This is a genomic window from Nitrosomonas sp. (assembly GCF_019752415.1).
Classification (GTDB): domain Bacteria; phylum Pseudomonadota; class Gammaproteobacteria; order Burkholderiales; family Nitrosomonadaceae; genus Nitrosomonas.
Genome location: NZ_JAIEME010000035.1, coordinates 1 through 57,671, shown reverse-complemented (window position 1 = coordinate 57,671; position 57,671 = coordinate 1). Strand labels below are relative to the sequence as shown.

General features: G+C 44.2%; 54 protein-coding genes (1 of these 54 running past the window's edge). 26 read left to right on the top strand and 28 right to left on the bottom strand.

Features of this window, described 5'->3' with window-relative positions; all coding sequences use genetic code 11:
* Both K2P83_RS06830 and K2P83_RS06825 read left to right on the top strand, forming a co-directional pair.
* Window positions 1-152: the 3' portion of an undecaprenyl diphosphate synthase family protein gene (locus K2P83_RS06830; RefSeq protein WP_292927600.1), read on the top strand. The gene continues 463 nt to the left of window position 1, outside the view; only the last 152 of its 615 coding nucleotides appear in the window; its start codon lies off the left edge, out of view; the stop codon is at window positions 150-152.
* 157 nt (window positions 153-309) lie between these two features.
* The gene (locus K2P83_RS06825) at window positions 310-654 is read left to right on the top strand and encodes an exosortase system-associated protein, TIGR04073 family (protein WP_292927598.1); all 345 of its coding nucleotides are present in this window, start codon (window positions 310-312) and stop codon (window positions 652-654) included.
* Between the two features lie 151 nt (window positions 655-805).
* On the opposite strand, the gene htpX is transcribed toward K2P83_RS06825, so the two are convergent.
* The 6 genes from htpX to argH all read right to left on the bottom strand — a co-directional run bounded on the left by htpX (window position 806) and on the right by argH (window position 7,689).
* Window positions 806-1,687, bottom strand: coding sequence for a protease HtpX (gene htpX / locus K2P83_RS06820; RefSeq protein ID WP_292927596.1), 882 nt, complete (start codon window positions 1,685-1,687; stop codon window positions 806-808).
* A 286-nt stretch (window positions 1,688-1,973) separates the two neighbouring features.
* Entirely contained in the window at window positions 1,974-2,267 is a 294-nt protein-coding gene (ftsB, locus tag K2P83_RS06815) for a cell division protein FtsB (protein WP_292927594.1), read from the bottom strand.
* The gene (gene eno / locus K2P83_RS06810; protein ID WP_292927592.1) at window positions 2,267-3,550 is read right to left on the bottom strand and encodes a phosphopyruvate hydratase; all 1,284 of its coding nucleotides are present in this window, start codon (window positions 3,548-3,550) and stop codon (window positions 2,267-2,269) included. The genes ftsB and eno overlap by 1 nt, the downstream gene beginning before the upstream one ends.
* 49 nt (window positions 3,551-3,599) lie before the next feature.
* Window positions 3,600-5,276: a CTP synthase gene (locus tag K2P83_RS06805; protein WP_292927590.1), complete on the bottom strand. Its 1,677-nt coding sequence runs from the start codon at window positions 5,274-5,276 to the stop codon at window positions 3,600-3,602.
* Between the two features lie 86 nt (window positions 5,277-5,362).
* Complete coding sequence (locus K2P83_RS06800; RefSeq protein ID WP_292927588.1) at window positions 5,363-6,247, bottom strand: fructosamine kinase family protein; 885 nt, start codon at window positions 6,245-6,247, stop codon at window positions 5,363-5,365.
* Window positions 6,248-6,282: 35 nt separating this feature from the next.
* On the bottom strand, window positions 6,283-7,689 hold the full coding sequence (argH, locus tag K2P83_RS06795) for an argininosuccinate lyase (RefSeq protein ID WP_292927586.1): 1,407 nt from the start codon (window positions 7,687-7,689) through the stop codon (window positions 6,283-6,285).
* Window positions 7,690-7,967: 278 nt separating this feature from the next.
* Between argH and K2P83_RS06790 the strand changes: the two genes are divergently transcribed.
* Complete coding sequence (locus K2P83_RS06790) at window positions 7,968-8,582, top strand: hypothetical protein (RefSeq protein WP_292927584.1); 615 nt, start codon at window positions 7,968-7,970, stop codon at window positions 8,580-8,582.
* 86 nt (window positions 8,583-8,668) lie between these two features.
* On the opposite strand, the gene murA is transcribed toward K2P83_RS06790, so the two are convergent.
* Window positions 8,669-9,922, bottom strand: coding sequence for a UDP-N-acetylglucosamine 1-carboxyvinyltransferase (gene murA / locus K2P83_RS06785; RefSeq protein WP_292927582.1), 1,254 nt, complete (start codon window positions 9,920-9,922; stop codon window positions 8,669-8,671).
* A gap of 189 nt (window positions 9,923-10,111) precedes the next feature.
* Between murA and K2P83_RS06780 the strand changes: the two genes are divergently transcribed.
* Window positions 10,112-10,501 carry a RidA family protein gene (locus K2P83_RS06780; protein WP_292927580.1) on the top strand — a complete coding sequence of 130 codons (390 nt, stop codon included), beginning with the start codon at window positions 10,112-10,114 and terminating at the stop codon, window positions 10,499-10,501.
* 42 nt (window positions 10,502-10,543) lie between these two features.
* Window positions 10,544-12,583, top strand: coding sequence for an ATP-dependent DNA helicase RecG (gene recG / locus K2P83_RS06775; RefSeq protein ID WP_292927578.1), 2,040 nt, complete (start codon window positions 10,544-10,546; stop codon window positions 12,581-12,583).
* A gap of 118 nt (window positions 12,584-12,701) precedes the next feature.
* On the opposite strand, the gene K2P83_RS06770 is transcribed toward recG, so the two are convergent.
* Window positions 12,702-14,096 (bottom strand): calcium-binding protein, encoded by a 1,395-nt coding sequence (locus K2P83_RS06770; RefSeq protein ID WP_292927576.1) that lies wholly within the window; start codon window positions 14,094-14,096, stop codon window positions 12,702-12,704.
* A 492-nt stretch (window positions 14,097-14,588) separates the two neighbouring features.
* Between K2P83_RS06770 and K2P83_RS06765 the strand changes: the two genes are divergently transcribed.
* Complete coding sequence (locus tag K2P83_RS06765) at window positions 14,589-15,521, top strand: bestrophin family ion channel (RefSeq protein ID WP_363279426.1); 933 nt, start codon at window positions 14,589-14,591, stop codon at window positions 15,519-15,521.
* A 106-nt stretch (window positions 15,522-15,627) separates the two neighbouring features.
* Here K2P83_RS06765 and K2P83_RS06760 read toward each other — a convergent pair whose 3' ends face one another.
* Window positions 15,628-16,236, bottom strand: a complete 609-nt coding sequence (locus tag K2P83_RS06760) for a hypothetical protein (protein ID WP_292927574.1) — start codon at window positions 16,234-16,236, stop codon at window positions 15,628-15,630.
* A gap of 60 nt (window positions 16,237-16,296) precedes the next feature.
* Between K2P83_RS06760 and K2P83_RS06755 the strand changes: the two genes are divergently transcribed.
* The 4 genes from K2P83_RS06755 (at window position 16,297) to ubiD (ending at window position 19,509) form a co-directional block, all read left to right on the top strand.
* On the top strand, window positions 16,297-16,419 hold the full coding sequence (locus K2P83_RS06755) for a hypothetical protein (RefSeq protein ID WP_292927572.1): 123 nt from the start codon (window positions 16,297-16,299) through the stop codon (window positions 16,417-16,419).
* Between the two features lie 206 nt (window positions 16,420-16,625).
* Window positions 16,626-17,168, top strand: coding sequence for a chorismate lyase (locus tag K2P83_RS06750; RefSeq protein ID WP_292927570.1), 543 nt, complete (start codon window positions 16,626-16,628; stop codon window positions 17,166-17,168).
* Window positions 17,165-18,034, top strand: a complete 870-nt coding sequence (gene ubiA / locus K2P83_RS06745) for a 4-hydroxybenzoate octaprenyltransferase (RefSeq protein WP_292927568.1) — start codon at window positions 17,165-17,167, stop codon at window positions 18,032-18,034. Before K2P83_RS06750 ends, ubiA begins: the two co-directional genes overlap by 4 nt.
* An 11-nt stretch (window positions 18,035-18,045) precedes the next feature.
* Window positions 18,046-19,509, top strand: coding sequence for a 4-hydroxy-3-polyprenylbenzoate decarboxylase (ubiD, locus tag K2P83_RS06740; RefSeq protein WP_292927566.1), 1,464 nt, complete (start codon window positions 18,046-18,048; stop codon window positions 19,507-19,509).
* Between the two features lie 368 nt (window positions 19,510-19,877).
* Here the strand turns inward: ubiD and truB are convergent, their stop codons facing one another.
* From truB to rimP, 5 genes are all read right to left on the bottom strand, one after another.
* Entirely contained in the window at window positions 19,878-20,840 is a 963-nt protein-coding gene (gene truB / locus K2P83_RS06735) for a tRNA pseudouridine(55) synthase TruB (protein ID WP_292927564.1), read from the bottom strand.
* A 12-nt stretch (window positions 20,841-20,852) separates the two neighbouring features.
* Complete coding sequence (gene rbfA, locus K2P83_RS06730) at window positions 20,853-21,245, bottom strand: 30S ribosome-binding factor RbfA (RefSeq protein WP_292927562.1); 393 nt, start codon at window positions 21,243-21,245, stop codon at window positions 20,853-20,855.
* 27 nt (window positions 21,246-21,272) lie between these two features.
* Entirely contained in the window at window positions 21,273-23,927 is a 2,655-nt protein-coding gene (infB, locus tag K2P83_RS06725) for a translation initiation factor IF-2 (protein ID WP_292927560.1), read from the bottom strand.
* An 83-nt stretch (window positions 23,928-24,010) separates the two neighbouring features.
* Entirely contained in the window at window positions 24,011-25,483 is a 1,473-nt protein-coding gene (gene nusA, locus K2P83_RS06720) for a transcription termination factor NusA (protein WP_292927558.1), read from the bottom strand.
* A gap of 25 nt (window positions 25,484-25,508) precedes the next feature.
* Complete coding sequence (gene rimP / locus K2P83_RS06715) at window positions 25,509-25,937, bottom strand: ribosome maturation factor RimP (protein WP_363279434.1); 429 nt, start codon at window positions 25,935-25,937, stop codon at window positions 25,509-25,511.
* 383 nt (window positions 25,938-26,320) lie between these two features.
* Between rimP and ftsH the strand changes: the two genes are divergently transcribed.
* The gene (gene ftsH, locus K2P83_RS06710; RefSeq protein ID WP_292927554.1) at window positions 26,321-28,141 is read left to right on the top strand and encodes an ATP-dependent zinc metalloprotease FtsH; all 1,821 of its coding nucleotides are present in this window, start codon (window positions 26,321-26,323) and stop codon (window positions 28,139-28,141) included.
* Window positions 28,142-28,144: 3 nt separating this feature from the next.
* Here ftsH and gshB read toward each other — a convergent pair whose 3' ends face one another.
* Window positions 28,145-29,107, bottom strand: coding sequence for a glutathione synthase (gene gshB, locus K2P83_RS06705; protein ID WP_292927552.1), 963 nt, complete (start codon window positions 29,105-29,107; stop codon window positions 28,145-28,147).
* Window positions 29,104-30,414, bottom strand: coding sequence for a glutamate--cysteine ligase (gene gshA / locus K2P83_RS06700; protein ID WP_292927550.1), 1,311 nt, complete (start codon window positions 30,412-30,414; stop codon window positions 29,104-29,106). Before gshA ends, gshB begins: the two co-directional genes overlap by 4 nt.
* Before the next feature lie 283 nt (window positions 30,415-30,697).
* On the opposite strand from gshA, the gene K2P83_RS06695 reads away from it, so the two are divergent.
* From K2P83_RS06695 to K2P83_RS06685, 3 genes are all read left to right on the top strand, one after another.
* Window positions 30,698-32,689 carry a monovalent cation:proton antiporter family protein gene (locus tag K2P83_RS06695; RefSeq protein WP_292927548.1) on the top strand — a complete coding sequence of 664 codons (1,992 nt, stop codon included), beginning with the start codon at window positions 30,698-30,700 and terminating at the stop codon, window positions 32,687-32,689.
* Window positions 32,690-32,925: 236 nt separating this feature from the next.
* A complete protein-coding gene (gene nirK / locus K2P83_RS06690) occupies window positions 32,926-34,023 on the top strand; it encodes a copper-containing nitrite reductase (protein WP_292927546.1) in 1,098 nt (365 codons plus the stop codon).
* A gap of 133 nt (window positions 34,024-34,156) precedes the next feature.
* Complete coding sequence (locus K2P83_RS06685; protein WP_292927544.1) at window positions 34,157-34,684, top strand: adenine phosphoribosyltransferase; 528 nt, start codon at window positions 34,157-34,159, stop codon at window positions 34,682-34,684.
* A 28-nt stretch (window positions 34,685-34,712) separates the two neighbouring features.
* On the opposite strand, the gene mpl is transcribed toward K2P83_RS06685, so the two are convergent.
* Window positions 34,713-36,101, bottom strand: coding sequence for a UDP-N-acetylmuramate:L-alanyl-gamma-D-glutamyl-meso-diaminopimelate ligase (gene mpl, locus K2P83_RS06680; protein ID WP_292927542.1), 1,389 nt, complete (start codon window positions 36,099-36,101; stop codon window positions 34,713-34,715).
* Window positions 36,102-36,300: 199 nt separating this feature from the next.
* On the opposite strand from mpl, the gene gluQRS reads away from it, so the two are divergent.
* The 4 genes from gluQRS (at window position 36,301) to K2P83_RS06660 (ending at window position 39,556) form a co-directional block, all read left to right on the top strand.
* Entirely contained in the window at window positions 36,301-37,179 is an 879-nt protein-coding gene (gene gluQRS / locus K2P83_RS06675) for a tRNA glutamyl-Q(34) synthetase GluQRS (protein WP_292927540.1), read from the top strand.
* Window positions 37,180-37,367: 188 nt separating this feature from the next.
* A complete protein-coding gene (locus K2P83_RS06670) occupies window positions 37,368-38,534 on the top strand; it encodes an FAD-dependent oxidoreductase (protein ID WP_292927538.1) in 1,167 nt (388 codons plus the stop codon).
* Window positions 38,535-38,559: 25 nt separating this feature from the next.
* A complete protein-coding gene (locus K2P83_RS06665) occupies window positions 38,560-39,024 on the top strand; it encodes a polyketide cyclase (protein ID WP_292927536.1) in 465 nt (154 codons plus the stop codon).
* Between the two features lie 79 nt (window positions 39,025-39,103).
* Window positions 39,104-39,556 (top strand): PAS domain-containing protein, encoded by a 453-nt coding sequence (locus K2P83_RS06660; RefSeq protein ID WP_292927534.1) that lies wholly within the window; start codon window positions 39,104-39,106, stop codon window positions 39,554-39,556.
* A gap of 260 nt (window positions 39,557-39,816) precedes the next feature.
* On the opposite strand, the gene K2P83_RS06655 is transcribed toward K2P83_RS06660, so the two are convergent.
* The gene (locus K2P83_RS06655; protein WP_292927532.1) at window positions 39,817-39,957 is read right to left on the bottom strand and encodes a hypothetical protein; all 141 of its coding nucleotides are present in this window, start codon (window positions 39,955-39,957) and stop codon (window positions 39,817-39,819) included.
* A 275-nt stretch (window positions 39,958-40,232) separates the two neighbouring features.
* Between K2P83_RS06655 and K2P83_RS06650 the strand changes: the two genes are divergently transcribed.
* Window positions 40,233-40,430 carry a transposase gene (locus K2P83_RS06650; protein ID WP_292927530.1) on the top strand — a complete coding sequence of 66 codons (198 nt, stop codon included), beginning with the start codon at window positions 40,233-40,235 and terminating at the stop codon, window positions 40,428-40,430.
* Between the two features lie 244 nt (window positions 40,431-40,674).
* On the top strand, window positions 40,675-41,760 hold the full coding sequence (locus tag K2P83_RS06645; RefSeq protein WP_292927528.1) for a GGDEF domain-containing protein: 1,086 nt from the start codon (window positions 40,675-40,677) through the stop codon (window positions 41,758-41,760).
* A gap of 381 nt (window positions 41,761-42,141) precedes the next feature.
* Here the strand turns inward: K2P83_RS06645 and K2P83_RS06640 are convergent, their stop codons facing one another.
* From K2P83_RS06640 to K2P83_RS06600, 9 genes are all read right to left on the bottom strand, one after another.
* Entirely contained in the window at window positions 42,142-42,753 is a 612-nt protein-coding gene (locus tag K2P83_RS06640) for an exopolysaccharide biosynthesis protein (protein ID WP_292927526.1), read from the bottom strand.
* Between the two features lie 54 nt (window positions 42,754-42,807).
* A complete protein-coding gene (locus K2P83_RS06635) occupies window positions 42,808-44,031 on the bottom strand; it encodes an ABC transporter permease (protein ID WP_292927524.1) in 1,224 nt (407 codons plus the stop codon).
* A 48-nt stretch (window positions 44,032-44,079) separates the two neighbouring features.
* Window positions 44,080-44,853: an ABC transporter ATP-binding protein gene (locus K2P83_RS06630; RefSeq protein WP_292927522.1), complete on the bottom strand. Its 774-nt coding sequence runs from the start codon at window positions 44,851-44,853 to the stop codon at window positions 44,080-44,082.
* On the bottom strand, window positions 44,853-46,001 hold the full coding sequence (locus K2P83_RS06625) for an efflux RND transporter periplasmic adaptor subunit (RefSeq protein WP_292927520.1): 1,149 nt from the start codon (window positions 45,999-46,001) through the stop codon (window positions 44,853-44,855). Before K2P83_RS06625 ends, K2P83_RS06630 begins: the two co-directional genes overlap by 1 nt.
* 109 nt (window positions 46,002-46,110) lie before the next feature.
* A complete protein-coding gene (locus K2P83_RS06620; protein WP_292927518.1) occupies window positions 46,111-47,622 on the bottom strand; it encodes a M48 family metalloprotease in 1,512 nt (503 codons plus the stop codon).
* Window positions 47,623-47,662: 40 nt separating this feature from the next.
* Complete coding sequence (locus K2P83_RS06615; RefSeq protein ID WP_292927516.1) at window positions 47,663-49,297, bottom strand: NAD+ synthase; 1,635 nt, start codon at window positions 49,295-49,297, stop codon at window positions 47,663-47,665.
* Between the two features lie 24 nt (window positions 49,298-49,321).
* Window positions 49,322-50,698 carry a phosphomannomutase/phosphoglucomutase gene (locus K2P83_RS06610; RefSeq protein ID WP_292927514.1) on the bottom strand — a complete coding sequence of 459 codons (1,377 nt, stop codon included), beginning with the start codon at window positions 50,696-50,698 and terminating at the stop codon, window positions 49,322-49,324.
* 115 nt (window positions 50,699-50,813) lie between these two features.
* On the bottom strand, window positions 50,814-51,017 hold the full coding sequence (locus K2P83_RS06605; RefSeq protein ID WP_292927512.1) for a zinc-finger domain-containing protein: 204 nt from the start codon (window positions 51,015-51,017) through the stop codon (window positions 50,814-50,816).
* Between the two features lie 23 nt (window positions 51,018-51,040).
* On the bottom strand, window positions 51,041-51,961 hold the full coding sequence (locus tag K2P83_RS06600; RefSeq protein WP_292927510.1) for a branched-chain amino acid transaminase: 921 nt from the start codon (window positions 51,959-51,961) through the stop codon (window positions 51,041-51,043).
* Window positions 51,962-52,366: 405 nt separating this feature from the next.
* Between K2P83_RS06600 and K2P83_RS06595 the strand changes: the two genes are divergently transcribed.
* From K2P83_RS06595 to K2P83_RS06570, 6 genes are all read left to right on the top strand, one after another.
* Window positions 52,367-53,599, top strand: coding sequence for a CheR family methyltransferase (locus K2P83_RS06595; RefSeq protein WP_292927508.1), 1,233 nt, complete (start codon window positions 52,367-52,369; stop codon window positions 53,597-53,599).
* 166 nt (window positions 53,600-53,765) lie between these two features.
* Window positions 53,766-54,041 (top strand): hypothetical protein, encoded by a 276-nt coding sequence (locus K2P83_RS06590; RefSeq protein WP_292927506.1) that lies wholly within the window; start codon window positions 53,766-53,768, stop codon window positions 54,039-54,041.
* Window positions 54,042-54,043: 2 nt separating this feature from the next.
* Complete coding sequence (locus K2P83_RS06585; RefSeq protein ID WP_292927504.1) at window positions 54,044-54,334, top strand: hypothetical protein; 291 nt, start codon at window positions 54,044-54,046, stop codon at window positions 54,332-54,334.
* Between the two features lie 15 nt (window positions 54,335-54,349).
* Window positions 54,350-55,036 (top strand): PAS domain-containing protein, encoded by a 687-nt coding sequence (locus K2P83_RS06580; protein WP_363279433.1) that lies wholly within the window; start codon window positions 54,350-54,352, stop codon window positions 55,034-55,036.
* 75 nt (window positions 55,037-55,111) lie between these two features.
* Window positions 55,112-56,320 (top strand): ATP-binding protein, encoded by a 1,209-nt coding sequence (locus K2P83_RS06575; RefSeq protein WP_292927502.1) that lies wholly within the window; start codon window positions 55,112-55,114, stop codon window positions 56,318-56,320.
* Entirely contained in the window at window positions 56,289-56,954 is a 666-nt protein-coding gene (locus K2P83_RS06570) for a response regulator transcription factor (protein ID WP_292927500.1), read from the top strand. The genes K2P83_RS06575 and K2P83_RS06570 overlap by 32 nt, the downstream gene beginning before the upstream one ends.
* Before the next feature lie 38 nt (window positions 56,955-56,992).
* Here the strand turns inward: K2P83_RS06570 and K2P83_RS06565 are convergent, their stop codons facing one another.
* Window positions 56,993-57,289: a hypothetical protein gene (locus K2P83_RS06565; protein WP_292927498.1), complete on the bottom strand. Its 297-nt coding sequence runs from the start codon at window positions 57,287-57,289 to the stop codon at window positions 56,993-56,995.
* Window positions 57,290-57,671: the final 382 nt, after the last annotated feature.

Sequence of the window (57,671 nt, the reverse complement as noted above, 5' to 3'; positions counted from 1 at the left end):
GCGGCGGGAGGCGATTGAGTGGTTTCTTGCCTGCTCAATCGGTATATGCAGATATTTATGTGAGAGAAGAATATTGGCCAGATTTTGAGGTCAAACATTTTGAGCAAGCTCTTGCTTGGTACAAAAAACAAGATCGCAGTCTAGGTGGTTAAAATATAGCAAGCTAAATTAGTTAATAGTTAATTGAGCTGTAATCATGAATTGTTTGTTTAGATATGAAGGGGTAAACTTCGAATAAATTTCTGTTCGTTTCTTAACTTAACTGAAAACAGAAATCTAATTTTAAAATCGAATAAAGGAGTTTTTTTGATGAGAAGAATTGCTAAATTATCTTTACTGCTTTCTATATTTTTTCTTTTCTCGTCTCAAGCTGTTGCGTCTGACAGTTATTTTGGTAACTCAAGCGAGAAATTTGTAAGTGGTATTGCTAATGCGGTTACTGGGTGGGTGGAGTTACCTAAGAACGTTATTTTAACTGGCCAGAAAGAGGGACCAGTTTATGGTGCGACAATTGGTTTGGCAATGGGTATCATGCATACAGTCGGTCGTAGTTTAGTGGGCGTGCTTGATGCAGCTACTTTCTTTATTCCAACCAAACCATCGGTTAATCCTCCTTTTATCTGGCAAGATTTCTCCAGAGAAACGTCCTATTAATCGGCTTGCTATCTCCAAGAATAACAACAGAATCTTCAAAGAATACATTCCTGCGTTTTAGGAAGGATGTATTTTTTATCCGATACAGAAAATGAAAACGCCATACCAGTGCGATGATATGGCGTTTTCACAGAGCGTAATGCAGCGAATACTAGCGTTGCGCCTCAAGTGCTGCAATTCTTTCTTCCAGCGGCGGGTGTGACATGAATAAGCGCATGAGTCCGCTACTCCCTCCGGAAATACCAAAAGCGGCCAACTGATCCGGTAAATGTGCCTGTTCGTGAGTTAATTGTAAGCGCCGCAATGCAGCGATCATTTTGTTTCTGCCCGCTAAACTGGCACCACCGGCATCGGCACGGAATTCACGTTGGCGGCTAAACCACATAACAATAATACTGGCCAACACACCCAGAACGATTTCAGCAATGATGGTGGTAACCCAGAAAGCAGGACCATGCCCATTTTCTGTTTTAAATACGACACGATCCACAGTGTGTCCAATGACACGCGACAGAAAAATCACAAATGTGTTGACGACACCCTGAATCAGCGCCAATGTCACCATGTCCCCATTGGCAATATGACTGACTTCATGCGCGAGTACGGCTTCAGCTTCATCCTGGCTCATGGTATTTAAGAGCCCGGTACTGACCGCGACCAGTGCGGAATTTTTAGACATTCCTGTGGCAAAAGCATTGACATCCGGCGCGTTAAAGATGGCAACTTCCGGCATACCGATACCGGCTATTTTTGCCTGCCGTTGCACGGTGGTGATTAGCCAGTGTTCTTGCGCATTACGTGGAATTTCAATAACTTGTGCACCGGTAAATCGTTTTGCTGTCCACTTTGACAGAGCAAGTGACATAAACGAGCCGCCAAATCCAAATACTGATGCGAACAGTAATAGGGAATTGATGTCCAGACCTGTTCCTTGCTCGTCTAAAATTCTTTCGAATCCAAATAGTCTTAGTGTAATGCTAAGGACAACAATAATGGCCAAGTTAGTTGCTAAAAAAAGTATAATTCTTTTCATTCCTTTACTCCATGATATCGATAAAATACAGAACAAAGCTGGTGTTGATATGTGAGCTTTTTTTCACTTTTCAAGCGGATTATATTTGAATTTTTCTGATTGGGCTGCTGACGGAATGTTATTCAAATTGACTACTAGAGATCTTAAACCTAATAATTTAGGTGCCAGATTTCTTGTACCGTTCAAATGAATTCAGTATTTTCTGAAAGTAAGTACGGAAATAAGACAGAGTAATTCACCGATGGATGATCTTTGATCATTACTGGGCAAACAGCGTAGTGTGAAATTATCGCGAAGGTTGGGGTGATGTACTTTTGACAATCTGAAAAAGTATCTCCCCTTCCTTGATCATGCCAAGGTCACTACGAGCGCGTTCTTCAATTGCTTCAAGGCCTTGTTTCAGGTCATTCACTTCGGCCTCAAGCTTGTTGTTGCGATTCTGCAGTATTAAATTATTTTCACGTGCTGTAACAACATCTTGATCGGCCTGCCAGACTTTAAGCCAGCTTGCTTTACCGTACCATAAGGGATACTGCATCGCAGCAATCAGTAGCAGCAGTATAAAACTCAAAAGCTTCATTACTTGAGCTGATAAAATGCTCTCCGGCCAGCATAGCTTGCTGAATCCCCTAGGTCTTCTTCAATTCGCAATAACTGATTGTATTTTGCGAGACGGTCGGAACGGGATAATGAGCCGGTTTTTATTTGTAATGCATTGGTTGCAACCGCGATATCAGCGATGGTGGTATCCTCGGTTTCTCCGGAACGATGTGAAATGACCGCGGTGTAGCCGGCGCATTTTGCCATTTCAATAGCTGAGAGTGTTTCAGTCAGCGTGCCAATCTGATTTACCTTGATCAAGATGGAGTTGGCAATGCCCCGTTTGATACCTTCTTGCAAAATTTTTGCATTGGTAACGAAAATATCATCACCGACTAATTGAATCGATTTGCCCAATTTGTTAGTGAGTATTTCCCATCCATCCCAATCATGCTCGCTCATGCCATCTTCGATACTGATGATCGGGTATTTATCTACCCAGGATGCGAGGTAATCAGCAAACTGCGCTGAAGTCAGATGCAGGCCATCCGATGCCAGATGGTATTTACCGTCCTGAAAGAATTCTGAGCTAGCACAGTCAAGGCCAATCGCGACTTCTTTGCCAGCCTGGTACCCTGCCAGATCAATGGCTTGTACAATTAATTGCAGGGCTGCCTCATTATTTTCCAGATTAGGGGCAAATCCGCCTTCGTCGCCGACGGTTGTAGGCATGTTTTTTTCGTTGATGAGATTTTTCAGTGCGCTAAAAACTTCTGCTCCGCAACGAATGGCATCATGGAAGTTTGAAATGCCCAACGGAACAATCATAAATTCCTGCATGTTGATATTGTTGTTGGCATGTGCACCACCATTAATCAGGTTCATCAAAGGAACGGGCATAGACATCAAGCCGGCACCGCCCAGATAACGATACAATGGTAAACCGGATTCTTCGGCAGCGGCTTTGGCGACAGCGAGAGATACCGCTAGAATGGCATTGGCACCGAGTCTGGATTTATTTTCAGTACCATCCAGGTTGATCAACGCTTGATCGATGAAACTTTGGTCGATAGCGTCCAACCCCATTAATGTTTCCGAAATCTCAGTGTTAACATTTTCCACAGCTGTGAGCACACCCTTGCCTGAGTAGCGTTGCATATCCCCATCTCTCAGTTCTACCGCTTCCTTGGTTCCAACAGATGCTCCAGAAGGAACAGAAGCTCGGCCTAATACGCCTGATTCCAGCAGTACATCTGCTTCAATTGTTGGATTACCACGAGAATCAAGAATCTCGCGGGCGATAACATCTACGATTGCGCTCATGCTACATTTTCCCTGTTATTGAATTAGTATTATTTCTACTGCGATATTGTTACTTGCTCAGTACTGCATGTATTTTCTCATCTCCCGTACGCTGGCTGCTGCTGCGAAAGCTGATGGCTGCCTGAATATAGGATTTAAATAGTGGGTGACCCTGTCGAGGCGTGGAAGTAAATTCTGGATGAAATTGACAGCCAAGAAACCATGAATGCTCTGTTTCCGGAAGTTCTATCATTTCACATAGGCTTTCTTCTTTGGATAAGCCACCGATGCAAAGCCCCGCTTTTTCTAAATTGGGGATATAAAGATTATTGACTTCATAGCGATGACGGTGACGTTCAGTAATTTTATCCGCACCATACGTTTTCCAAGCTAGCGAGTGTTTTTTCAAAATACATTCCTGACCACCTAAGCGCATACTGCCGCCGATGTCAGAGTTTTCATCGCGTATTTCAATTTGCCCATCCCGGGTACGCCATTCCGTAATCAATCCGATGACCGGATACGGGGTATCCGGATTAAATTCAGTACTGTGTGCGCCTTTCATCCCAGCCTTGTTACGCGCATATTCAATGACTGCCAGTTGCATTCCTAGACAAATACCTAGATATGGAATACGGTTGGTACGAGCAAAATGGATGGCCATGATCTTGCCTTCCACGCCGCGTTTGCCAAAACCGCCGGGAACCAGGATCGCGTCCATATTAATGAGGCTGTCTGTACCTTCTTTCTCGATAGTTTCAGAGTCTATGTAGTTGATAGTAATCCGGCTGTTAGTATGAATGCCTGCATGAATCAAAGCTTCAGATAGCGATTTATAGGATTCGGTTAAATCGACGTACTTGCCGACCAGCGCAATAGTAACGGTATATTTCGGATGTTCCAGCGCATAAACTAAATTCTTCCAAACACTTAGGTCAGCTGGTTTGGCCAGAATATTTAATTTATGGCAGATGATTTCATCGAGCATTTGCTCGTGCAGCAAGCCTGGGATTTTATAAATACTGTCAACATCGATGGCGGATATTACCGCTTCTTCCTGGACATTGGTGAATAACGCTATTTTGCGACGCTCTTCCTTGGGTACTTCACGATCTGAACGGCATAGTAATACATCCGGCTGGATTCCAATTTCCCGCAATTCTTTGACAGAATGCTGCGTGGGTTTGGTTTTTAACTCACCGGCTGAGCCGATATAAGGCAGTAAAGTGAGGTGGATGAAACAAGTATCCGTGCGTGGATTCTGCACAGCCATTTGCCGGATCGCTTCCAGAAAAGGGAGTGATTCGATATCACCAACTGTGCCTCCGATTTCGATAATCGCGACTTGTGCATCACCAACGCCTGCTTGAATATAGCGCTTTATCTCATCCGTGATATGAGGAATTACTTGTACCGTGCCACCGAGATAATCGCCGCGCCGTTCTTTGCGAATAACACTTTCGTAGATTTGACCTGTCGTGAAGTTGTTATGCCGGGTCATGCGGGTGCTGATGAAACGTTCATAATGGCCCAGATCGAGATCCGTCTCGGCGCCGTCTTCCGTGACAAACACTTCGCCATGTTGAAACGGACTCATCGTGCCGGGGTCGACATTGATATAGGGATCTAATTTAAGCATAGTTACTTTAAGCCCACGTGTCTCAAGCAGTGCGGCCAGGGATGCGGCGGCAATACCTTTGCCCAAAGAAGAAACAACGCCACCTGTCACAAAAACATACTTGGTCATGAATGGTTATCGTAACTAGAATAATTCAGGAGAATTGTGAGAGAGTTTTTGCATGACTTTTTAGCAGACAACTTTTTCAGTATTTATTAACGAATTTCAGCAAGTAATCGATCCATCATTTGCTCAGCTTGGTGGCAGTAGCTACTACCAAAAAGGTTCATGTGATTAAGAATATGATAGAGGTTATACACAACCTTGCGAACATTATACCCGGAATCCAACGGATAATCATATCGGTAAGCAGAATAAAAATCGGCCGGAAGGCCGCCAAAAAGCTCAGTCATGGCAATATCCGTTTCACGATCACCGTAATATACGGCAGGGTCAAACAGTACCGGATTTCCTGAGCCATCATAGGCATAATTGCCACTCCAGAGATCGCCATGTAAAAGTGATGGGGATGGTGTTACACCCGAAAAGAATTCATCCAGATCGATTAATAATTGCTCCCCTAATTTTTGCAATTTTCCGTTAAATCCATTGGTTTTAGCCAGATCTAATTGATACCCTAGGCGATGCATTTTCCAGAAGTTAGTCCAATCGGAAGAAGCGGTATTAATTTGCGGGGTTTGTCCGATTGTATTATCACGAATCCAGCCAAATTGTTTGGAAACAGTACGGTGCATGGCTGCAAGCTGTATGCCCAAGTCGGATGCTTTGCCGCGGTTGCCAGCGTTCAAATCCAGGTATTCCAGAACCAGCCAGGCAGCGTGATCATTTTGGCCAAAGCAGACGGGTAGTGGTACACGTACGGTGTGTGACTGATGGATTTCCATTAATCCGGCAACTTCCGCTTCAAACATAGAAAGATTGCCGGGCGAGTTCAATTTAACAAAATAATGTTGTGCGCCATCACCAATACAATAGGTTTGATTAATACAACCCCCGCTAATTGGGCGGGTGTCTTTTATCTTGAAGGGGTGGCCGCTGGTTGTGGAAATTTGTGTGCTGATTTGATCCCAGGCATCCATATGTTTGTCTCTTTAAAAGCAGCTGGAACGTATATTCAGGATAACCACTGCCTGGCTTGGTTAATTGCTCTTTGTACTTGATCGGGTGCTGTTCCGCCGGTGTGCTTGCGGCTTTGCATTGAACCTTCCAGCGTCAAGACAGCAAAAATGTCTGGCTCAATCTGTGGCGAAAATTTTTGTAGCGTATTCAGATCAAGATCAGCGAGATCGCAACCTTTTTGTTCCGCATATTGCACTGCTTTTGCCACAATCTCGTGCGCATCGCGGAAAGGCATGCCTTTTTTAGTCAAATAATCGGCCAGATCAGTGGCTGTGGCATAACCACGTAATGCTGAGTGGCGCATGGCTTCTTGGTTAACACGAACACCGGTGAGCATGTCCGCATAGATCCGTAACGTATCGGTCAATGTATCGACAGTATCAAAAAGCGGTTCTTTGTCTTCCTGGTTGTCCTTGTTATAGGCGAGCGGCTGTGCTTTCATCAAGGTCAGCAGGGCAACCAGATGGCCATTGATACGACCGGTTTTGCCGCGTACTAATTCAGGGACGTCCGGATTCTTTTTTTGCGGCATGATCGAAGAACCGGTACAAAACCGGTCGGCTAATTGAATAAAGCCGAACGATGGATTCATCCATAAAATGAATTCTTCCGACATGCGGGATAAATGGGTCATGATCAGGGCTGCACAAGCGGTAAATTCAATGGCAAAATCCCGGTCTGAAACAGCATCCAACGAGTTTTCGCAAATCCCATCAAAACCCAGTATTTCTGCAACCCGTTCACGATTGATCGGATAGCTGGTGCCAGCCAGTGCTGCTGCTCCCAGCGGTAATTGATTCACACGTTTTCTACAATCAGTTAATCGTCCGATGTCGCGTTTCAACATTTCAAAATAAGCCATTAGATGATGACCAAAGGAAACAGGCTGCGCGACTTGAAGGTGAGTAAAACCTGGCATAACGGTATGGATATGCTGTTCCGCCAGATTTAATAAAGCGTGTTGCATGGCTTTGATCAAATCAATGATTTCATCAATTGCAGTGCGCAAAAACAATCGGATGTCGGTAGCGACTTGATCATTACGTGAACGGCCGGTATGTAAGCGTTTGCCGGCATCACCGACTAGAGTAGTCAAACGTTTCTCAATATTTAAATGCACATCCTCTAGTTCCAGCAACCAAATAAATTGCTGATTACGAATTTCATCACGAATCTGATTTAAGCCTTGCTGGATATCTAGCAAGTCTTCATTACTGATAATTCCTTGCTCTGTAAGCATTTGTGCATGAGCCAGTGACCCCTGAATGTCGTATTCGGCCAACCGCTGATCAAAACCGACAGAGGCGGTATAGCGCGCCACAAGTGCCGAGACCGGCTCATTGAACCGTCCGGACCAGGTTTTTTTATTATTTTCTTTTTCTAATGCTGAGTAATTATCCATTGTGTTGCTATAATCCCTTATTTCCTGCCGTGAGAAGCGTCGATTATAAAACATAAACGCATAGCCGGTCATTTTGCGGCATTGCAATTTTTTGCACGGTGAATGTTATCTGCCAAGTTTGTAGAAACAAAATCATAAGAACCATGTCACTTCAGATTTAATCTTAGCTGCAGCGTTTGCTAGTAAATTTAATTGATACACGCCACTTTTCCTTCCTTAAGGATTAGTGGATAATTCGAGCTTTCCCCTACTACCCATAAATACACAAGGAGTTATCCATGACGGATCGGAACAAACAAAATCAAGATGAACAATCCGCAGTTAATACTTTTTTTTCAATGTTAAGCGCCAAATTTGAGATCTTGGCTAAAATTCCTACCATGCAGTTTCCTGCTAAGTATGCTGTGATGCTCGTCGGCGTCATTGTGGTAATTTTTCTTTGGAAAACCATCGCAGTGAGTAAAGTGGAATCTGATATGGCCAAGAAACTTGAGGGTGAGCGCGTGTTGATTACACAGCAAGCCCGCGCATACGCTGATCAGCAATATATGAAAGAAGAGGAACGCTTTGGCCAGGTTTTGTCCTGGGCAGTGCGGGGTGAGTTGATTCGTCATAATATTGATCAAATTGATCAATACTTAAGTGAAATCGTCAAAATGAAAGATACAGAAAGGGTTGTATTGATTGGTGATGATGGCCAATTGTTGGTTTCAACGGATAAACGGCTGGAAGAAACAAAAGGGGTGGAATTATTTCCGAAGGAAATTCTTAATCTCCAGAAAGTAACCGTTAAGTCCGATGTCGACGGTAAAAAAATCCTGGTTGTTCCAGTAATGGGATTAAATAAGAAAATTGCTACCGTCGTTGTGAGCTACAAACAGCCGAAATTTTAATGGATTATGACCGGTCGCTACGGTCAATGAGTTAATGCTGTAAATTAAAAGGCCTTTGTTTAACCGCAAAGGCCTTTTTGGTTTTTCTAGCTCGTTCGACGGATTTGAGCACCCAATGCGGATAATTTTCCTTCGATATTCGCATAACCACGATCTAAGTGGTAGATACGATCAATCACTGTTTCACCCTGTGCAATCAATCCAGCGATCACCAGACTAGCCGATGCGCGTAAATCGGTAGCCATAACATGAGTGCCATCCAATTGGGTGAGACCATAGATAATGGCAGCATTACCTTCCACTTCAATATTGGCATTCATGCGTTTTAACTCCTGTACGTGCATTAGCCGGTTCTCAAAAATAGTCTCAGTGATGATAGCCGTTCCGTTGGCGATACAATTTAAGGACATGAATTGTGCTTGCATGTCGGTTGGAAAGGCGGGGTAGGGCGCTGTGCGTAAATTAACCGATTTGGGTTTTACGGACATTTTCAGATGAATCCAGTTCTGACTTGAATCAATGTGGGCACCAGCTTCAGTCAGTTTATCCAGTACTGCATCAAGTAAGTGGGAATAAGTGTTTTTTAAAAGAATTTCGCCGCCAGCAGCTGTGGCTGCAACTAAAAAAGTTCCCGTTTCGATTCGATCGGGCATTACAGTATGTTCTGCACCATGGAGCAATGACACACCTTCAATTGTTATGATGTCACTGCCAGCGCCCTGAATTTTTGCGCCCATTGCGTTCAAGCAATTGGCGAGATCGACGATTTCCGGTTCTCGTGCCGCATTCTCAAGAGTGGTCGTGCCATCCGCCAAGGTTGCCGCCATCATTAAATTTTCTGTTCCAGTGACGGTGACAATATCAAATACAATGCGTGCACCATGCAGTTTTTTCGCCACGGCATGAATGTATCCATGTTTGATACTGATTTCCGCGCCCATAGCTTGCAACCCTTTGATATGCTGATCAACCGGTCGTAACCCTATCGCACAGCCACCGGGTAACGAAATGTTAGCTTCTCCGGCGCGGGCCAATAATGGACCAAGCACCAGAATTGATGCACGCATAGTTTTAACCATTTCATACGGCGCGACTAGATTGGTCAATTCGGCGGCTGATAGCACGACTTCAGATTCACTTTGTGTTGTGATGCTGGTTCCCATTTGTTTGAGCAATGACAACATGGTGGTAATGTCTTGCAAAGCCGGGACATTGCTTATTTTTAAGGATTCTTGGGTTAAAAGCGCGGCACACAAAACAGGCAATGCAGCATTCTTTGCACCTGAGATGGTAATTTCGCCATGCAGTGGTATGCCACCCTGGATAATCAGTTTTTGCATTGCATAAAAGATTCAAATAAAAGTTTTAATAAAATGCTTGTCCGAGTGGAGGCTATGCAGACAAACAGGAATTATCCGGTTGAAATGCGCTCAAGTTCACTGCATCATAGCGTAATAAAGCGTTGAAGGCTTTGTTCAGTAGTACCTACTATAACAAAAAAGTATTCAATAAATTCATCAGGAGAAAAAATGAGTAAGCAAATCATCCAAACCGCAGATGCGCCGCAAGCAATCGGTACCTATTCACAGGCAGTTCGAGTTAGTGGCGGTGATACGGTTTATTTATCCGGTCAGATTGGGTTGGACGCGGTAAGCATGCAGATGGTCAGTGGAATTGATGCACAAATTCAGCAGGTATTTTTAAACCTGAAAGCTGTGGCAACAGCCAGTGGCGGTAGTTTAAGTGACATTGTGAAATTAAATATATTTCTGACGGACTTGGATAATTTTGCATTGGTGAATGAAATCATGGCCGGTTATTTTACTCAGCCTTACCCCGCACGTGCAGCAGTCGGTGTCAAAGCGTTGCCACGGGGTGCGTTGGTGGAAATGGATGCGGTGATGGTTATACAGCACTAGATATTGAGTCAATCGGCGGATTCAATATTGCCTAACCTCGCAATGACTGTTAGTGCTAATGTACAGGAAAAATTATCCCGTTTAGGTATTTGCAGTGAACTGGACTTGTTACTGCACCTGCCGATTCGTTATGAAGATGAAACGCATCTGTTTCCAATCAGTGATGCGCCATCAGGACAAGTGGTGCAGGTCGAGGGCGTGATTATTCATACCGAAGTGGTGATTCGTCCCAGACGGCAACTGGTTTGCCAGGTTGAAGACAACAGCGGCATCTTGGTCATGCGTTTTCTGAATTTCTATGGCAGTCAGATAAAAACCTATGCAGTGGGGAAACGCGTGAGGCTGTTGGGCGAGATTCGCAGCGGTTTCTTCGGTGCGGAAATGGTGCATCCCAAATGCCGCATTGTTCGTGAAGGCGAGTCTCTGGCAGAATCGATGACACCAATTTATCCCATTACGGCGGGCCTGACACAGAAGATTTTAGGTAAGTTGATCGGGAAAGTTTTGCAAGATGTACAAAAGACGCAGGCTTTGACTGAGACTTTGCCTGAAAAAATCATTCAAAAACACCGGCTGACAGGTTTAAAGGAGAGTGTGATGTGCTTGCATAATCCGCCCCCCGATGTATCGGTAGAAGCTTTGCAAGCACGCACACATCCGGCATGGCGGCGTATTAAGTTTGATGAGTTATTGGCGCAGCAATTATCCATGCGCTTGCACTACCGGCAGCGGCGCAGCCACTCCGCTCCGGTGCTAATGCAAAAGCACAAGCTGGAAAAATTGCTTCTCAAGCAGCTTGGGTTTGAACTGACCACAGCACAAATCAAAGTATCCGTTGAAATCAGCCGAGATCTGGCTGCCGCCCATCCCATGCAGCGCTTATTGCAAGGCGATGTCGGCAGCGGCAAAACAATCGTGGCGGCATTGGCTGCCTTGCAGGCCATAGAGAATGGTTTTCAGGCGGCACTGATGGCACCGACCGAAATCCTAGCCGAACAGCATTTCCAGAAATTATCGGCTTGGTTTAATCCATTAGGGATAAGAGTTGTCTGGTTGTCCGGCAGCCAGAAGAAGAAACAAAAGCAAGCGGCGTTGGATGATATCGCGTTGGGTACGGCGCAGCTTGCGGTAGGGACGCATGCTTTGTTTCAAGATCAAGTGACATTTCATCAATTGGGACTGGCGATCATTGATGAGCAGCACCGATTTGGCGTACATCAACGCCTGGCGCTACGCATGAAAGGCTCGCTATCCAATACGGTGCCGCATCAATTAATGATGAGCGCCACACCGATTCCGCGTACGCTATCGATGAGTTATTTTGCCGATCTGGATGTGTCGGTCATTGATGAGCTGCCCCCGGGTAGGGCGCCGATCGTAACCAAATTAATCGCCGACAATCGCCGTGACGAAATCATCGCACGCATTCAGCATGCCTGCCAGCAAGGCAAACAAGTATATTGGGTATGCCCATTAATTGAAGAATCAGAAACCTTGCAGCTGCAAACGGCGATGGAAACGTATGAAAGTTTGAGCAAAGAATTCCCAGATTTGAGTGTCGGTTTGGTGCATGGGCGCTTATCGACGCAGGAAAAAACAACGGTAATGGCATCCTTTAAGCGAGGAGAGATTCAATTGCTGGTCGCCACCACAGTCATCGAGGTGGGTGTGGATGTGCCGAATGCATCGCTAATGGTGATTGAAAATGCCGAGCGCATGGGGTTGTCACAGTTACATCAGTTGCGCGGCCGTGTCGGGCGAGGATCGGAGGCCAGTATTTGTATTCTACTATTTCAACAGCCTTTATCAGAAATTGCCCGTAAGCGCCTCAAAATCATTTTTGAACACACGGATGGATTTGAAATTGCCCGCCAGGATTTACAGTTGAGAGGGCCCGGCGAGTTTCTTGGCGCACGTCAGAGTGGGGTGCCGATGTTGCGTTTTGCCGATTTGGAGCAAGACGGCGAATTACTTTTAGCGGCACAAGCCACGGCAGATGAGATGTTAAATAATTATGTGGAGTTTGCACAGCGGCATATCGCGCGCTGGTTGGGTGATAAGACAGAATATTTGCGCGTATGATCACGTGCGCTGATGTGTTATCAAACCTTTGGCGCGATTGATAAAGCGCCAAAGGTTGAGTTTGTACAGCTTCACTGACGATTCCCCGTAGAGGTCTTACCACGGGGCTGTTGGTTGTTTACAGAATTATATTAGTGTTAGTTACAAAACCAACTTCTATAAAAGGCAAGTTTATTAAGAGATCTGCTCCACCAGTCACATCCGCGTATAATGTTTCCGCACCACTGTTAAATGTTAGTTGCGCAAGCGTAAATGCTTGATTTCCAGCCACAGTAACATCCGCATCAATGCTTGAAAGATCAATTATGTCGCCTTCACTATTCCAGTTGAAATCACCAATTACATCCGGCGCTACGACTGAGCTGTCAGTCACTGAGTTAAAATCGAATGTATCTGCGCCAAATCCACCCAGCAGCGTATCTTGACCCGCTCCAGCAATAAGAATGTCATTGCCGATTTCACCATCAACGATATCGTTACCGGCGCCACCGTTCAGGGTGTCATCACCCTGACCTCCTTGGATTGTGTTACTAGCGGAATTGCCGGTGACGGTGTCATTGCCACTGCCCATAAAGGCGCTCTCGAAACCTGTGAAACTTTCACCGGCAAAGTTTGTTAGTCCGGTTGCCATATTGAAAACATAGTTTCCATTAAAGGCGCGATGATCAATCGCATCAAACCCGGTTCCGCCAATCATGGTTTCAAAGCCGAAACTTGATGATTTCATGAAATCATTACCGGCCCCCCCATTATAGGTTCCACCATCGCCATCGGAAGTAATCGTGTCGTTTCCATCCTCGCCATTGATTGTGTCAACACCGGCACCACCGGTCAGCGTATCATCGCCCCCCCCGCCGAAGATCGTGTTGTCAGCCGCATTGCCGGTAACGGTGTCATTACCATTGCCCATGCGGACTTTCTCAAAATTAGTGTAGAGTTCACCAACAAAGTTTGTCAGCCCGGTTGCCATATTGAAAATATAGTTTCCATTATAGGCACGGTGATCAATGGTATCAATTCCAGTTCCACCGTCCATGGTTTCACCGCCAATACCTGAAAATAGGATGTCATTGCCCGCATCTCCGTTATAAGTTCCACCGTCTCCATCGGAAGTAATATTGTCGTTTCCGTCACCACCCGATAACTGATCAGTGCCTGCACCACCATTGAGAATGTCAATGCCTGCACCCCCATTGATAGTGTCATTGCCATTGCCACCGTTCAGAGTGTCGTTGCCGCCGTCACCATTGATAAGATCATCGCCATCAGCGCCGTTGATGGTGTCATTACCTGCACCACCATTGAGAGTGTCATTACCCGAACCCCCATTGATATTGTCATTGTCGTTGCCACCGAATACTAAATCATTGCCACCACCACTATTAATAGTATCATCGCCAGCAAAACCGTTAATCGTGTCGTTAGCGAAGGTTGGTAGACCACCGACAACGCCCGGTGAAACAAAACCTGGAGTGATTGTATCTGCTCCAACTGTACCATTGATATTTGCCATTTTGAATCTCCTTAAATTTAATTAATATTACGTTCTAACTAATCTTCTGTGCATTTCCATGAAAATAAATAAACTTATAAATAATGACTTGGCCAAATAAGTCTTAATTACTTTTAGTTCTTGGGTCATGAATCCAAATCGTCAAACAGCATATTTGAATACAAAATTCAGAATCCACTTTCTAGTATTAATAATATACCGATTATTATTTTAAATTACACAGCAACGCGATTGCTGTGCTACATTAATGTAAAAATCGTTTTTCTAACAGTGATATATCAACTTTATTATACAGTACATTTTTACTATTGACAGAGTCTATATTATCTGAAGCGCTATTTATCTATTGCAAATATTTGGTACAATCGATCCCCCACCTGAATAACTTCATGAATAATGCGCTGTCGTACTTTAGGTTCTGCGTTTCCTGCGGGAATACTGATAGCCAGATTGATGTCACAAAGATGAACCAGATAAGGAATTATTACTGCTGTGATTGTTAAGGATAAAGTTTCATGGGTGCGCTTGCTGTTTCACTTCAGGGGCAGCAGTTTTATGGAAACTTGGCCGCGGATTCTCGCGGTGACAGTTGTCGCGATTATCGTTACTTACGTCGAACTGTATTACCACATCCAAGAATATACGCTTACGACAACGCCGTTTACTTTGATCGGTGTTGCATTAGGTATTTTTCTCGGTTTTCGTAACAACGCCTCCTACGACAAATTCTGGGAAGGACGCAAACTCTGGGGGGCGTTGGTTAATACGTCACGCAACCTGACACGGCAGGCTTGCTTTGTGATCGATTCTTCCCATGATGCCGAGGAATTGCAGCATTTCCGGGAAGTTCTTGTCAAACGTTTAATTGCATATGTGCATGCATTGCGCTGTCACTTGCGGAATGAAGAAACTGCAGAGGAAATTAAAAAATTTCTACCATCCGAAGATTGGACCAGTGTTGTTGAATCCAAACACCGGCCGCTTGCGATTCTACAGCTATTAGGGCGAGATCTGGCTGTCGCACGAGATCGGCGCTGGTTGAGTGAACGTAGTTTTCCGTTTATGGATGCTCAGCTCAATGAATTGACCAATATCCTTGGTGCTTGCGAACGAATTAAAAACACCCCGATACCTTTCAGCTATTCCGTATTGATTCACCGCATTGTGGCTTCCTACTGTCTTGCTCTGCCGTTTGGATTGGTTGAAACAACCGGCGTGTTGACACCGGTTGTTGTACTGTTGATTTCCTATGCTTTTTTTGAGCTGGATGCCATCGGCGATGAAATTGAGAATCCGTTTGGCTTGCAACCTAATGACCTGCCGCTGACTGCGATTTCGAGAAATATTGAAATTAATTTGCTGGAACTGATCGGTGATCCGGATCGTCCAGAGGCGCTTAAACCTGAGAATGATATTTTGCTGTAAGGACAGCAAATAATCATGGGCGTGTAATTAACTAGCAAATTCAACCAGATGAAGTGGATGTGCGCCAGAGCGGTGTGTCAATGCTGTGTTCGTGATTAGGAGCAGTTTACAAAATAAGCAGCGCCCCTGCGATAAGCTCAAGGAGTAGGTATTGCGTAAATATAGAAGGCAAGAAATTAGAAGACCGCTGAAAATCTACGGGTGGCTCCAATGTACGTTGCCGCATGGCCTGGGATCGGTATCGTTCATCCAGAAATTGTAAATCCCTGATTAACTGTTTGCCTAACTCAGTTTCTTGGCGATTATAGGTACCGTAGGCGATCATGCCATCATTGAGATCGCTCAGGTTACTATTTTTTGCATACAGGTGTTTTTTGAACTGATCGCCGTATTCAGTATTTATAAATAAAGTAATAGTGCTGCGATAAATATTCTGGCAGAAATCAATAATTTTAAAGAGCATCTCGATTTCTGGTTTTTCTTTCTCCTGGATAAAATTCTCGTCAGATTGCATTGCTGTAGTGGGTTCGCTAAGTCCGGATACCCAGAGAATTTTGCTTTTAACATTTGAGAGCTCTGCCGTCTCGATGCTCTTTCTGCATTGATGGGTATTTTCTTCTAAGCTTCGTTTGAAAGCAGCTTTTTGTTTATCCTTTTGGCGATCAGTGTCGTGTGCACAGCCAATCAAAAGCAAAGGCATCGCAATTAATAGCATGATGATGCTATGTTTTTCATATGCTTCTATTGTATTGAATTGAATTATTAGGATAAACCATTGTATAAAAATACACACATCACTATTGATGCGGCTTCCAAAGTTTATCATGGATACGATGTGTGGAACGTTAGGCTATCCATTGCGATTGGAGACATTAATCTGGCAGTTAGCTCCGGGTAAATCGGCAACCCTGCAGCCTTGCTTGCTTTGGTCATATACAGTAATAGGTAATACGGTACACGAACTGATTTCTATTGACTGGCTTTTGCAATTCTCGCTTTGAGACTGTTGTATAATCGCGTTCCATCAATTCCCAAAATAACCTTGCCGGATCTCAGTTTAAGAATTCCAAGCATGCAACCATCCCATTTTTTAGCTTTTTCGCGATGATCAAAGCGCATCCGCTGGCCTGGTATTCTGCGTTAACATCCGTTTCGTATCACCAACGCAACTGGTTACAGGATCGCGGGTCTTTGACGCGCCGCATACAGGACCGCTGTGATCAATTTTGCGTAAAACGCGTATTTCAGTCGCTGAGTAGGGTTTACGGGGATGAATTGGATGTGATGGGGTTGCGTGCTAATGAATTAGCCATGGTGCGCGAAGTGTATCTGTATTGTGGTGATACGCCGGTGGTGTTTGCACACTCGGTGGTGGCACACAAGAATTTACGCGGTGCATGGCGGGGTCTGAGCGGGCTGGGCAATAAATCGTTGGGCACGGTTTTGTTTACCAATCCAAGAATCAAGCGCACACCGCTAGAGTTTAAAAAAGTCAGTCGCGGCCATTTTCTTTATGATCGCGCTTGTACTCGTTTGCCAGAGAAACCGGCGAATCTGTGGGCGCGGCGCTCATTGTTTACGTTGCACGGACAATCGATTTTAGTGACTGAAGTATTTTTACCGGCAATTCTGGATTTACCGTTATGAACATGGCAGATCGAATTCAAACGTACGCGCAATTGATGCGGCTCGATAAACCGATTGGCATTCTACTGTTGTTGTGGCCGATGTTATGGGGCTTGTGGTTTGCCGCGCAGGGATTGCCTGATTGGCAAATTTTAATCATTTTTGTTCTGGGCACGATACTGATGCGCTCGGCGGGTTGTGTCATCAATGACTACGCCGACCGTAAAATCGACCCGCATGTCGAGCGTACCAAGAATCGTCCGATGGCGGCTGGTCGGATCAGTTCCAAAGAAGCTTTGTTACTGGCGGCCGGATTGAGTTTATCTGCATTCCTGCTGATTCTGCCTTTGAATCAATTGACCATTCTGCTCTCGGTACCCGCATTATTCCTGGCCGGAACGTATCCGTTTACCAAGCGATTTTTCGCCATGCCGCAGGCCTATCTGGGGATTGCATTCAGTTTTGGTATCCCGATGGCTTTTGCCGCGCAAACTGATAATTTGCCGCCGATCATCTGGATTTTGATGCTGGCCAATCTGTTTTGGGTGATTGCGTATGATACGGCGTATGCTATTGTCGATAAGCCGGACGATTTGAAAATCGGTATCCAAACTTCTGCAATTACTTTTGGGCGTTTTGATGTGCTGGGCGTGATGGTGTGTCATGCCTGTTTTATCGCGATCATGCTAATTATCGGGCAGTTGCAGCAGATGAATCTGGCTTATTACGCCGGGTTGATGGGGGCAACGGGACTCATCATCTATCAATATACGCTGATCCGTAACCGCGATCGGGCGCTTTGTTTTAAGGCATTCCTGCATAATAATTGGGTGGGGATGGTGGTGTTTGCCGGGATTGCACTCGATTTCTTCATCTATCCGCATTAAGGATTCAATCCATGCAATATAAAGATCTCAGGGATTTCATAAGGCAACTGGAAGCAATGGGTGAACTCAAACGTATTCAAACAGAGATCGATCCCGCATTGGAAATGACGGAAATCTGCGATCGCATCCTGAAAGCACAAGGTCCGGCGGTGCTCTTTGAACATCCCAAGGGGCATACCATGCCGGTATTGGGTAATTTGTTCGGAACGCCGAAGCGGGTGGCATTGGGAATGGGACAGGAATCGGTCGAGGCACTGCGTGAAGTCGGTAAATTACTGGCTTATCTGAAAGAACCTGATCCGCCGAAGGGATTAAAGGATGCTTGGGATAAATTGCCGGTATTGAAACAAGTATTGAATATGGCACCGAAGGTGTTGAGCAGTGCACCGTGCCAGGAGATTGTTTGGGAAGGCAACGATGTCGATCTAAGCCGAATACCGATTCAAACCTGCTGGCCGGGCGATGTCGCGCCACTCATCACCTGGGGTCTGACGGTGACTCGAGGGCCTAATAAAACCCGGCAGAATTTAGGCATTTACCGCCAGCAGGTTATCGGCCCTAATAAAGTCATCATGCGCTGGCTGGCGCACCGCGGCGGGGCTCTGGATTTTCGTGAGTTTAGTTTGTCCAATCCCGGCAAACCCTATCCGCTGGCGGTTGCTTTAGGTGCTGATCCGGCGACCATTTTGGGTGCTGTGACGCCGGTGCCGGATACGTTGAGCGAATACCAGTTTGCCGGTTTGTTGCGTGGCGCCAAAACGGAGGTGATCAAATGTATCGGCAATGACCTGCAAGTCCCTGCAAGCGCAGAAATAGTTCTGGAAGGTGCGATTCATCCCGGTGAAACCGCGTTGGAAGGCCCCTATGGTGATCATACCGGTTACTATAATGAGCAGGAAACTTTCCCGGTATTCACCATCGATCGCATTACCATGCGGCGCAACCCGATTTATCATTCTACTTATACTGGTAAACCGCCGGATGAACCCGCGATTCTTGGCGTGGCGTTGAATGAAGTATTCGTGCCGCTGCTACAAAAGCAATTCCCGGAAATCACTGATTTTTACCTGCCACCGGAAGGCTGCTCATACCGTATGGCAGTAGTGAGCATGAAAAAGCAGTATGCCGGGCATAGCAAGCGTGTGATGTTCGGCATCTGGAGTTTTTTGCGTCAATTCATGTACACCAAATTCATTATCGTCACTGACGACGATATCAACGTGCGCGACTGGAAAGAAGTGATCTGGGCGATCACCACCCGAGTTGATCCGGTACGCGATACGCTGCTTGTTGAGAGCACGCCGATCGATTACCTGGACTTTGCCAGCCCGATCTCAGGATTGGGTGGCAAGATGGGGCTGGATGCAACCAATAAATTTCCGGGCGAGACGAACCGGGAGTGGGGGACGCCGATTACGATGGACGATACGGTTAGAAAACGAGTCGATGCCATTTGGCAGAGCCTAGGCATTTAACAGGCTATTGAAAAACGTATTCGAGGCAGCCGATGCAAGGCAAAAACAGGCGAAAAAGCGCAGTTTATGCTTAATAAATGAGCATTTTGAGCCTGTTTTTAACACCGCAGCGGCAACACAGATAGTTTTTCAACGGCCTGTTAATGCTATGCGCGAAATTTGGTAAACCATCTTGCTGCTGACCATGCGCTGTTTTATTTAAAAGAACCGTTAAAATGGATTATCTGTGGGCTGCACTGTGCACGATGGGTGCGATCTATTTTATGTTTCGCACAAGATAACGATACGCAATATCCATGAATCTGAAATTCAAATGAAGGAACGCGCGGGGGAAGTAGGGTGAGAGTGTTATTTTATAAAAGAGCTCATTACACAACTGCTTTAAGCAACTGAGAACTTGCCAACATGCGTTTCGCGGCTATTTTTTGCTCACTGGTAATTTCACCGAGCCCTAAGAATTGTTGCTGGTGATCATATAAACGCACGGAATTACCTTCTAGCATATGGCTGATATCGGATGGGCTGGCGACGATTTTCCCCTGCACGATATGCAGCGCTGTCTGTTCATCCAGAATGACTGCTGGGAATTCTTGTAATAAGTAATCAATGGGCAGCAAACACGCATCTGGCTCATCGGCATTCATCGCTTCCAATGCGGATAAAGTTTGCGTCTGCGATAAATCAAAACGATCGATAGCAGTGCGTCGTAATTGAGTCAGATAAGCGCCGCCACATCCGAGTGCACTGCCAATATCTTCCGCCAAAGTTCGAATATAGGTGCCAGTGCCGCAGTGAATAATTAACTGCAGCACATCGTTGGATAGTGATTTGATTTGTATCGCATGGATGACGATTTCACGCGCTGGGCGTTCAATGTTTTTGCCATTTCTTGCATAAACATATAAGGGTTTTCCTTGATGCTTGAGCGCACTGTACATGGGGGGGACTTGCATGATTTTTCCGATGAAGCGCTGAAGGACTTGCTCACACTGTGACAGGGTTGGGTTTCCAGCATTGGTCGTGAGTTGGGTGATTTCGCCTTCTGCATCGCCTGTTGTGCTTAGAAAACCAAGCTGTAAGGTAGCCTCATAGGTTTTATTGGCACCTAATAATACTGAGGAAAATTTAGTCGCTTCCCCCAGGCAAAGGGGTAGTAATCCAGTTGCCATGGGATCCAGTGTGCCGGTATGACCGCATTTGGCCGCTGAGAATACTCGTTTTACGATTTGCACCGCTTTGCTGGATGAAATACCGTAGGGCTTATCTAATAAGAGAACACCGTTAATAGTGCGTTTGGCAGGTTTGCGCGGGGAAATTTCAGCATGCAACATGCAGGCTTTATATTATGATTTTTCGGAATCTGAATCTGTTTGATGCGATGTTTGTTCTTGGGCTATCGCTTCATCGATCAGTTTTGACAGTCGAACACCGCGTTCAACGGATTCGTCATAAATAAAATGTAATTGCGGGACAATTCTTAGTTTCATCCGGTGCGATAAGTTCGAGCGTAAGAAACCTTTCGCGTGTTCCAAGCCTTTTTCCACTAAGAAATTTTCTTCTTTGCTGCCTAATGTGGTGTAAAAAACTTTGGCATGGCTATAATCACGTGTTACTTCGACAGCAGTCAGTGTGATTTGCCCGACACGCGGGTCTTTGATTTCATGTTGTAGCAGATCGGCTAATTCTCGCTGTATCTGGTCCGCAATACGTAATGTGCGGGAATAGTCTTTGGGCATAGGAAGTTGGGTTGATTAAAGCTTCAACTATAGAAATCGCGCTGTTTCAACAATTTCATAAGCTTCCAATTGATCTCCCACCTGAATATCATTATAGTTTTTTAGAGACAATCCACACTCAAAACCTTCCCTGACTTCCTTGGCATCATCCTTAAAGCGCTTCAATGAGTCCAATTCACAACTATGTATGACCAGGCCATCGCGTAATACTCGAATTAATGAATTTCTTTTAACGATGCCTTCTGATACATAACATCCTGCCACGATGCCGACCTTAGGAATTCGATAAATCTCACGAATTTCAACTAAACCTTGTATGCTTTCCTTACGATCCGGCGACATCATTCCAGATAGCGCAGCTTTAATTTCATCCACCGCTTCATAAATGATGTTGTAGTAACGCACATCAACACCACTCGATGCGATTAACTTACGTGCGCTGGCATCTGCACGGACGTTAAAGCCAATAATAACGGCTTTTGATGCCAGGGATAAATTAACATCGGATTCAATAATGGCACCAACGCCGCTATGAATGATATTTATTTTTACTTCATCTGTTGAAAGCTTGTGCAATGCATACGCCAATGCTTCACAGGAGCCTTGAACATCTGCTTTGATAATCAAAGCAAGGACCTTAACATCTGCTTGTTGGTCAAAAACATTTTCAAGTTTCGCAGCGTGTTGTTTGGCAAATTTTACATCGCGATATTTTCCTTGGCGGAATAAGGCAATTTCTCTGGCTTTGCGTTCATCATCAAGTACAAACACAAATTCACCCGCTTCAGGGACTTCGGATAATCCTTGAATTTCAACTGGGATAGATGTACCTGCCTGTTTGATCGCCTTACCAGTTTCATCATTCATGGCCCGTACCTTGCCAAAAACTGCGCCAGCCAACAAGACATCGCCACGCTTTAGAGTTCCGGATTGCACCAGAATGGTAGCTACCGGACCACGACCTTTATCCAAACGGGATTCGATTACAACACCCTTGGCAGGTGTGTTGACTGGTGCTTTTAGTTCTAACACTTCAGCTTGCAATAATATACTTTCCAATAAGGAATCTACACCTTGTCCGGTCTTGGCTGAAACTTCTACGAACATTGTATCTCCACCCCAATCTTCCGGAATTACAGCGTTGGCAACCAGTTCATGCCGGATTCTTTCAGCGTTTGCCTCTGGTTTATCTATTTTGTTCACTGCTACGATAATAGGAATTTTTGCTGCTTTTGCATGATGAATTGCTTCAACCGTTTGGGGCATAACGCCGTCGTCGGCAGCCACTACGAGAATGACAATATCGGTAATTTTTGTGCCGCGAGCACGCATCGCGGTAAATGCTTCGTGCCCCGGGGTATCCAGAAAGGTGATCATGCCATGATCTGTTTCTACATGATACGCACCGATGTGCTGGGTTATGCCACCTGCTTCGCCGCCGGCAACGCGGGTACGGCGAATGTAATCCAATAAAGAAGTTTTACCGTGATCGACATGTCCCATTACAGTGACCACAGGCGCACGTGGAGCCAACTCCACTTCAACATCAGATGTTTCACGGTCTACAAGGAAGTTCTCTGGATTATCCAACTCAGCGTGTTTTGCAATATGCCCCATCTCTTCGACAACAATCATGCCGGTATCTTGATCCAACATTTGATTGATTGTCACCATGCTGCCCATTTTCATCAGTACTTTAATGACATCAGCCGCCTTAACTGACATTTTCTGGGCAAGTCCGCTCACAGAAATTGTTTCGGGCACCATGATCTCACGTACGATGGGTTCTGTCGGTGCGGAAAAACCATGAATATTCTGGTCATCTACATGTGTTGGTTTGCTATGCTTGTCTCTACGTGTGCGCCAACCTTGCCCGGCAGAAAGATCGCCACGGGTTTTAACACCGCGTTTTTTGGTGCTTTCATCTTTCCAAACAACCTGCTGTTTGGCTTGCTTCTTTTTCTTGTCTGCTTTTTCTTCGGGTTTTACAATAGGCTTATGCAGTGTTCCATCAGTAGATCCGGAATGTGATTGCGCTTCTGTTTGCGGATCAGGTTCAAGTTTTTTGGTAGTTAGCGATTGAGCAGCATCATCGGATGTTGCAGATATTGGCAATACCTGTTTTTCCAGTGTTGATGTTTCATCAGCAACTCCTTTCGATTCTTCTTCTTTTTGCTTTATCTCATCCGTAATTTCGGTTTTCTTGCGCGCTTTTTTCTGTTTAATTTCCTCAACTTGACGTGCGATCAGTTCTGCTTGCTTTCTTGCTTCTTCACTACGCAGTGCTAATTGTTCTGCGTCAATTACGGGCTCTCTAACCGGTTGCTGGCTAGCGCTATCAGATGACTTGATTGCTATTGGAGCAGCGGATTCTGAGTCTCCAGAAGATGGCTGTGTCAGGACACGTCTTTTTCGAACTTCCACCTGAATGGTTCGTGCCCGTCCCGTACTATCCGATTTTCGGATCTCGGAAGTTTGACGGCGGGTTAAGGTAACTTTACTTTTTACCTCAGTGGTTCCATGAGTTTTTCTCAGATAATCAAGCAACTGAGCTTTATCTTGCTCTGTCAAACTGTCTTCCGCCAACACTTTATTCACGCCAGCAGCTTTAAGTTGCTCCAGCAGGACTGCTGGCAGCAAGCCCAGTTCATTAGCAAATTGTTCCACACTCAATTGAGCCATTTATAACCCTTCAGCAATCAAAACTACAAGCAGATTCTCATCAAAATAAATAATTACTAGCTATTATCATCCGATGATTTAAATCAAGTAAACCATGGTTCACGTGCTTTCATAATCAGTTGATTTGCACGTTCAATATCGATACCTGTCATCTCGACCAAGTCATCAGTGGCCAAATCAGCCAAATCAGCTTGCGTATTAATACCATTTGATGCCAATTCACGGACAATATTAATATCCATTCCTTCTAATGCAAGCAAATCTTCAGCGCTATGCTCCACTTTTTCTTCTTTGGCTATGGCATCGGTTAGTAATACATTACGGGCTCGATTTCGTATTTCATTGACAGTATCTTCGTCTAATGTCTCGATTTCCAACATCTCATTGAGAGGAACATAAGCCACTTCTTCCAATGTGACAAAACCTTCCTGTACAAGGATCTCAGCGATTTCTTCATCAACATCCAGTTTTTGCATGAAAAGTTGGCAAATCAACGATGATTCTTGTTCATGTTTAACTTTAGATTCTTCTATCGTCATGATGTTTAGCTCCCAACCTGTTAGTTCGGAAGCTAATCGTACATTTTGCCCGCCTCGACCGATTGCTTGTGCGAGATTATCATCATCCACCACGATGTCCATGCTGTGTTTTTCTTCATCGACCATAATGCTGCTGATTTCCGCAGGTGCCAATGCATTAATAATAAAAGTCGCTGGATCATCCGACCACAATACGATATCAACGCGTTCACCAGCCAGTTCGCTAATAACCGCCTGTACTCTGGATCCACGCATGCCGACACAGGTACCAATGGGGTCAACGCGTGGATCATTTGATTTGACTGCAATTTTAGCACGTGAGCCGGGGTCTCGCGTCGCCGCTTTGATTTCCAACAAACCTTCCTCAATCTCAGGCACTTCCAGCTCAAATAATTTCATCAGAAATTCAGGGGAAATGCGCGAAAGCTTTAATTGTGGTCCTCTGGCCGCGCGATCGACTTTATACAAATAAGCGCGGACCCGGTCACCCACGCGCAAGTTTTCTTTTGGTATCATCTGATCACGCGGCAATTCAGCTTCGATTTTTCCGGATTCAATAAGCGCATTGCCACGCTCCATCCGTTTGATCGTGCCGTTAATCAAATAATCTTCTCTCTCAAGAAAATCATTCAATGTCTGCTCACGTTCAGCATCCCGTATTTTCTGAAATATTACCTGTTTCGCTGCTTGTGCTCCGATACGACCGAATTCAATTGGTTCGAGTAATTTTTCAATATAGTCGCCCACCTGAATTTCTGCATCATCTGTTAAGGCATCACTCAATGATATTTGGTGCGCATGGTCATCCACAGCACCATCTTCCACAACCAGCCAACGGCGGAAAGACTGGTGACTTCCTGTCAATCGGTCAATTGAAACACGTGTTTCAATATCCTCCTGAAACCGTCTTTTTGTGGCGGATGCTAATGCAAGCTCCAGTGCTGTGAAAACAACCTCTTTCTCAACAGCTTTTTCACGTGCCAATGCATCGACCAACAGTAAAATTTCGCGGCTCATAGTCCTCCAGCCAAATCTTTAAATACTACAATTTTGGAACCAAACGGGCTTTTCCAAGGTTACTCAATTCAAGGTCTAACAATTTCCCTTCGACTTCAATTTTGATTATGCCATTATTAGTTTCCCGTAAAACTCCCACAAAATTTCTTTGTCCCTCTAAAGGAACACGCAGCTTTAATTTAACCGTTTCTCCGTTAAAGCGGAGAAAATCAGCCTCTGTTCGTAAGGGTCTATCTAATCCTGGTGACGAAACTTCCAATCGACCAAAATCAATGTTTTCAACTGCAAATAATCGACTCAGATGATTGCTGATGGCTACACAGTCATCAATATTGATGCCGCCTTCTTTATCTATGAATATTCTTAATAATTTGTTGTGTGCTATTCGTTCCACTTCGATCAGCTCATATCCCAAACCTTGTAGAGTTGATTCCAATAATTCTTCCAGTGCCATAGCTCCGCCACAAATAAAAAATGGGCTGAAAAAGCCCATCGAATCTACCGATTGCATTTTAACAAAGATTTATGAAATAGGAAACATAAACTTCGCTCCCTATTATGTGAATGGATTTTTATTCTCCTCCTTTAGGGTGCTGAAGGAACGTTTGGTTAGTAGAAATAGGGAGGGTATGACGGTCATTGAGAATTTTCTATCATAGTCGGCTCAGTAAAATTTACTTAACCATGGTGGTGGCTTTGTATACAAGCAAACTTCGCCACTATATTATTAATCCAGAACGCTTAATTATGGGACTAGATAGGTACCTTCTTAATTTACTGTTCGAAATTCGAACCCACTATACTATTTACCCATATACTTTTATTAGAGGCCAATCAATGAAAAAATCACAAATTAATTTCTGGTTTGTCATCGTCGCGCTATTGGGGTTGCTGTTGATACAGAATCTGTATTCGCAATACACGCAAGTAGAACCCATTCCCTATAGCCGCTTTATGCATTTTCTGGAGGAAGGGCGGGTGGCTGAGATTGCGATTACCGAGCATCAGATCTTTGGAACGCTGAAAGAAAAAAATGCAGACGGATTCAAGGACTTTGTCACCACACGGGTAGAGCCTGATTTGGCGGAAGTGCTGGACAAGCACAATGTGGTTTATACCGGAGTGGTACAAAGTACGTGGGTGCGCGATTTGCTTTCCTGGATTGTGCCAACGGCGATTTTTGTGGGCATCTGGTTGTTTGTCATTCGCCGAATGGGCAGTAGCATGGGCAGCGGATTGATGTCGATCGGCAAAAGCCATGCGAAAGTATTTGTGGAAAAGGAAACCAAGGTGACTTTTGACGATGTGGCTGGCGTGGATGAAGCCAAAGAAGAATTGGTGGAAATTATCAATTTTCTGAAAAATCCGGCAGATTATGGCCGTTTAGGCGGGCGCGCGCCGAAGGGTATTTTGCTGGTGGGCCCGCCGGGTACCGGAAAAACACTCTTGGCACGCGCTGTGGCAGGCGAAGCCGGTGTGCCGTTTTTCTCTATCTCCGGTTCTGAATTTGTTGAAATGTTTGTCGGTGTTGGTGCCGCCAGAGTGCGTGATCTGTTCGAACAAGCGCGGCAAATGGCACCGGCGATTATTTTCATTGATGAGCTGGATGCGCTAGGCCGCGCACGGGGCGCTTATGGATTGGGCGGCGGGCATGATGAGAAAGAACAAACGTTGAACCAATTGCTGGCAGAATTGGATGGTTTTGATTCCAGCAGCGGGATTGTGTTGCTGGCGGCAACCAACCGGCCGGAAATTCTTGATCCGGCATTATTGCGTGCCGGCCGGTTTGATCGTCAAGTGCTGGTGGATCGCCCCGATAAGATTGGGCGAGAACAAATTCTGACCGTGCATGCGAAAAAAGTGAAACTGAATTTGGATGTCAAAATTGAACAGATTGCCGCTTTAACGCCGGGTTTTACCGGAGCGGATTTGGCGAATCTTATTAATGAAGCCACTTTACTTGCCACACGGCGTGCAGCCGCATCGGTGACGATGGACGATTTCAATAACGCCATTGAGCGTATCGTGGCCGGTCTGGAGAAACGAAACCGGTTGTTGAATCCTGAAGAGCGGCGCGTGGTGGCATTTCATGAGCTGGGACATACGATGGTTGCGCTGGCATTACCCGGTACCGATGAAATTCACAAAGTATCCATCATTCCGCGCGGTGTCGGTGCTTTGGGTTACACCATACAACGCCCTACCGAAGACCGTTTTCTGATGACACGCGTGGAACTGCTCAATAAAATGGCAGTATTGCTGGGCGGACGAGCAGCAGAACAAGTGGTATTTCAGGAAGTTTCTACCGGTGCGGCAGATGATTTGGTGCGCGCTACGGACATCGCCCGTGCCATGGTGTTGCGCTACGGCATGAGCGAGGCATTGGGTAACGTGGCTTATGAGCGGGAACAATCCGCATTCTTGCAACCCAATATACCGATGCCGCAGAATCGCAATTACAGCGAAGAAACTGCCAATAAGATCGATATTGCGGTGCGTGTTCTAGTTGATCAGGCTTTGGAGCGCGCAATCAATATACTTCAGGTCAATCGCGCTTTGCTTGATCAGACTGCTGAAGCGTTATTAAAAACGGAAACGCTCAACCAGCCGGAAATTATTAAGCTCAAGCAAGCGATTATTTCTCAGGCAATGCCTTGATGGCTACTGCACGGGGGCGTATTTGATACGGTGTTCTATGGCATTCAGCATCATTCCAGCCACGTTTAATCCAGTTAGTTTTGTTATTTCTTGCATACCTGTCGGGCTGGTGACGTTAATTTCAGTTAAATAATCACCAATGACATCCAGACCTACCAGCATTAAACCTGATTTGACTAATTCAGGTCCGAGAAATTCTGCGATTTCCTGATCGCGCGCTGATAATGGTTGTGTTCTTCCTGTTCCGCCCGCGGCTAAATTGCCGCGTGTTTCGCCGGGTTTCGGAATGCGCGCCAGTGCATAGGGCACAGCTTTTCCCGCAATGAGAAGTATACGTTTGTCTCCCTGAGCAATTTCAGGAATATAACGTTGCGCCATGATTGTTCGTGTTCCATAGTGGGTCAGCGTTTCGAGAATCACATTGAGATTGTGGTCTGCACTGTGCACACGAAATACACTGGCGCCGCCCATGCCATCGAGCGGCTTTAAAATAATATCTTGATGGCTACTAAGAAATTCTCTGATTACATGAGGTTGGCTGGTTACCAGGGTGGGTGCCATAAATTGCGGAAATTTGGCAATCGCCAGCTTTTCATTGTGATCACGGATACTGCGAGGACTGTTGATTACTAACGCGCCTTGGGATTCAGCCAATTCCAGTAGATACGTGCTGTAAACATATTCCAGATCAAACGGGGGATCCTTGCGCATTACTATGGCATCAAATTCATAGAGCGGCGTTGCGGAAATACCACTGGTTCTAAACCAATCTCTATCCTGAAGATTTTCTGTCAAAGTCAGTGTGCGAGAAAAGCCTGTAACAATATTCTGGTTCAGTACAATATCATGCTGATAAAGCACATGAATCGTATGGTTTCTGCTAACCGCTTCACAAATCATTGCAAAACTCGAGTCTTTACTGGTTTTAATGGAATCCAGCTGATCAATAATAAAAGCGAGCTTCATTTTTGAGTTTGAGCAGGAAGCGCCGCTGACATTTCAGAGTGATCTTGCTCCAATTCTAACGCAGCGGCTAGCAGGGCCAGGCGCGCAACAACGCCGTATGCATAGAATCGGTTTGGAATCGAATTGGGTTGTGCTGCACTTTTAGGTACTAGGCAAGTGGTTTCAAATGCCAGAGGAACAAAATACATGCCGGGAGCGTTGAGGTTTTCATCGATGCCACGCCCGGTGTGTACTCGGTAAAATCCGCCGACAACAAAACGATCGATCATGTAAATGACGGGTTCTGCGACAGCTTCATTAATGCTCTCGAATGTGTAGACACCTTCCTGAACCAAGACATTTGAGACCAATAATCCTTCTTTAACTACAGCCATTTTGTTGCGTTGTTTGCGATTCAGCTTATAGATATCTGAGCCATCTTTTACCGTCATAATACCCATACCGTAAGTACCGGAGTCGGCTTTGACGATGACGAAGGGATCTTCCTTGACATCATACTGTTGATACTTTCTCTTAATGATTGAAAGAATTCGGTCGATAGCACTTGCCACACAGTCTTCTCCTTGTTTTTCGCGAAAGTTAATTTCGCCACACGAAGTAAAACGGGGATTAATCAACCAAGGGTCGATCCCGATCAAATCAGCAAATTCTTGTGCGACTCGATCATAGGCGGCAAAGTGATTGGATTTCCGCCGTGTTGCCCAGCCGGCATGTAATGGCGGAATAACAATTTGATTCAGATTTTGTAGTATCTCCGGAACACCTGTTGACAGGTCATTGTTAAGGAGTACAGCACAAGGCTCAAAGTTGCTGACGCCTAATTGATTGTTTTTGCGTATGATGGGTTCAAGGGTAATGGTTTGCCCGTCTGGAAGATCAATTTGTGTCGCGATCGTAACTTCGGGTAATAAAGTACCAATGCGTACATTTAAGCCAGCATGCTGCATAATACTTTGCAATGTTGCGATATTTTGCAAGTAGAAGGTATTGCGGGTGTGATTTTCTGGTATCAAAAGAATGCTATGAGCATCCGGACATATCTTTTCGATGGCGCTCATCATTGCCTGTACGCAGAGAGGAATGAATTCCGGGTTAAGGTTATTAAAACCACCCGGAAACAAATTCGTATCAACGGGTGCCAATTTAAAACCACTGTTGCGTAAGTCGACCGAACAATAAAAAGGTACCGTGTGTTCACGCCATTTGGTTCTTAACCAATGTTCAATGGTCGGCATAGCATTAATGATGCGATTCTCAAGATCAAGGATAGGGCCGCGCAGGGCAGTAGAAAGATGTGGTATTGGCATTTCTGTATGAAGTATTAATCCAGAGCCATTATAGCATTATGTATTAACCCGGATATTGCATGAATTCGCGCGATGATCACGCATGATATTGGTTTCGCAAGGGATTTTTTCGAAGAAACGGTGTAGTTATTCATACACCTGATTGAGATAAATTCCTTGTGGAATCAAGAGACAAATGGGGGCGTGTGCAATTCATGCAATATCCGGGTTAAGTAGATTGTGGCGAGCCCGATCCTGAAGTATCTTATGGTTTTTCTATATCCAAAATAGGTTAACACGATTTATGCTTAACCCTCTGCAGCCCGTTCTTATCTTGTTAGCCATCGCAGTATTGGCTGTGGTTGTTTTTCGTATGCTGCGTTTGCCGCCCATGTTGGGTTATTTGCTGGCGGGTGTCATTATAGGACCGCATGCTCTGGGTTGGATCCCAGAGACCGATGAAACTCGTCATTTGGCGGAGTTTGGGGTGGTATTTCTGATGTTCAGCATCGGCCTGGAATTTAGCCTGCCAAAGTTGTTGGCCATGAAGCGTATCGTGTTTGGATTTGGCACGGCGCAAGTCATAGTCAGCATTATTTTGGTGATGGCGATCGTATGGACGCTTGGATTGGATTGGCGTGTCGGGCTTGTATTAGGAGGCGCTTTGGCCATGTCTTCTACCGCTATTGTGATCAAAATGCTGGCTGAGCGGGCTGAGCTCAATTCTACACATGGCAGGCAGGTGATTGGCGTATTGCTTTTTCAGGATCTGGCAGTAATCCCTTTGCTGATTATTATTCCTGCTCTGGCAACCGAGGTCGACGGCGATACGAATGATTTTAGTTTAATGCTTGCTATTGCCATATTCAAGATAATCACTGTATTGACATTTATCTTGTTTTTAGGACACAAGTTAATGCGCCCATGGTTTCATTTGGTTGCCCGTCAGAAATCGTCGGAGCTGTTTGTTCTCAATGTGCTGTTGATTACCCTGGGTCTTGCATGGCTGACCGAATTGGCAGGATTGTCGTTGGCTTTGGGAGCATTTCTTGCAGGTATGCTTATCTCTGAAACGGAGTATCGTTATCAGGTCGAGGTCGATATTAAGCCTTTCCGGGATATTTTATTAGGCCTGTTTTTTATCACGATAGGTATGTTATTAGACATGCAAGTAGTGATGGAAAGCTTCCTTTGGGTGTTTGTGATCCTGGCGGCGCTCATCCTATTGAAAATGGTAGTGATTGCCGGATTGTCACGATGGTATGGAGCAGATTCTGGTGTGGCGGTTAGAACAGGAATGAATTTGGCGCAGGCGGGGGAATTTGGATTTGTTTTGCTGGCACAAGCGGGTGCAATGGGATTGATCGAAAGCTCAGTGCTTCAACCTGTCCTGGCGGCTATGGTTTTATCGATGTTTGTCGCGCCTTTCCTGATCGAATATAGCGAACCGGTGGTTCAGCGTTTTTACGGATCGGAATGGATGTATCGAGCGATGCAGATAACCTCCATTGCCTCACAGACTATGGTGGCACAAAACCATGTCATCATATGCGGGTATGGACGAAGTGGGCAGAGTATGTCGCGTATATTGGAGCAGGAATCTATACCTTTTATCGCTTTGGATCTCGATCCGCAACGCATACATGAGGCGGCCAGCGCGGGAGAGTCAGTTGTTTATGGGGATGCTGCGCGACGCGAAGTGTTAATTGCCGCCGGTTTGATGCGCGCAAAAGTATTAGTTATCAGTTATGCCGATACCGTTTCCGCTTTAAAAATTCTAAGGCATGTTCAGGAATTACGGCCAGAATTGTCTGTTGTTGTCCGGACACGGGATGATTCGGATATTGACTTGCTGAAAGAAGCTGGTGCGACAGAAGTAGTTGCAGAGATTATGGAGGGAAGTTTGATGTTGGCCTCGCATGCTATGATGTTTGTAGACATATCAATAGGTCGTATTTTGCGGCGCATACGAGAAATTCGTGAACAGCGGTATAGCTTATTGCGCGGCTTCTATTACGGCGCAACTGATGAAATAGAAGACGGTAGTGAAAATTTACTTCCGCGCTTATTAACGCTTACCATTATTCCGGGTGCAGCTGCGATCAATCAGACTTTGGGGGACATCAATTTGGCTAGCTTGGCTGTTGAGGTCACTGCTGTGAGAAGGCGAAATATCCGCGGGTTAATGCCTACTAACGAGACACGGCTAGAGCTGGGCGATGTTATCGTACTGAGAGGCACGCAGGATAATTTGGCTGCTGCAGAAATTAGATTACTGCAAGGTGAAATAGCATAATTATTCATTCATATAATAATAAAATCCCTGCTCGTATTGTGACTTAATCAAAAAGATTTCAGTAGTTTACGCCATGAAAAATGGACAGTACACCGAAGAAAGTGTATAGTTTCCTAGCTACCCTTTGCTCTTTAGATTTAGAAAAAGGGGAGGTATTGGGGCAATTTGAGGTTGCGCCAGTAAATTAAGAATGGCGCATAAAAAAAGCGCAAAGTTCATCATTTATGGAGGGATATATGATTAAAGCTGTTCAGGCAGTATTAGGGTTAGGATTGCTTTGTTTGGCTGCTACACAAGTAGCAGTGGCACAAGACATTTCTAAATTACCGCGTGTAAAACAAGAATTGGTGGCTCCACCAAATGTACCTGTGCACGATCAGGTTAGCAAAGGGCCTAAGATTGTTGAAGTACGCATGGAAACCACAGAAAAATTGATTGAAGTTGCTCCTGGTGCAAAAGTATGGGGTTTAACTTTCAATGGCAGTATTCCTGGTCCGCTCATCGTAGTGAATGAAGGCGATTATGTTGAATTAACATTAGTCAACCCAAAAACCAGCACGCTGGCACATAACGTGGATTTCCACGCATCAACAGGTGCATTGGGCGGTGCTGGTTTAACCCTGGTACAACCCGGTGAAGAAGTTGTATTGCGTTGGAAAGCAATTAAACCAGGCGTATTTGTTTACCACTGTGCACCAGGTGGAACCATGATTCCATTCCACGTTATTTCTGGTATGAGTGGTGCAGTTATGGTATTGCCAAAAGGTGGCTTGAAAGACGCAAAGGGCAAGCCATACACCTATGATCGTGCATACTATATCGGCGAACAAGATTTCTATTTGCCAAAAGACGACAAAGGCAATTTCAAAACCTACGGTTCACCAGCTGAAGGCATGGCTGATATGCTGGAAGTGGCAAAAGGACTCATCCCAACGCACGTAGTACTTAATGGCGCTGTTGGCGCACTGACAGGTGACAACGCATTAAAAGCCAAGGTGGGCGAGAAAGTATTGTTTATTCACTCACAAGCTAACCGTCCTTCCTATCCGCATTTGATTGGTGGCCATGGCGATCTATACTGGGTTGGTGGTTCATTCAGTGACATTCCTTTGACCAGCCAAGAAACTTGGTTTGTACCAGCCGGTTCAGCTGTTGCTGCAGCGTATGAGTTCAAACAACCAGGGCTCTATGTATACCTCAGTCATAACATGATTGAAGCTGTATTACTGGGTGCTGCTGCTCATATGAATGTTGAAGGCAAATGGGATGATGATCTCATGACCCAAGTTAAAGCACCAAAGAGCTTTGATGCAAAAGCTGCAATGGATCACTAAGATTTGATTTAGTGTAACGTTGAAGCAGTAACTAAAAAGCCTCAACCGATGGGTTGAGGCTTTTTTATTGATGGCGGATGCAATTTAAATACGCTCATAATATTTTCCATTGATTGTTGATCAGCACAACTCTATGTCAATTAAATCGCATATTCGTACTATCCCGCATTACCCTCATCATGGAATCATGTTTCGTGATATTACAACTTTACTGAAAGATCCTATTGGGTTGTGTACAACCATTCGGGAAATTTCAAACCGATATCTCAATATGGAGATTGACAAAGTTGTAGGGATTGAGTCGCGTGGTTTTATTATTGGTGCGCCTGTGGCATACCAATTGCAGAAGGGCTTTGTGCCTATCCGTAAGCAGAATAAACTGCCGGCAGAAACGATAGGGAGAGATTACCAACTGGAATATGGTAGCGATCGTATCGAAATCCACGTAGATGCTATACAACCTGGAGATCGGATACTTCTCATCGATGACTTGATTGCAACGGGGGGAACTGCAGAAGCTGCCGTGGGCCTTATTCAGGACATGGGTGGAGAAGTTGTTGAATGCTGTTTTGTAATTGATTTGCCGGATGTGGGGGGGCGGATTCGTTTGGAGAATTTAGGGTGTAAGGTATTTTCGTTATGTGAGTTTGAGGGGGGGTAGGCTATAACATGCGGTTATGGCAGTTAAATCAACCCTGGCGAAGGGTTGACAATATTTTTTCGTGAATGCCGCCAAATCCGCCGTTGCTCATGACTAGAATATGATCACCGGGCCTCGTGATTGCAGAAATATTTTGTACGAGTTGATGCAAATCATCATAACAATGCACTTTACTTCCTAATGGAGTCATAGCAGCTTTGGCCCAATGCGAATCGCGAGTGAAGCAATAAACCTGATCGGCTCCCATTAAGCTATCGGCGAGACTATCTTTCCATACACCCATTTTCATCGTATTTGATCGCGGTTCCAATATGGCAATAATTCTTTGTTTGCCGGCATGTGTCCGTAAGCCATTTAATGTTGTTCGAATCGCAGTTGGGTGGTGTGCAAAATCATCATAAACAGTAATGCCATTGATGACGCCACGCATTTCCATGCGACGTTTAACATTCTTAAACTGCTCTAATGCCGCTATTCCAGTCTCGATGGGTACTCCGGCATGCCGGGCGGCGATCAGAGCAGCTAATGCATTCATGCGATTATGTTCACCTAGCAAATCCCAATGCAAGCAGCCTTGATGGGTCTCGTTAAGAAAAATATCCATAGCGTCGTTTGTCTGTGGCCTTGAGTGCCAGACGGCTTCTATGCCAAATGTTTCAATGGGTGTCCAGCAACCTTGTTTCAAAACACGTTCTAAATTTTTATCATTTCCGTTTGCAACAATCAAACCGTTATTTGGAATAATTCGAACAAAATGATGGAATTGGCGTTCAATGGCAGCAAGATTTGCGAAAATATCGGCGTGATCGAATTCAAGGTTATTTAAAATTGCGGTTCTGGGATGATAATGGACAAATTTAGAACGTTTATCAAAGAAAGCTGTGTCGTACTCGTCCGCTTCGATGACAAAGAAAGGTGAGATCTCGGTAGGATTCAGACTGGAGTCTTGAACAGATATTGGCAGATTGCCAATTCTTGCTGATATGCCAAAATTCTCAGGAATTCCGCCAATTAGGAATCCCGGATTCAATCCAGCATATTCTAAAATCCAGGCTAACATGGAACTGGTTGTCGTTTTGCCATGCGTGCCGGCAACGGCAAGTACCCAGCGGCTCCCCAGAATATTTTCTGATAACCACTGCGGACCAGAAATATAGGGCAGATTCCGGTTGAGTATCTCCTCCATCAATGGATTGCCGCGTGTAATAACATTGCCAATTACAAATATATCCGGTTGTAGCTGGATTTGTTCAGGGGAATAACCAGCTATTAATTCGATCCCTTGAGATTCGAGCTGTGTACTCATTGGTGGGTAAACATCTTGATCGCAGCCCGTTACTCTATGTCCAGCTTCACGTGCGATGGCCGCTATTCCGCCCATAAATGTGCCACAAATTCCTAGTATATGGATATGCATATTTAGTTTAAAAGTTCTTGATTATGTTTCACAGATACAACTACTATAACTAGTTGTCTTCTAGGATTATAGTCTATTGAATAAGACAATATCGATGGTTGTTGTTTGTGACTATAGCGGGCTGATTAAGAAATTGTTTGGGTGTTTGTGTTAAACCTCTGTATATCCGATTAGTTAATTTTTAGTGAATAGTACTCAAATGATTGATTTAAATTATCGGGGCCGATTCGCGCCATCTCCAACCGGGCCTTTACATTTTGGCTCATTGGTTGCGGCTGTAGGAAGCTATCTTGATGCAAAATATCATCACGGCAAATGGCTGGTTAGAATTGAAGATGTTGATTCGCAACGCGAAGTACCTGGTGCAGCGAGCGAAATATTATATCTGCTTGAAAGGCTAGGAATGGAATGGGATGAAGAAGTTGTTTACCAAAGCCAACGCTCTGAGGCCTACTTCGAGGCCTTGAATATTTTGAGTAAACAAGGTTTGATTTATCCCTGTACTTGCTCAAGAAAAGAAATTGCGGATTCCAGCATTATGGGTTTGAATGGGCGCGTTTATCCTGGTACTTGCCTTAAGAATCCTGCATCTGTAAAGAAAGCTCATGCACTTCGCATTCATACAAATAATGATCTGATTCAGTTTAAAGATATTTTAAATGGCATATATTCACAGAGGCTTAAGCGTGATGTGGGAGATTTCGTTTTGCGCAGAGTCGATGGAATTTATGCCTACCAATTAGCAGTAGTGGTGGATGATGCGGCACAACATATAACACATGTTGTGCGTGGTGCTGATCTTCTAGAATCTACGCCGCGCCAAATTTTTTTGCAGCAATTATTGGATTATCCAATACCGCAATATTTGCATTTGCCAGTGGTAACGGATGCGAAGGGTGAGAAACTCAGTAAGCAAACAAATGCTACGCCAGTCAATAGTTTGAATACACTAACTCAATTAGTTGATGTATTACATTTCTTGGGTCAGAAACCACCTGTTGAAATTTCAGAGGGTGACGTTGCTTCCTTCTGGCAATGGGCTCAACAAAATTGGCGCGTGAATCTGATTGTTCATTAGTTGAGCCATCAATAATGCTGAGTTGATTTAAAGTAGAGCACTAAGCCCAATATTTGTGCTAGTCTAACCCTTAAAGTGTCGTGCAGATTAAAAGTTGTAATTGCACAACTGTTTATAATAATTAACGTGATTGATGACCAATTGAGAAGTGATTAATGTTTTTCATGCATATCGGGTAAGGAGTTACCGTGGCCTTTTTGCCGTTTAATATACCGAAACAAAAGAGATTGAAGGTGGTGATTGTAGGCGGAGGGTATGCTGGCGTGGCTGCGTTAACGAATCTTTTGCAATATGCACCCGATACTGATATCACGATTATTGATTCCAAAACGCACCATATAAAGATTACGCATCTACATGAAACATTCCGATATCCCCTGACAGATTTGCTGGTCCCATTTACCGAGATAGAAAATCGTTACGGGTGCCGACACATTGCAGCATCGGTAAATTTTGATCAGGAGATGCTACAAGAATGTCAAGATAAAAAACAACTGGGTCTCAATGAAGAAGTTTTAAATTTTGATTACCTGATTATTGCTTCGGGTTGTGAAAGTAGAGCTGTTGATTCGATAAGAAAAGATAATATTCTGAGTTTGCAGGACTTCACGATTGCAAATGGATCAGATTTATTAACAAAATTACTGGACCAAGGCAATTCATCTGAACAATCTATTTCTGTTGTGGGTGGAGGAGCAACGGGCATACAGTTCTTGTTTGAAATAAAACAATTTCTTAATCGAATTAAAAGTAAGGCTGCGTTACGCCTGATTCATTCGGGTGAACATGTTCTGGAACAATTTCCTGATGGATTTGGATCTTATGTGGAAGCTCGCATGGGTGAGATGGATATTGCTTTCTACCCAAATACCTATTACCGTGAACAGCAAGACGGGCAAATTTTACTGACAAATAAACAAACAAAAGAACCGTTTGAGTTGGCTTCCAGTCTGTCCATTTTGTTTTTAGGTAAGAAACAACAAAATATTTTTACCGCGAACGCCTTTGGACAAGGTATTATAGCTAATCAGGAGCCACTACAAAATATTTTTGTGGCGGGTGACTGCTCTTACTATCAATCGTTAGGTTCGAATACATTAACAGCACAATCAGCTGTTCGGAAAGGGAAGTTAGTAGCACGCAATATATTACGGCATTCCGGTTTTCCCGGATTGCTCGAACCCTATCTCCATCATGAATTAGGCTATGTCGTTAGCCTTGGGCCTTCAGATGCGGTAGGCTGGTTGGTTTCGGAAGGCAACCTGATCACAGGTATTCCAGCTTTGACAATTAAAGAACTGGTTGAAGCGCAATATGACTTATTGTTGGCAGGAATAGATACTTACTTGGTTTAGCAAATACTACGCAGGAGGCATTACAATGCTTGGTTTGTTCAAAGATACCCCTGTAATTGGCAAGGCCAATACAATAATCCATACTCCCAGTGAAAAGCTTTTTAATTTTATTGGTAACGATTTGCTGATTAACTATCCCAGATGGTCACCGGAGGTTAAAGAACTGGAGAAACTCACCGATGGACCTATAAAATTGGGAACACAATGCCGTCAAGTGCGCATTGATCAAGGCAATCGCTCTGAATCGACATTCAAAGTTAAGTTTTTTGATATAGGGGAACGTATTTGTTTTGAAGGTGTTTCTAATCCGTATCGTTGTGACTATGTGATTGAATCGGTTAACGCTTTAGATAGCCGGATAACATTTATTTTTGAACTGCTCAGTCTCGATTTACATGTAAGGCCATTTGAAAAGCTGGTACGCATTGCTGTTCAAGACGGAACCGAGCGGACTGTCAAGAATATCAAGAAATTAATTGAAGCAGATTAGGCTGATTTTTGAGTAATCGGAAGTCCCTCGCACGAGTGTATTTATTTAGCAAACAATTGATTAACCTGGAGAGAAAATCATGGATTTTATCGTTGAGAAAGACCCTGGATTGATTCCACAAGTACTGTCCAAGATTCTTGATTCATGTGTAAACGGAGTGTCACTAGCTGATCCTGATCAAGAGGATATGCCATTGGTTTATGTTAATAAAGCTTTTGAGACAATAACTGGTTATACGTTAGCAGAAGTGGTAGGTAAGAATTGCCGTTTTTTACAGGGTAAGGAACACGACCAAACTGAAGTCAATAAATTGCGAGAAGCTATAAAGGATAAGAAATCCGTTGAAGTAACGCTGAATAATTATCGTAAAAATGGCGAATTATTTTATAACCATTTGCTAATGTCGCCACTTTTTGATTCCAATGGAAATTTACTCTATTTCCTGGGTGTTCAATTGGACGTTACCCCGCAAATCCGGGCAGAAGAGGAAATTAAAGCATTGAAGGAACAACTAGCGATACTTAAGAAATAGGCGCTATCTTCGCATTAGTTATTGAATTATATGTAATAATATTTATCTTTGAGGTTAAGAATGTACCATGCTTCTTACCACATTTTTTTATAGCTGCTTAGTTTTTAGGCTGTGCTTTTGCATAGTTCCTAATCAGCCATGAATGTGTATCCCCGTTCAAAACTCCCACCGAAACGTTCTTCTTCCCGATACATTAGGGTGCAGTGGGCGTGGGATCACAAAAGCCGCCATTTCGTCGATTAGTCGCTCGGGGAGTTTTTTCAACGCCTCGCGCGTCGCTGGATGGCTTGTGGATAGCTTTTATCCGGAGCCAGTTTGCCCCAGCCATGCCGTTTCAGTATTTGGTACAGAGTCGGACTTTCTTTATTAGCGGGTGCCATCGCTACCACAACTTGCTCCATCCTGCTTCCCTGTCATACCATGATGGCCTCTACCAAAGTTAAAGATTATATTGTTACTGTTCCTATCTGTAATTGGAATGAGTTACTGATAATAATGATCTTGCGGTCATCTACGTGATAAAAAATACAAGCTCTCAATAAGTTTCAAAAACTTGTAAGAAACATGGCATATCGTAACCACTGCAAGTAATCACATTGATGAAACAATTAGGCTTGTCGATTCCGTTCTTTATCAAGAAACCAAAGTAACTCGTCGACAAAAGTTTCTCGAAGAAATGGAGCAAGTGACTGGTAGCGGGTTTGGGCGCAAGCTATCTGCGGTGGAAGTAATGCTGAAAATTCATATGATGCAACAATGGTTTAGTTATTCAGATCCGGGGATGGGAGAAGCGTTACATGATGTGCCAATGTTGCGTGAATTTTCCGGATTAGATGCAGGAGAAGCATCACTTGGCACAAAGCCTATCTGCTGAAACAGCTGCGCAGTTAGCGCAACACGCATTAGTGTTGTGTCAGGCGTGGTAGATAGTTGACGCCACGCTGATAGCAGCTGCGCCATCGACTATAAGAACCGGCTACGCAAACGTAATAGCGAATGAGCTCGATATAATGTTCCCTGAAGCAAGACCAAGAGGAATCTCAAACTGAACTTAAAATTTTATCGACTAAGTAATGCAGTTATAATCACGACATTGCTTTGTCATCTAAATCTTACACATGATTAATAAAAAAGATGCCGGACCGCCTTCTCTGCTGAATCGATTAGTATCATTAACCACCATTCGAGATGTCGAATTATTCGAAACTAGTTTGTTAAAAACATTGGCTGAGTTATTAAAAATTAATCAGATAGCCATGTACAGGCTCAGTCAAACTAGCATGATGTGCTGGTTGTCTACGCATTCAACCAATTTGATTCAAGATGATAATAAAAGACAGTTTTCAGAGTCGCAAGAGATATATACCTCTGAAATCGTGATTCCGGAGGAGATCAAGTCAGCACAGTTGTGGGTAGAGACAACAAAAAAACCCTATATTCAGCTACAGGGGAATCAATACTTAGTTGTTTATCCAATCTTTGCCGCCAACAAAATTGAAAGTTTGCTATCTTTTGAGCTTTCTCATTCATTAACCGAAGGGGAAATGCTCATCATCACTAGCTTGTTGAGTATCACCTATAACTTTCGCAGCCTGTTGGATGAGAGCCAGAAAGATAAGTTGACGGGCTTGCTGAACCGCCAAACTTTTGAAGCGAATATCAATAAAATCAGCTCGCTTACACTAAATTCGGATATCAGCCAACAACCTAACGGAAACGAGCAAGACCGGAGAAGAACTAAAACAGGAACAGAAGAATTTTGTCTCGCTATTATTGATATTGATGATTTTAAGTCTATCAACGACCGGTTTGGCCATATTATGGGCGATGAAGTTCTATTACTATTATCCTATGTAATGAAACAAAATTTCCGCGCAAAGGATTTATTATTTCGTTTCGGCGGAGAAGAGTTTGTAGTCATCTTCCATGTCCCAGATCAAGCGGAAGCTGCTAAAGCATTGGAACGTTTTCGAGAAAAAATTGAAGCGTATCGTTTCCCGCAAATCAATACGGTCACGATTAGTGTTGGTGCAACTTTGATTAGCGAAACTCACCACCTCGCATCTGAAATTATTGGACGTGCAGATCAAGCGCTCTATCACGCAAAAAACAATGGGAAAAACCAACTCCATTTCTATGAAAGTCTTTTGGAAAGCGGACATATTGTTGAGAAAAAAGAAACAGGTACAATCGATTTCTTCTAGGAGTCTGTCGGACTTAAGCAATCCTAGCGTGATGTGGTCACACAAGTGCAGTGGGTGATGGATAGACTCAACCATTGGGCTCACAGAGTGCTTAGATTCAGAACCTTGTTTGAGGTGTTCTTCAGGAAGATGGTGCGCTACACCGAACCACCGTTAGGCGTTGCACTTTGAAATTGAATTCGCGCAATCTTTGAACTTGCGATTCCCAGCGGTCTTGCCGCGGGGATAGGTGCAGGGCGCGCCGAGAAAATTTATTTCAGCTGCTTTCATGATGTATACCTATTTTTACATTCCGATGCATTTTGACTTGAAATTCAACAAGTAATGGCTACAGAGCCATTCAATAATTCCAGGAACTGTGAAGTTTCCTGGGGCAATAAATCAATAGAATGATGGCATCGTCATTCCCATCCATAGCATTACTAGAACAATCATGGTAATACCGATTCCAATCGTTCCAATAATCATGCCGATCAATATGGTTACACCATCCCTATTCAGAAGCCCCAGGGACATTACCAGTATTCCCCATCCTGGCGGGAAATTTGTCAAAGGGATTGGGAGCGCTATCGATAGCGCAAAAACAAAGGAAAAAATACCGATAATTCTTTCCCACGTCTGCACACTGATATAAGTCATGCGCGGCTGCATTCTGTTCTCAATTTTCTTGAGCCAAGGATTTGCTTTTGTAACTATTTTCTCAAGACTGGTTCGTTTGATTGATTTTTTTTCAATCCAAATTGGTAACCACGGTGCTCGCATACCGAGAATCATTTGCACTGAGAAAATGAATAGCGGGATAGAAAAAAGCGTTGTGCATCCCGGTGGGACGGGTACTGGAAGGCATATTGGTAGTGCGGCGATGGCCATGAGGATACCAAAACCACGCTCATGTAGCGCATTCTTGATTTCACCTACAGTCATTGCCTCTTTTGTATTTTCTACGACGACAATTGCTAGAAAATCAGAAGTAGGGCGCTCTTTGATTGTCATGAGTTATTCCTATTTGGATGCTGAATGTAAGCCAATTAACAAAACTTAGATAAGTTATTCATATCGAAGTGCATCGACTGGTTTCAGTGAAGCAGCCTTCTTGGCAGGATAAAAACCGAAGAATATGCCAACTGCCGAAGCAAATAGAAAAGCTAAACCGATCATACCTAGTGTAATGACAATCAGCATATCAGCAACTTGGCTGACTACCCAAGCACCACCAATACCCAGTAACAAACCAATCAACCCACCCATAAAACAGATCATCATAGCCTCAAGCAGAAACTGAGTAAGAATTGCACGCTGATTGGCACCGATTGCCATACGAATACCAATTTCCCGGGTACGTTCAGTCACAGATACTAGCATAATATTCATAATGCCAATGCCACCGACCAATAAAGATACTGATGCGATGGCGCCCAATACCATCGACATCACTTTTGCAGCACCTGTCGCAACATCAGCAAGTGCAGTTAAATTGCGAACAGTAAAATCATTTTCTTTACCTTTCGCGATACGATGGCGTTGGCGTAATAATTGGGTAATTTCTATTTCAGCGATATCCATTTCATCCGCCGACTTACACTGGACTAACATGAGTCGGATAGAGCCAGGAAACTGATTGCCGGTAATCTGTCTTTCACTGGTTGTGATCGGTATGAAAATATTGTCATCCTGGTCGCGTCCCGTTAGGCTTTGTCCCTTGGCCATTAGCACACCCACAACGAGGAAGGGGCGGTTGGTTATGCGTATGGTTTTTCCAACGGGATCTTCATCACCGAATAAGTTCTGTGCCGTGACTGATCCTAAAACGACTACACGATTTGCCGAACGCAAATCAGATTCTGTAAAGGTTGTACCCGATTCAATTTTCCAGTTACCTACCGAAAAATAATCCGGTGTAGTGCCTGTGATGATGGTGCTCCAATTTTTGGCGGCGTAATTGAGCTGCGCTGTACCCGAAATGACAGGCGCCGTTGCGCTGATTATCGGTAATTCGGCAATTGCTTGCGCGTCATGGATTGTTAAAGTTCTGATGCTACCGCTACCAAAGCTAAATCCTCCGGAAGATGTGGCGCCTGGGACAACGATAAAAAGATTACTGCCCATCTCAGCAATGGTTTGGTTAATTTTAGTTTGTGCGCCTTGACCGATGGATAACATTAAAACTACGGCCGCTACGCCAATAATCATGCCCAACATGGTTAGCCCGGTCCGCAAGCGATTTTGACGCAAGGCGCGCAGTGCTTCGCCAATAATTGCAAGAAAATTCATTGTGTCAATAGCGATTAAACATCGGTAGAAATAAATGACAAGCGGTCATTAGGCCGGAAAAGTTCTGGAAAGTTTGTCTACAGTTGTGTTCGTATTGTTGTCCTTATCATAAATGATATGTCCATCTTTTAGGCGAATTAGGCGCTTTGCATAAGCCGCAATATCATCTTCATGTGTGACCAGTACGATAGTAATACCTTGATCGCGATTAAGCTGTTGGAACAATGACATAATTTCACGACTGGTTTGCGTATCAAGATTTCCCGTGGGCTCATCAGCCAGAATCAGGGGCGGTTGGTTAATCAGTGCGCGACTGATGGCGACACGTTGTTGTTGCCCGCCAGAGAGCTGATTCGGTTGATGCATGGCAAAATTTTCCAAACCGGTACGACGGAGAAGTTCTAATGCTTGTTTGCGGCTTTGAGAACGGCCGATTCCAGCGTACAGTAATGGTGTTGCCACATTATCTAGCGCTGTGACACGTTTTAGCAAGTTGAATCCCTGAAATACGAAACCGATCTTCTGGTTACGAATGCGTGCCAGTTCATCGTTAGTAAGTTTGGCGACATTCCTCTCGGAGAGCCAATATGACCCGCTTGTCGAGGTATCAAGGCAACCGAGTATATTCATCAATGTCGATTTACCCGATCCAGAATGCCCCATAATGGCAACAAATTCGCCTTGATCGATGGTCAGATTGATATTAAACAGAACCTGATTCGTAATGGTATTCCCATTGGCGTCTTGCAGATTGTAGCTTTTAGAAATATCCTCAATTCTAATCAGCGAATGGCCGACATGATTGGTCTGAATCGATAGCATTAGAATACTCTTAATTTGAACTTACTTTCCGATTCCTTTTTGTCGACAACTTCACTAATAATTACTTTATCCCCTGCTTTTATTTCACCATTGACGATTTCAGTGAAATTGCCATCAGTAATACCAATGCTCACATTAACAGGAACGGGCCGATTCTCTGGCAAAAGATACACGACAGATTGATTGGCTGATTTTGTTTGTTTGCTGTTTTCACTTGATTCAATGTCCTTCGGCTGATAACGCAGCGCTGCATTGGGCACACGTAAAACTTTATCTTTTTGATTGACAACAAAATTGATATTGGCAGTCATACCCGGTAATAAGGTTCCATCATCATTATCAACCATGGCAACCACGTTGTAGGTAACGACATTCTCCTGAATTGTTGGATTGAGTCGAACTTGCTTCACTGTGCCGGAAAATTTACGTTGCTGAAACGCATCAACGGTAAAGTTAATGAGCTGGCCGAGATGTAATTGGCCGATATCGGCTTCAGCGACGCTGATGTTGATTTGCATTTGACGGAGATCTTGGGCGATTTGGAATAAGATTGGTGTTTGGAAATTGGCAGCCACAGTTTGGCCGATATCTACATTCCGTGCGATGATTACTCCCGATATGGGGGACCGGATAACACTATAATTGAGATTAGTTTGGTCACGCGCAACTTGGGCCTTACTGATTGCCAGTTGCGCGCGTGCTATTTCCATTTCTTGCTCGATCATTTGTAATGCTTCAAGTGAAATGAACTCTTTTTCCTTCAGCAATTGATGGCGTTTCAATTTGCCATCAGCAATTCTCAAGCTTACTTGCGCATTGAGAAGATTTGCTTTGGATTGCTGCAATTGAGCCTGTAGTAGGGCTGGATCCAGTTCAGCCAGAATCTGACCCACTTCAACATGGTCGTTATAATCCGCATACAATTTAGCCACAGTACCTGAAACCTGAGTGCCGACATTGACAAGAACAACCGGGGTCAACGTGCCGTTAGCAGAGATGGATTGTATGATATCCCCCCGTTCAATATTCCGGGTTTTATATTGATTTTCTGCTGATTCTTTTTTTCCGTCATTAGCCCAGTAGTAGGCGGCTGGGACAAGAATCAAAAGTAAAACAACGATAATTCGTTTAATGCTAACAGTTAACATTTTGAGAAACTTGATGGAATGCAACTCGGGGATAAATAGTAATCAAAAGACTCGCTTAGAAAATTTAGTGAATGTATTGGTGCAGATTGCCTAATAATATTGAGTGCTTTTATTTTTCTTTATCTTCTTCTGCTTTCAGCACTTGTATCTGTTTAAGACGAGCTTCAACACTGGATAGCTGGTAAAAATTTCCGTTGCTATTCTGCAGTGCGGTTTGCAATTGATCAAGCGCAGCCGCATAGTGTCCTTTCAACACATAAGTTTCAGCTAGCGCACGATGTTGCAGCATTCTATCACCTAATAAGGCGTAGCATTGGGCCTGTAAGCTAAACAATTGCGGATCATTTGGAATAAGCAGTAATTGTTTGTTAATAAACTCAAGTGCTGTTTCAGTCTGTTTGTTTCGTATTAAAGCATGCGCATACCCTTGAATCAATGCACGATGCTGTGGATATATTTTTAATGCACTTTTATAAATATCAAATGCTTCAGTAATTTTTCCATCACCCAGTTTGACATTGGCTGAAAGTGTTTCAATCATGGCACCCGCAATCACATTTTTATTTTCAACGCGTACTGTTTCTCCCAGTCGATGATTGGTCAGCATTGCGGTAGAAGAATCACGTTGCAATATTTGATATAAGTGTGCGAGTTCATGGTTTGCCTGTTTGTTCTTTTTATCTCGTAGTAGCGCATGAATATAGCCATATCGTTCAACAGCTTCGTTGGTATATCGCTTCTCGTCTAAACGTGATTTGAACTGTACAACTGCATCATGTGGCTTTCCCTGCATTGCACGTAATTTAGCGCGGACCAATAAAAAATCGATACTATCGGGAACTTGGCGGTATGGCATTTCGCGAATACGATTCTGGATATCTGCAATACGCTCGTAAGTGATCGGGTGAGTACGTAAATACGAAGGCGCGCCATTTTCATGAAATCGTCCAGCTTTTTGCAGGCGTTCAAAAAAAGTAGACATTCCTTGCGGTTCGAACCCTGCATCGAGCAGGATACTTAAACCGATCCGGTCCGCTTCTTGTTCATGCTTGCGGGTGAAATCTAATTTTGATTGAATGGCACTGGCCTGGGAAGCAACCAATATGGCTTGACTTGCTTGCGGATTAGAGCGCGCAGCAATAATAGCGACTGCAAGTGTCGCTATCGACTTTATCAAATCGAACTTTTGTCCGGCGATCATACGCGCCAGATGTTTTTGTGTCACATGAGCAATTTCATGCGACATTACGGCTGCCAGTTCCGATTCGCTTTGTGCGGCGATGATCAATCCGCTATTGAAACCCATGAACCCCCCAGGTAATGCGAATGCATTGATGGATGAGTCCTGAATCGCAAAAAATTCAAATGATTGCACTGCACTGGTTTCATCAGAATTGGAAATTAATTTATGACCAAGATTGCTAAGATAACTGGCTATCTCAGGATCATCCAGATAACTCGGGTCCGCGCGAATCTGGCGCATGATTTGCAGGCCAATCTGACGCTCCTGATAGGGGGTGATGGTAGCCCGTGATACATCACCAAGATCAGGTAATTCGTGGGCATAGCTATTGACTGGAAACAGAAATGGTAGCGTGAATATCAGGGAGACAAATTTCATGACACTAGGATGTCTGTTTGCTATTCAAGTTCCATCAATCTTATTTATCTCTGGATTGTGTAGACCAGACTTTATAGCTGGATGTGATGGGGTAATGCCATGCCGTGCCAAAATCGCAATGCGTAATACGAATTCCTGGAGGAGACTGGCGGCGTTTATATTCATTTTTATGAATTAAGTGTATGACTTTCTGCACGTCCGCTTCGTTATAATTCAGCGCAATAATTTCCTCAGGTGAATAATTATTTCCGATGTAAGCTTCTATAATCGCATCTAAAATTTCATACGGCGGCAAACTATCCTGATCCGTTTGATTGGGCCGCAATTCGGCGGAAGGTGCACGCTGAATGATACGCTCAGGAATGACCCGGTTAATTTGATTGCGGTATTCGCAGAGTGCATAAACCAGAGTCTTATTGACATCTTTGAGTACTGCAAAGCCACCTGCCATGTCGCCATATAACGTGCAATAGCCAACCGCTATCTCGGACTTGTTGCCAGTCGTCAATACAATCGAACCCGAATGGTTTGACATCGCCATTAGTAATGTGCCGCGAAGGCGCGCTTGTAAATTCTCCGTCATGGTATTCGTGGCGGTGGAATCAGAGGGAATTTGAAAATCATTTTCGATGGTTAACAAAAACTGATCAAACAATGTTTGGATACTGCATTCGAAGAGTTTAACACCCAATAATTCGGCCATTTCATTGGCGTCTTCCAGGCTGATATTGGCCGTGTACTGCGAAGGCATCATGACGGCTTTGATTTTATCTGCGCCCAGCGCATCGACTGCAATCGCCAGTGTCAGTGCTGAATCTACACCACCGGAAAGACCTAACAGTGCACCGGGAAAATGGTTCTTACGGACATAATCTTTAACCCCTAAACATAATGCCTGATAAATACTGGCTATGGGAAGTTGCGGGGCTGCCAGCTTAGTTTGTATGGGTTGATTGTTGTGAATATCGATTAATTCGATGGTTTCAACAAATTCACCGAGTTGATGGGTTAACGCTCCTTGTCGGTTCATTGCAAAAGAAGCGCCATCAAAAACCAATTCATCCTGTCCACCGACTAAGTTAGTGTGGATAATGGAGATGCCAGTCTGTTCAATAAATCTACGGGTAATCTGATAACGGGAAGCTTGCTTGTTGATACGGTAAGCCGAAGCGCTAAGTACTAACAACATATCAAGATCGGAGCAATCTGCTGCAAGGAGCGAATTACTCAACCAGAAGTCAGCACAGATTGCAATGCCAAATTTAACCCCATCCAGTTCAAATACACACGATTCAGTACCGGCATCGAAATAATACGATTCGTTAAAGAAATGAGATTGACTGAGAATTCTCTTGTAATAGGTGTGAGAGATTTTGCCGCGGTAAATCACGGAAACGGCATTATATAGCTTGCCTTCCTGAAAACTGGGATAACCCACTATTAGTGTGATGTCATCAATCGCTTCCACCAAATCTGCTAATGCATTGTTGCAAGCTTGACAGAATGTTTCGCGTAATAATAAATCAGCAGGCGGGTATCCGGATAGCGCTAACTCGGGGGTGATTACCAGCTGTGCTCCGGCCTGCTTCGCCTGCTTTGCTGCGTTCAATATCTTTACAGCATTGCCAGTGATATCGCCTACGGTGCAATTTATCTGAGCAATGGCTATGCGCATGATCTGCCGGTATGCTATTGCAAGCTAGAAGGGCAGTTGCGCATCCGGTTTAGCTTGCAAAATATTATGACGAAAATCTTCCTGAATGCGTTTTAGAGCGAATTCATTATCGGCCTCAAAGCGTAATACGATGACCGGCGTAGTATTAGAAGCACGCGCCAGACCAAATCCATCACTGTATTCAACCCGCAAACCATCAATGGTGATTACTTGCTGTGGATTCGTGAAAACTGCATTTTTTTGTAACTGTGCAATCAGTGTGTGATTTTCCCCTTCAGCAACGCGAACCTGAAGTTCCGGTGTGTTAATGCTATCGGGCAGATTATTCAGAGTGACATTGATATCTGCCTCGCGACTCAGCAATTCGAGCAGTCGTGCACCGGCATATAAGCCATCATCAAAACCGTACCAACGTTCCTTGAAAAACAAATGACCGCTCATTTCTCCAGCTAATAATGCCTTCGACTCAATGAGTTTTGCTTTGATGAAAGAATGACCGGTTTTCCACATAACTGGCACGCCGCCATGCTGACTGATCCAGGGTGCCAGATTCCGAGTGCATTTCACATCAAAAATGATTTTTCCACCAGGATTTCTCGACAATACATCCGCTGAAAACATCATGAGCTGGCGATCAGGATTGATAATATTGCCATTCTTTGTAACGATACCAAGGCGGTCACCATCGCCATCAAAAGCCAGTCCAATTTCCGCATCGGTGGTTTTCAACGCCTGAATCACGTCGTTCAGATTATCAGGTACAGACGGATCTGGGTGGTGATTGGGAAAAGTACCATCCACCTCGCAGAATAGTTCGATTACTTCACAACCTAGGCCGCGATAGAGCGCCGGTGCAAATGCACCCGCTACACCATTACCACAATCAACAACAATCTTGATGGGACGAGTGAGTTTGATATCAGCAGTAATCCGCTCAATATACGCATTGACGATAGCATGCTCGGAATAATTGCCTGCGCCCTGTGCGAGGTCGTTATTTTCGATGCGCAAACGTAGTGCCTGGATTGTGTCAGCCGCCAAAGTTTCGCCGCCAAGTACAATTTTAAAGCCATTGTACTCAGGCGGATTATGACTGCCGGTAACCATCACCCCGGAATATTGGCATAACTCATGTGCGGCGTAGTAAAGCATGGGCGTCGCGACCATGCCAACATCGACTACATGAATGCCACTTTTTTGAATACCGCGAGCGAGTGCTTGCGACAATTCTGTTCCTGATAATCGGCCATCCCGGCCGATGGCGATAGCTGTCAGATTTCTTGCACGAGCTTCGGAGCCAATCGCATGACCTATTTTTTCTACATTATCAACGGTGATCGTTTTGTCAACAATGCCGCGAATGTCATACGCCTTAAAAATTTCATGAGGAATTGCGTGCATAATTTTTTCTCTTTGAAAGAATGATTGTTGATAAAAGAGCTATGAATAGTCACTGACAGATAGCTATGACCAATTAATCAATGGAATGTAAGTTCTCTTCTGAAATCAAACCGATTTAATGGTGCCCAGCAACAGCGCCGCCTTTGAGCGTATAGTGGGTGCCGCAATAAGGGCAAAGCGCTTCGCCCGTTGCTTCAATCGGAAGAAAAACCCGCGGATGCGAGTTCCATAACATCATGGCTGGGGTGGGGCAATGCAATGGCAGATCATCGGTTGTAATTTCAATTTCAAGTGCTTTGTTATTGGCTTGTTGATTCATAAAAATATCTCCAATGCAGCTGATTAAACGAAGGTAAGCCAATCGGCGTGATTTTTAGCTCTGCCTTTGACGCAATCAAAGAATAGGGCTTGTATTTGTGTGGTGATTGGCCCTCGCTTGCCGAGTCCAATCATGCGATTATCGAGTTCGCGAATCGGTGTCACTTCAGCAGCAGTACCGGTAAAGAATGCCTCATCCGCACAATAAATTTCATCGCGTGTAATTCGTTTCTCGATGACTGGAATGCCGATTTCAGCAGCCAAATCAATCACAGATGCACGTGTGATTCCTTCCAGGCATGAAGTTAAATCAGGTGTGTAGAGTTTGCCTTGTTTGACGATGAAAATATTCTCTCCCGATCCTTCTGCCACATAGCCTTCCACATCCAGTAACAGCGCTTCATCGTAGCCATTCAATCCGACTTCCTGATTGGCCAGAATCGAATTGGCATAAGTTGTGACCGATTTGGCGCGACACATGTTGATGTTGACATGATGCCGGGTAAAAGAAGAAGTTTTGACACGGATCCCATTTTCAAGGGCCTCTGGCCCTAAGTAGGTTCCCCATGGCCAAGCGGCGATGGCCACGTGAGTGGAAAGTGTTTTGGCGGAGAGTCCCATGGCTTCAGCGCCATAGAAAGCGATCGGGCGGATATACCCGGAGACAAGCTTATTCTGTTTGACCACATCACATTGCGCTTGCATCAACGTTGCCTTGTCATAAGGCATTTTCATCATAAAGATATGCGCAGAGTTGAATAAGCGGTCGGTATGCTCCTGCAAACGGAAAATCGCCGGTCCTTTCGCAGTTTCATAAGCACGCAACCCTTCAAAAACACCCAACCCATAGTGCAAGGTATGAGTTAAAACATGCGTATTGGCATCCCGCCAGGGAGCCATCTTCCCGTCATACCAAATTACACCATCACGGTCAGCCATCGACATTCAGGAACTCCCGATAAATATTCTAAAAGCCATATTCTAACGTATTTTTAGCGCAGCGTTGAATCACGGCAGTATAAATAGACTTCTCATAAATAGATCAATTAGTTTGTTTGTGAAAATTTTTCTCGAATATCCAACGCATAACGGGTTTGAACTGGAATTACATCGCTTGCCTTATTTTTGCCATGGCCCATGAGAAGAATTTTAAGGTAGCTTGTCCATTAAACTATCAATTAAGTCTTGATTGTGTTAAATAAAAGCTTCTCAATCGATGATTCATCAGGATAAAGCGGATATCAATCCAAATACAGAAACAGACACATTTCCAATAGTGGGTATCGGCGCCTCCGCGGGGGGTTAAATGCATTTACCCAACTGCTCAAAGCGCTTTCCAACGACACTGGCATGGCTTTTGTCCTGGTCCAGCATCTTGACCCCAAGCATATCAGTGTATTGCCGGACTTGATAAAACGCACTACGTCAATGCTCGTGGAAAATCTGCGTGTTGAACCCAATCATATTTATGTGATCCCACCGACACATAGCTTGGCACTGTTGCATGGTGTATTGCAATTGCTCCCACGTCCGGATATTCGGGGTAAATTTCTGCCCATTGATGATTTTCTAACCAATCTGGCACAAGACCGGCAAAATCATGCCATTGGAATTATTCTTTCAGGTACGGGATCCGATGGCACATTGGGTATACAAGCTATCAAAACAGCAGGCGGTATTACTTTTGCACAGACTGAAGATTCGGCGGAATATGAAGGGATGCCGCACAGTGCAATCGCTAGCGGGCAGGTTGATTTTATCCTGCCACCTAAGGGAATTGCCGATAAATTGGCGCAAATAGCGCATCATCCCTATTTAAAACAACAGTTAGCTAATCTTACCGAGGATGTGCCGGCCAAAGAAACGGATCTCGGCAAAATTTTCGTTCTACTGCGCGCGCGCACCGGTATCGACTTTACTTACTACAAGCACACGACCATTCTGCGCCGTATCAAACGGCGCATGGTGCTACACCAACTGGATGAACTGAAAGATTATGTCAAGTTTCTGCGGCAGCATCCAAAGGAACTCGACATATTGTTTCAGGACATGCTGATCAATGTCGCGAGCTTCTTTCGCGATCCGGAAGCTTTTGAGATACTCAAAAAAGAGGTATTTCCCCGTCTCATTGAACAACTGGCAAATGAAAAAGCACTACGTATTTGGATACCTGCTTGTTCAACGGGTGAAGAGGTTTACTCAATCACCATTGCGCTATTTGAATTTCTCGGTAATCAAGTGAATGCCATGCATATTCAGATCTTTGCTTCAGATATCGATAAGCAAGCGATTGACAAAGCACGCCAAGGGATCTATTCCCATCACATTGATGAGGCAGTTGGAATTGAGTGGCTTGCGCGGTTTTTTATCAAAACAACAGAGGGTTATCAGATCTGCAAAAGTATCCGGAATGTCTGTGTATTTGCGATACAGAATGTTATCCAAGATCCCCCTTTCTCCCGGATCAATCTGATTTGCTGCCGCAATTTATTGATTTATCTCAATACGTCAATACAGAAAAGAGTATTAAATACTTTTTTATGCGCTACATCCGAATGGTTTCCTAATATTAGGCACTTCTGAAACGATTGGTAGCGAGGCCGATCTTTTCTCATTGATTGACAGGAAAAATAAAATTTATTTGCGTAAATCTCAGGCAAATTCACCTAATACTGATTTAGCCGAAACGCGCTCTACACTGCAATCATTTTCGGCATTTTATTCTTACTCAAAGGACACTCCACCTGCAATGCAAGTGCAACAAGCCGCTGAAAATATAATTCTGGAGAAATATGGGCTAGCGGCAGTGGTAATCGACCAGAATATGCATATACTCTATTTCCTTGGCCAAACCGATCCTTACATTGAGCCCGCTACTGGGAGTGCCAGCCTTAACTTGCTGAAAATGGTGCATCCGGAATTGATAATAGAGCTACGAACTCTTGTCCATCAAGCTATCAAGGACAACAACAGCGTTCGTAAGGAAGGCTTGCGCATGCGTCATCATGGAGGCTATAAAATATAAATTTGCAGATAATACCTCTCGCCGGTTCAAAAACTAATGTTCCAAGCTATTTGGTCGTATTTGAACCCGGTGCTGAAATTCCCGCTAGGCAAGGTCCATTGCAGCCAGAAGATGCGTGTAAAGATGCCAGGGATCTTCGCATTAGCACTTTGGAAAATGAATTACTGACTGAACGGGAGTATCTGCAATCGATTATTGAAGAACAGGAAGAAACCAATGAGGAAATGCAGTCGGCCAATGAAGAAATCCAATCCGCCAGCGAAGAATTGCAAAGTATTAATGAAGAGTTATAAACCACCAATGAAGAACTGACAACCATCATCGAAGAGCATGAAAATCGGAATCAGGAATTAAATCAAATTAACAACGACTTAATCAATCTACTGGCAAGCATTGATACGCCCATTGTCATTCTGCACCGAAACTTATCTATCCGGCGATTTACCCCGGCTGCAAAGGTGCTGCTGAATCTTATTGATACCGACACCAATCGACCGATCAGTAATATCCGGCCTAATATCGTTATCCCGGATTTGGAAAGCGAACTCAAGCAAGCGATAGAATCGGCTGTCACGAAATCGCTGGAGGTACAAGATGATAATGGGCATTGGTACTTATTGCGGCTACACCCTTACCAGAAACAGGATAAAAACACCGACGGTGTCGTCATGGTATTTATTGGTATTGAAGCAATTAAAGATAATGAACAGTTGCGTAATGCCCTTCAATACGAACGTCGTTTGGCTGCGGTAGTCCGCGATTCTAACGATGCAGTAACAGTCCAGGATTTTAACGGCCATATTCTGGCATGGAACCAACGTACGGCAGAAATGGTCGGATATACCGAAGGCGAAGCACTACAGCTCAATGCCAATCAATTGGTCCCAGACATAGCCCGTGAGGAAATGCGTATAACTTCAACACGGCCAAAAAAACACTCCCTTGCGAAACCACACGTTGCACTAAAGAAGGCCATTTGCTCAAGGTGTGGATGACGACATCAATCCTGAATAACGCGGCGGGTAATCCAGCGGCCATTGCGATCACGGAACGGGAGAAATTATAAAAATATGGATAGTGAACATAGAAGAGCGGATGATGCTATCAGTCATAGCAAGATGGAATTGCTCGTTGAGCTGCAGGCTCATCAGACAGAATTGGAAATGCAAAATCTGGAACTCAAGAAAGCACAGCAGCAGTTGGAAGAATCGCGCAACCATTATGCAGATCTCTATGACTACGCTCCCGTAGGTTATCTTACCCTAGATAAAACTGGTGATATCCGATCCATTAATTTGACCGGCGCCAGCTTATTGGGAGAAGAACGTGCATTTCTTATCGGCAAGCCATTTATAGCTTGCTTTCCATATATCGACCATCAGGCCTTTTTACAGTATCTGCACGATATTTTTAATAATCCCAGCAAAGCCACGCTTGACCTAAAAATCAGCGATGCGAAAAATCGAATCCGCTTTATTCATTTAGAAAGCAAAGCAGACGAAGATAACAACATGTGTCGTATGATCATGTCCGACATCAGTCAACTCAAAGAAGCAATTGTCAGCAATCTGGAATTATTAACTGAGAACAGGCGTCTCATGAAAGAGCTATTCCGTATCCAGGAAAAGGAACGGCGCACACTGGCTTTCGAATTGCATGATGAATTAGGACAATGGCTTACTGCCATTCGCGCAGAAAATGAGGTAATTCTCAATTCCGCAGAGAATAACGCAAACATTATCCCCAGTGTCCAGGCGATTAAAAATTGTACTCAGAAAATGCATGAAGTGATACACACTATGCTGCATCAACTGCGCCCGGCACTACTGGATGCATTGGGTTTGCACAATGCACTTCTAGAATTAAAAAAGCAATGGTGCTCGCACCATCAACATATCGTCCTTGAATTTAAACTGCAAGGTGAATTTACAAAGCTTGGTGAACAATTGAATATCATTATATTTCGCCTTGTTCAGGAAGGTCTTAATAACATCTGCAGTCATGCTGAAGCCACTTGGGCGCAAATCAGCTTGGTCTACGAACCCATTGAAAACTCTCCAGTTGATTATCTGTATCTGAAGATAGAGGATAACGGCAAAGGCTACGATGTCGATCAACCATCGACAGGTTTGGGCTTGTTGGGTATGCGTGAACGCGTAATCTCCATGAATGGCACGCTGTCGATACGGAGCGCATGTAGCGCAGGCACAGAAATTAACATTCGATTACCCATTGAAAACTCAAACAATGAAGAAACAAATATCCATTCTGTTGGTTGATGATCATCCAGTCGTACGTACCGGATATCGTCGCTTACTTGAAAGTACTCCCGACATGCGTGTGGTGGCAGAAGCAGACAGTGGTGAAAAGGGCTACCAACTTTATGTAGAACATCAACCAGATGTCACAATTCTTGATTTGAATATGCCAGGGATCGGCGGACTTGAAACAATCCGTCGTATCAAAGCTTATGACCCTGCTGCAGGCATTCTGGTTTTTAGCATGTTAAATAATATAATGATGGCCCAGCGTTCATTTGAAGCGGGAGCACGCGGATTTATCAGCAAACAAAGCGGGATAGGCGAAATGATTCATGCAGTCCAGCAGGTAAATTCAGGAAAAAAATATATTGAATCAGAGTTGGCTGCATTACAAGCAATGAATGCAATGGATACAATGCATAAGGATACGAGTAAAAGCACTATCGATAGACTGACTAAGCGAGAGTTCCAAATATTCAAACTGATTGCGGAAGGAAATTCCACTGCACAAATTGCTAAGAAACTGACCATCAGCCATAAAACTGTCGGTGTTCATCATGCCAATTTGATGCGTAAGCTGCAACTACAAAACTCGGCGCAACTCATTCGCGCAGCACTTGATTACCGAGTCATCATAAACACTATGGCTTGAATCACTCGACTAGTACGATAAGTAATAGAAAAGAGTTATTATTTATCCTGTTCCGGAAAATGTTTTTTTGCTTTATCAAAGGCTTGTTGCATAGATTTTAAAGATTTTCTAAGTCCAGTTTGAATGTCTTCCCATGCACCTCCTGAATTTTTTTCAAACTGGTCCCATTTTTTCTTTACCTGGCTTAACTCCAGTTCGAGTTCTTCAAGGTGAGGTCGAATATTATCCTGCGCTTCTTTCGCGCCAAGATGCATTTGCAACTTGACTTCATCGACTATGGATTGCAGATTCGTCAGTTCAGCTTGCAATTGTTCTTTCATTGTTTTTTCGTTCATTTCGATTTCCTTTTTCCAGAATTAGTGATTTGACATCAGCATTGCTGTCTTTTTGTAACTTTAGCTGCTTCAAAGTGATTGGGTATTCACTTTTAATATGATACAGAAAGCATGGGTTCATCTGCCATTTTACAATGTAATCCAGCGTAAAACTTCTGTAGCTGGAACCTTGATGACATTCTCGACAGATAACTCTTTCACCTTCCTTTTCTTATTTTTCTTTTTTGTCTCGGCATTGATAGAAACACGATTTCGATCTACTTGTACTTTGATATCCTCGAGTTATTATGATGATGCCTCTCACAATTTAGCCAATATGGATAATCTTAGCAATGGATGGTACCCCTGCAGCGTTCCAGGCATAAAGCAGATAAAAACCCGG

Excerpts from the sequence above, each read along its gene's own strand:
- K2P83_RS06570 (WP_292927500.1), top strand. The coding sequence starts at position 56,289 with ATGAAGAAACAAATATCCATTCTGTTGGTTGATGATCATCCAGTCGTA.
- K2P83_RS06590 (WP_292927506.1), top strand. The coding sequence starts at position 53,766 with ATGCAAGTGCAACAAGCCGCTGAAAATATAATTCTGGAGAAATATGGG.
- htpX (WP_292927596.1), bottom strand. The coding sequence starts at position 1,687 with ATGAAAAGAATTATACTTTTTTTAGCAACTAACTTGGCCATTATTGTT.
- K2P83_RS06660 (WP_292927534.1), top strand. The coding sequence starts at position 39,104 with ATGGATTTTATCGTTGAGAAAGACCCTGGATTGATTCCACAAGTACTG.
- K2P83_RS06630 (WP_292927522.1), bottom strand. The coding sequence starts at position 44,853 with ATGCTATCGATTCAGACCAATCATGTCGGCCATTCGCTGATTAGAATT.
- K2P83_RS06635 (WP_292927524.1), bottom strand. The coding sequence starts at position 44,031 with ATGAATTTTCTTGCAATTATTGGCGAAGCACTGCGCGCCTTGCGTCAA.
- ubiD (WP_292927566.1), top strand. The coding sequence starts at position 18,046 with ATGCAATATAAAGATCTCAGGGATTTCATAAGGCAACTGGAAGCAATG.
- infB (WP_292927560.1), bottom strand. The coding sequence starts at position 23,927 with ATGGCTCAATTGAGTGTGGAACAATTTGCTAATGAACTGGGCTTGCTG.
- K2P83_RS06610 (WP_292927514.1), bottom strand. The coding sequence starts at position 50,698 with ATGCACGCAATTCCTCATGAAATTTTTAAGGCGTATGACATTCGCGGC.
- mpl (WP_292927542.1), bottom strand. The coding sequence starts at position 36,101 with ATGCATATCCATATACTAGGAATTTGTGGCACATTTATGGGCGGAATA.
- nusA (WP_292927558.1), bottom strand. The coding sequence starts at position 25,483 with ATGAGCCGCGAAATTTTACTGTTGGTCGATGCATTGGCACGTGAAAAA.
- K2P83_RS06640 (WP_292927526.1), bottom strand. The coding sequence starts at position 42,753 with ATGACAATCAAAGAGCGCCCTACTTCTGATTTTCTAGCAATTGTCGTC.
- K2P83_RS06600 (WP_292927510.1), bottom strand. The coding sequence starts at position 51,961 with ATGTCGATGGCTGACCGTGATGGTGTAATTTGGTATGACGGGAAGATG.
- K2P83_RS06695 (WP_292927548.1), top strand. The coding sequence starts at position 30,698 with ATGCTTAACCCTCTGCAGCCCGTTCTTATCTTGTTAGCCATCGCAGTA.
- K2P83_RS06655 (WP_292927532.1), bottom strand. The coding sequence starts at position 39,957 with ATGGAGCAAGTTGTGGTAGCGATGGCACCCGCTAATAAAGAAAGTCCG.
- K2P83_RS06800 (WP_292927588.1), bottom strand. The coding sequence starts at position 6,247 with ATGGATGCCTGGGATCAAATCAGCACACAAATTTCCACAACCAGCGGC.
- K2P83_RS06685 (WP_292927544.1), top strand. The coding sequence starts at position 34,157 with ATGTCAATTAAATCGCATATTCGTACTATCCCGCATTACCCTCATCAT.
- K2P83_RS06760 (WP_292927574.1), bottom strand. The coding sequence starts at position 16,236 with ATGCTATTAATTGCGATGCCTTTGCTTTTGATTGGCTGTGCACACGAC.
- argH (WP_292927586.1), bottom strand. The coding sequence starts at position 7,689 with ATGGATAATTACTCAGCATTAGAAAAAGAAAATAATAAAAAAACCTGG.
- K2P83_RS06565 (WP_292927498.1), bottom strand. The coding sequence starts at position 57,289 with ATGAACGAAAAAACAATGAAAGAACAATTGCAAGCTGAACTGACGAAT.
- K2P83_RS06750 (WP_292927570.1), top strand. The coding sequence starts at position 16,626 with ATGATCAAAGCGCATCCGCTGGCCTGGTATTCTGCGTTAACATCCGTT.
- nirK (WP_292927546.1), top strand. The coding sequence starts at position 32,926 with ATGATTAAAGCTGTTCAGGCAGTATTAGGGTTAGGATTGCTTTGTTTG.
- K2P83_RS06770 (WP_292927576.1), bottom strand. The coding sequence starts at position 14,096 with ATGGCAAATATCAATGGTACAGTTGGAGCAGATACAATCACTCCAGGT.
- K2P83_RS06605 (WP_292927512.1), bottom strand. The coding sequence starts at position 51,017 with ATGAATCAACAAGCCAATAACAAAGCACTTGAAATTGAAATTACAACC.
- rbfA (WP_292927562.1), bottom strand. The coding sequence starts at position 21,245 with ATGCCCAAAGACTATTCCCGCACATTACGTATTGCGGACCAGATACAG.
- K2P83_RS06805 (WP_292927590.1), bottom strand. The coding sequence starts at position 5,276 with ATGACCAAGTATGTTTTTGTGACAGGTGGCGTTGTTTCTTCTTTGGGC.
- K2P83_RS06665 (WP_292927536.1), top strand. The coding sequence starts at position 38,560 with ATGCTTGGTTTGTTCAAAGATACCCCTGTAATTGGCAAGGCCAATACA.
- K2P83_RS06615 (WP_292927516.1), bottom strand. The coding sequence starts at position 49,297 with ATGCGCATAGCCATTGCTCAGATAAATTGCACCGTAGGCGATATCACT.
- K2P83_RS06625 (WP_292927520.1), bottom strand. The coding sequence starts at position 46,001 with ATGTTAACTGTTAGCATTAAACGAATTATCGTTGTTTTACTTTTGATT.
- gluQRS (WP_292927540.1), top strand. The coding sequence starts at position 36,301 with ATGATTGATTTAAATTATCGGGGCCGATTCGCGCCATCTCCAACCGGG.
- K2P83_RS06645 (WP_292927528.1), top strand. The coding sequence starts at position 40,675 with ATGATTAATAAAAAAGATGCCGGACCGCCTTCTCTGCTGAATCGATTA.
- K2P83_RS06575 (WP_292927502.1), top strand. The coding sequence starts at position 55,112 with ATGGATAGTGAACATAGAAGAGCGGATGATGCTATCAGTCATAGCAAG.
- ubiA (WP_292927568.1), top strand. The coding sequence starts at position 17,165 with ATGAACATGGCAGATCGAATTCAAACGTACGCGCAATTGATGCGGCTC.
- gshB (WP_292927552.1), bottom strand. The coding sequence starts at position 29,107 with ATGAAGCTCGCTTTTATTATTGATCAGCTGGATTCCATTAAAACCAGT.
- K2P83_RS06595 (WP_292927508.1), top strand. The coding sequence starts at position 52,367 with ATGGCTTTTGTCCTGGTCCAGCATCTTGACCCCAAGCATATCAGTGTA.
- gshA (WP_292927550.1), bottom strand. The coding sequence starts at position 30,414 with ATGCCAATACCACATCTTTCTACTGCCCTGCGCGGCCCTATCCTTGAT.
- rimP (WP_363279434.1), bottom strand. The coding sequence starts at position 25,937 with ATGGCACTGGAAGAATTATTGGAATCAACTCTACAAGGTTTGGGATAT.
- eno (WP_292927592.1), bottom strand. The coding sequence starts at position 3,550 with ATGAGCGCAATCGTAGATGTTATCGCCCGCGAGATTCTTGATTCTCGT.
- murA (WP_292927582.1), bottom strand. The coding sequence starts at position 9,922 with ATGCAAAAACTGATTATCCAGGGTGGCATACCACTGCATGGCGAAATT.
- K2P83_RS06650 (WP_292927530.1), top strand. The coding sequence starts at position 40,233 with ATGGAGCAAGTGACTGGTAGCGGGTTTGGGCGCAAGCTATCTGCGGTG.
- K2P83_RS06790 (WP_292927584.1), top strand. The coding sequence starts at position 7,968 with ATGACGGATCGGAACAAACAAAATCAAGATGAACAATCCGCAGTTAAT.
- ftsH (WP_292927554.1), top strand. The coding sequence starts at position 26,321 with ATGAAAAAATCACAAATTAATTTCTGGTTTGTCATCGTCGCGCTATTG.
- K2P83_RS06620 (WP_292927518.1), bottom strand. The coding sequence starts at position 47,622 with ATGAAATTTGTCTCCCTGATATTCACGCTACCATTTCTGTTTCCAGTC.
- truB (WP_292927564.1), bottom strand. The coding sequence starts at position 20,840 with ATGTTGCATGCTGAAATTTCCCCGCGCAAACCTGCCAAACGCACTATT.
- K2P83_RS06825 (WP_292927598.1), top strand. The coding sequence starts at position 310 with ATGAGAAGAATTGCTAAATTATCTTTACTGCTTTCTATATTTTTTCTT.
- K2P83_RS06780 (WP_292927580.1), top strand. The coding sequence starts at position 10,112 with ATGAGTAAGCAAATCATCCAAACCGCAGATGCGCCGCAAGCAATCGGT.
- ftsB (WP_292927594.1), bottom strand. The coding sequence starts at position 2,267 with ATGAAGCTTTTGAGTTTTATACTGCTGCTACTGATTGCTGCGATGCAG.
- recG (WP_292927578.1), top strand. The coding sequence starts at position 10,544 with ATGACTGTTAGTGCTAATGTACAGGAAAAATTATCCCGTTTAGGTATT.